We start from the raw sequence: 53,939 nt of genomic DNA on the forward strand, positions 1-53,939 counted from the left end.
AGCTCGTCGGGGTACTTCTTCGGTGCTGCCATACGGGGCTCCTTCCTGGTCCTATCGGACCATGCTGAGCCCTCCAGAGAACCGGGGGAACCTCAAGCGGAGAAGTCCCTGGATAGCTTCGCCGCCATCACCGATCTACTGGCGGGTCAGCGTCAAAGCATCGCTCCTCATGCCCTGATCGGCCCAATCGAGGCACATCGAGATGCCGTATCAGCCCTGTTTCGCGCTGCGACGGACGAACGCACGAAGCGCCATGCCGGGGCCTTGCTGGGCGAGACCTCCATTGTGGCGAGCCGTGTGTGGAGCGCGATCGGTGATCGGTCGATGGCGCTGACGCATTGCGCCTTCGCCCGCAAGCTGTCGGATCGGCTACAGGACAGGACTATGGGCGCGGTCGCGCGGATATTCGAAAGCAACCTGCGCTCCGATGCTGCGACGTTGATCGGTTCCGATGGCGATGTCGTGATCGGGCTCCGACTCTTGAAAGAGGCGGCCACAGTCTCCGACTTCCTGCCACCTGCGGCACGAGCACGCATCGGAGCTGAGCAAGCACAAGCCTATGCGGTGCTGGAACTACGAGAAGAATGCGAGAACGCGCTTCACCGCGCCCAGCGAGCCGCCGAGGATGTCGATGAGACCAATCTGACGGGGTTGTTCAGCGATTGGACCACGACACGTATCCAGGTCTACGTCGGTACGTGCCAACTGCTGCTCGGCCAACCGAAGCGGGCAATCGCTGCACTGACCGAAGCGTTGGACGCCCCCCGACGAGACAGCCCGAATGTCGATCTCGCCGCACGGGTGGACCTCGCCAGCGCCTATGCGTTGTCCGGCGAGCTGGAAGAGGGTTGCCGGATCCTCGCTGATACCTACGATGCGCTAGCGACCATGGGCAATCACCGTGGAATCGAACGGGCGCAGAGAGCGATCGAACGGTTGGCCCCGTGGCAGGATGAACGGCCTGTGCTCGCGATGCGGGAACGGGTCGCCAGCATCAACGACTCTTGATCGACTCCATCGCTGCCCGGATCGCCTGCGCGACCGCGTCGGGTTCCAGACGACTGACGATTGCGTCGGGTGAATGCTGCGCCAGCTCGTCGGCTGGCAGTCTGTGCGCTACTGCGACGACCCCGAAGCCTGCGTGACGTGCGGTCGCGATGTCGTTCGGCGCGTCGCCGATGATCACGGTCCGTGCCGGGTCGAGCGGATATCCGAACCGTGCCTGAAATCGGTCGGCGACGAAAGCGGGCAGATCGAACCGCTCGCGCGCATCCGAACCGAACGCACCGAGGTCCAGATTGAGGTCTGCGGCGAGACCCGAGACTCTGAGCTTGAATTCGGCTGATACCCGCAGGTTGCCGGTGAGGACGGTCTGGACATAGCCCTTCTCGGCAAGCGCGGCGATGGTGTCGGCAGCGCCGGGGTAGGCGGCCTGATCACGAGCAAACTCCGCCTCGCCCTGGGCCATGACATCCATGAGCACGTCGGCGTAGCGACCGAAACCTTGCTCCGCCGTCGCCTCGGCGACTCCGGAGGCGATAGCCGTATCGATGACGATCGACTCGTCGGTATAGCCGTGAACGCGCGACGCGGGAAACACGACCGCCGACTCATCCAGGTAGTAAGTGCGGGCCACAGCCCGCCTCAACCACCGTAGATCCGCAGGAATCAGAGTGCCGTCCACGTCCCAGACAACAAGTCCCGCGTTCGTCTCGCCCATGTCCACGGATTCTTGCAGACGAGATTGGCGGACGCAGGTGCACCCAAACAGCACGAGCGTGCCCAGCGTGCCGGGACCCCTGAGCAACGACCACCAATGGGTCTTTACCAGTCGATTCCGTGGCTTGTATCGGGCCCGGGGTCGGTGTAGGGGTAGGGGCTGAACTCGTCGCCGTCGTCGTAGGGCGGGGGGTCGTAATCGGCGTAGTTGCCGAGGGCGGCGGCGTCGATGGCGTCGGAGATGACGAGTCCGATGGGGTCCGGTTCCGGCTCTGGCTGCGGGGCGGGCTCGGTGGTGGTCGGCGGTTCCGGGTCGGGTGTGGGGGTGTTGTCGCGGCTGGTGGCAGAGTCGGGGCGTGGGGCATCGGCGTGGTCGATTTCCAGGCGTGCCCAGAGGGCGGCGGCGGGCATTTCGTCGGGGAGTGGTCGTGCCTGGCCGGCCTGGGTGAGCTGGTGTTCGATGTCGAGCCCGGCCGCAGCGGCGGCGTCGAGGCGGGTGGCGATCAGCGGCCAGGTGAGGTCGGTGCTGATGCGGGGGTCGATCCGGTCCACGGTGGCGGCCCACCGGTGCTGCGGCAGCTCGGTGTCGTCGCCGGTCTCCGCGATCCGGTGTTCGAGTTGTTGTTGGTAGTCGCGTTCCGCGGTGAGGGGCCGGGCTGGGCCGGTGGGGCGGTGGTCGGTGTCGGGGATGTGGAGCCCGGCTCGCCAGATGGCGAGGTCGGCCAGCAGGTCGGGGCTGGTGCCGAGTAGTGGTCGTGCCCAGTCGGGGGCGGTGGAGTGGGTCCAGGTGTGGGCGGTGTCGGTGATCTGGCGGGCGAGCTCGGTCACGATTCGTTCCCGCGCCTGCACGGGCGCGGTGAGGTCGGGGCCGGTCGCGGTGGCGGCGGCGGGCAGTCCGGGTGTCCAGGGCAGTGGGCCGGGGCCGGTGGCATGGCGGCGGGTGGGGTCGAGCCGCCAGTCCAGCACGGCGGCGGGATCGTCGGCGGTGTCGAGTTCGCGGGCGGTCACGGCGGCGCGTAGCTCGGTCATCGGGTCGGCACCAGTAAGGGCGAGCATGGCGAGGTGCTGGCGCAGCACCGGATAGGCGGGGCTGTCGGTCAATCCCGGAACAAGGCGGTCAGCGGTGCGGTCGATCGCCACGAGTTGTGTAGTGCCGAGCGCGTTTTCGGCGGTGAGTCCGAGGGTGTCGAGGTAGGTGTCGACGGCTCGGCCGATGCGGCGGGCGGGGTCGAGGGCGTCGCGGAGTTCGGTGTGCGCGGAGGGGCGGGTGGCGTCGCGGTCGAGGACGTGTTGGAGGTGTTCGACGGCGGTGCGGGGGTGGTGGCCGGGCAGGGTGTAGATGTCGCCTTCGTCGCCGTCGAGGGCGGTGGCGATGTAGGCGTGGTTGGCGTGGCGGCCGCGGGTCATCGCCACGTAGAGCTGCTGGCGAGATTCGCGCCCGGACAGGGCGACGTGGCAGGTGTCGGTGGTGATGCCCTGGGCGGAGTCGATGGTGGTGGCATAGCCGAGGGCCAGGTGCTCGCGCACGTACTCACCTGGAAGGTGCACAAGTGTTCCGGTGTCGCGGCCGTGCACACGCCGCGCCAGGGTCACGGTCTGGTCGGGGTGGACCTCGCGGACAGTCCAGGTGTAGCCGTTGCGGACCCAGTCGTTGTCACGCAGGCGTAGGCGGGGGTCGTTGCGGCGGGTGCGCACGGTGTCTCCGGCCGACGCTTGCGACCCGTCACCGAGGACCACGACCGGCCCGCCGGTCGGTGCTCCGGTGCGGGCGAGCCGGTCGGCGCGGGCGCGCAGGTTGAGCGCGGCGGCGATGTCGTGAGTAGGGGCGAGCATGACCGCGTCCGCTCCGGCGGCGGTGTCGGCGGCCCAGGCGCGGTAGGTGTCGTCGTAGACGGTGCCGAGGTGCCCTGCGTGGATGCGTCCGTTGTCGAGGTACCAGGCCAGCGCGGTCGGGTCACCCTCGCGCAGCCGCTTCGATGCGAGCGCTTCCCCGCGTCGGGCGAAGCGCACCACCTCGCTGAGTTCGGGCGTCTGCTGCGGTGAAGCGTGGGCCATGTCGGCCTCCACGCCCCCGGCGTCGATCGCGGAGAGCTGCCGGTCGTCGCCGATGCAGCGGACGGTGGCACCGCGCCCGGCCAGGTAGCGCAGCATCCGCAGGCGTTTCGCGGTGGGGACGGTGACGTGTTCATCGACGATCACCAACGTGGTCGCGTCGATGTCGAGCACCCATTGCGGCAGATTCGGCGGAAAGTCCGCGGTGACGACGTTGCCCGGCTGGTGGGTGTCCAGGACGTGCAGGAGCTTGTCGACGGTTTCGGCGCGGGCGCGGATGGATTCGCCGAGCCCGGCTGCTGCGGCGGCCGTGGGCGCCAGCCCCAGCACCGTTCCGCCCTCGTCGGTCCACGCGGTCGCGAGGACGTGCATGGCGGTGGTCTTGCCGGTGCCTGCTGGCGCGTTGGCGCTGTGCACGCGCATCCCGGCCGTGGCGAAGGACTCGATCACCCGGACCTGACCAGCGTTAAGGGCTTGGCCGGGGTGGGCGCGGTTGTAGGCGGTGACGGCGCGGGCGACCGTTTCGGGGTCCAGGACGGCTCCGCCGGGCTCGACGGCGAGCGCGATCAGCTCGGCTTCGGCGGCCAGGGTCGATTCGGTGGTGTAGATCTGGGCGTTGGCGCGCGTGTGGACGGGGGTGCCGTCGCGGCGGCGCAACCACGCCGGCACCGCACGCAGATCCGGCTCAGCGGCGATATCGGGATCACCCCGCGCCACCGCCGACGCGGGGGACAACGCCTGCTCCACCACCGCAGCGGCGACGTGAGCCCAGTGCTCGGGGGCGACGGTGCCGCGTAGCTGGCGCTCAACCTCGGCGCGCAGGTTGAATGCCCGCCACGTCGCGCGCTTGCCCGACACCGCCGCCAACGCCTGATCGGCTACGTGGGTGATGAACGCGTGATCCGGCACCGGACGCGCGACAGGTGCGGGCGAGAGCACGCGCGCCACGACATCATCGACACCTGCCCGGCCGCCTATCAGTTCTTCGGCTTGGGCGAGCCAGTCGGCGCGCTGCTCGGTGCGGGAGCCGGGTGCGTGCTTGCCGGGGCGTGTTTCGAGGGTGGCGCGCTGGGCGAGTTTGTGGACTTCGTCGGGGGTGGGTTCGCGCCCGAATGTGGTCTGCCAGGCGGCGGTGAGGGTGTCGAGGCGGTCGGTGATCGCGGCCCCGCGCCGCGACCACCGCTCGATCAACGCCAGCGGTACACCGGCTATCTCGCGGACGCGTACCTTGTCGGGGTGGCGGCCGGGGCGGGTGTAGAACTGCACGCCGAGCGCGGTTTCGAGGTGGTGTTCCAGGCGGGTGTCGTAGATTTCGGACACCGTGACCACGGCCTGATGGATGACCGCGCCGTCGATAGTGCGCCACTTCCCGTCCTCGGTGCGGACGCGGTTGGCGATCAGGACGTGGGTGTGCAGGTCGGGGTCACCGGCGCGGGAGTCTCGGTGGTCGAAACTGGCCGTAATAGAGCCTTGTACGTCGATCTGGCGCACGCCGTTGCGCCCGAGCCGGGTGAACAGCGCGTTGTCTTCGAGCCAGCCGAGCGCGTCGCCGATCGCGGCGCGGTGCGCGGTCTCGATCTGCGCGGCCAACTCGGGTCCGGCGATGGCCCACAGCGCGGAGACGGATTTGACGGGGCTGAACGTGAAGTCGAATCCGGCCACGGCGGTGCGGTCCGGGCGCGAGTTCTTGGCGACCCATCCCGACAGCTCGCGCGGGTCCAGCGGTGCGCGCCCCAGTTCCGCGGTGAACATCTCGGTCGCCACGGTGGTGCGGATCTGTGCGCGTGTCTCGTCGGGGATGTGGGCGGTGACGCACTCGCCGCGCTCGGTGCTGTAGTCCCGGTACGCCTGTGCGGTCGCTGCGCGGTACCCGGATTTCGAGGTGTAGACCGCGTACCGGTTGCCCAGATCGGCGGCCTTGTCCGCGAGCTTGGCGGCCTGGGCGGGCGGCACCCCGGCCGCGAGGTGCTCGGCGGCGGCCTGTGTGCGGATGCGGTCGGCGTCGGGGTGGATGCCGGTGCCGAACAGGTTCCGCATTTGGTCTTCGGTGATCTCCGCACCCTCGGTCAGGCCGAGCGCGGCAAGCCCGGAACCACTCCAGGTTCCGGGAGCCTCGCCGTGCTCGGCGTAGTACTCCGACAGCGAGGACCGCCCGCGCGCCGTGGTGTCGTTGGCGGCGGTGTTGCGCAGGTAGTACTCGTAGCCGTTGCCTGCGGCGACCTTGTGCATGGTCGCGACCATGCCTCCATGAAGCGCCTACTACACTTCGTAATTCAAGTAAGAAAACCCTGAACATAGCGCGACCAGGCACAATTCGTGGCCGGACACACCCGAGATGCAAGATGTCTGCTTGTGAGGGGATCGGGATATACCGGTAGGGGGTATGAGGGGGAGGTGTGGAGAGGGGAGGAAGCTGCGGGGGTGAAGGCGTGAGCGGTGGGGAGAGGATGGGGCGGGGTGTGGGGGCGGTGGATTCGGATGGATGCGGGTCACGGATCGGGAACCGGTAGCGGTGCCGGAGCGGCCCGGCGGCGTCGGCCGCCATCGGCGCGCGCCGCGATACGGGCGGGGTCGCGCATCGTGCGTGCACGCCGGATCTGGCACGCTTTCGCGAGTTCGGGCACAGTGGTTGGCGGTTAGTGGGGACTGACATCAGCGAAGGGATGTCGATCACCCATGTCCACCAGTAGAAGAACGCGATCCCGCACCGGCCGGTCCGGCCAGTCCGAGGCGGCGCGACGCGCCCACGGTGACGCGCAGGTGCGAGCGGCTGCCCCCGCCACACCGTCACCGGGCGCGGACTCCGGCCCGGCAGCACTGCCCGATCAGGCGCGTACCGGACCGCCCGCAGCGGCACCGCCGCCGCCGGACCCGCGCACCGGCACCGGCTCCGGCGCTGCGGCGAACGTGATCGGGCCGACCAGCGAGGCGACCCGCCGCCTGGTCGCCGAAAGCCGGGCACGTCAGGGGCTGTCGCCGAACATCGACAACCCGGCCGTCATCGAATCGCTCGCGCTGTTCGTGCGCAACGCGCTGGCGACCCTCGAGCAGGACGGTCCCGGCGGCGACAGCCGGACATGAGCGAGCCACAGCCCGGATCGGGGCGGGTGGTTACAAGATCGGGCACAATCGGTGGGGCCGAGGGAGAATCTGCGGGCCGGTGAGTTCGGGTACTTGATCGAAGGAAGTACCGACTTGTCCGACAACCGAAGAACAGGCTCACGCGCCAGCGGGGACGAGGCCACCCGCCGTGCCCACGCGGACGCGCGAAGGCAAGCAACTCTCGAGCCGCCGCCCGGTGGTGAGGGCCGAGCGGTCGCACCGCCCGATGAGGCGGTGAATGCGACCGAGGACCGGGCCGCGCCGCAGCGGCCACCGGCCACCGGCGCGAGCCGCGCCGCCGCGCCGGGATGGGTCGGTCCGACCAGTGAGGCGACCCGCCGCTTGGTGGCCGAGAGCCGGGCACGTCAGGGCTTGTCGCCCAACATCGACAATCCGGCCGTCATCGAATCCTTGGCGCTGTTCCTGCGCGACGCGCTCTCGACTCTGGACCCCGACAGTCCCGGCGGTGACGGCGGTGACGGCGGGGTGTGAGCGGGTCAGAGCTGTCTCCACACGATCTCGACCGCAGAGGTGTCGAAGCGCCGATACACCCGCCCGTTCTGGTCGCGCCACGACGTGGCGTAGATCCTGGCGGGACGCACGATCACCTTCTCGATCACGCGGGCAGCGGCGTCGTGGCGCCAGCGCGATCCCTTGGATGCCCATGCCTTGCGCAGCTCGCCGGGGCTCGAGCCCAGATCGGCCAGCATCGCCAACGCCCGATCGCTGCGCAGCGAGTCCTGCTCGGCGCGCAGCTTCTTCAACGCGGCCTTGAGCGCGGTGATGGTGCGTTCGATCACCCGCAACTCGTCTTCGTCGCCTTCGGCGCCCGACAGCAGCTCCGCGCGGCGGTCGGCCTCGGCGTCGAGATTGCCCGCGGTGGTCTCGATGCGGCGCTGCAATGCTGCGATCTGCTCGGCGTTATCGTTGCCGCGCTCGAGGCGGGCGAGGATCTTCGGGTCCTCGTAGACCGCGATCACCTGTTCGGCCACGTACATCTCGAGCGCGTCGGCGTCGCGGTAGACCCGCCCGCACCCGCACTCCACCTTGCGCGCGTCCTTGCGGCGACACACATACCGGCGCTGCTGGGTCACGCCGTCCGCGCGCTTGCGCCCCAGCAACGACCCGATCATCCGCGCCCCGCACACCTGCCCCGCACGCTGCATCCCCTCGGGCCGCGTACCGGCGCACTCGACCAAACCCGTCAGCCAGTACTCACCGTTGCGCTGGCGGGGCTTGGTGGGGTCCTTGGCGCGGCTGTGCGCGCGCAACCCGGCCGCGATGGCGTCGTGCTCGGCGCGGGTGAAGATCGCGGGCCACTGCGCGCGGTGCCGGGTGCCGGTGCGGGCGTGGACCCGGATGCCGTTGCCCTCCGGGTTGTCCAGGCACGGGCAGCGACGCCCGTGCGCGTCGGTGTGCTCGCCGAGGTCGTAGGCCACATACGCCTCCAACGTCAGCGTCTTGCCGAGCTTGCCCACCCGCCACGCCTTGCCCTGCGCGGTCGTGATCCCGCGCCGGTGCCAATCGGTGACCAAACTCGTCTGCGATTCCCCGTTGATGATCCGCGTCCCGCCCTCGCGCAGCACCGCCACCTCCGCCTCCCGCAGCGCGTCGCGATCGACTACCTCGGCGCCGGTGAGCGGATGACGGCCGACGACCTTGCCGTAGCCGAACCGGCGCGAACCGCCCTGGCTGACTCCCTTGGCGGCTTCCTCGCTCATCCGGTCCAACAGGTTCTCGGTGTTGGTCTCCCGGTACTCCACCGACTCGGCGACCTTCACCATGAAGCTCTTGCGCCCCGCGCCGGTGGTCAGATCGGGATCGGTGTCCTTGACCAGCATCAGCCGCACGCCCCGGTCCCGGCCCAGCTTCATCAACTCCGCGCCGAGGTCGTAGTCACGGGTCAGCCGCGCCACATCGCGAGCAAGCACGGTCTTGGCCGGGCCGGTCGTCACCAGCCGCAGCACTTCGCGCAGCCCCGGCCGGTCGGTGTCGGCTCCCGACAGGTCGTTGTCACACAGAATCCGTGCCAATGCCAGCCCCTTGCGCTCGGCGTAGGTGAGCTGGGCCTTGGCCTGCAACTGCACACCCTCCGCGCGGTCCTTCTCATCGCGAGAGATGCGCACGTACCCGTACACCCACTCCGACGGGTCCACCCCGGAAGCCGAATCAGCAAGGGCCGCATTGATTTCGGTCAGCCACTCCGGCTCGGTCCGGGTCGTTCTCGATGTCATAACTCCAGCCTACGAGTAGGAGTGTGTAACTGACCCCTCGCTGGGGTCAGTGTCGAATACATCGTCCGGCTCGAACAGGGCCGCGATCGCCACCCTTCGCCGTCGGTGCTCGCTGCCATCGCCGACGTCCTGCAACTCGCGCCGAGCGAGCGCATCCACCTGTATCGGCTGACCAAGGCCGGTCACCCGGGCTTCAACTGCATGGGCGGCGCCGGACCCGTCCGCACCGTCCGCCCCGCCGTCCGCGCGATCCTCGACCACCTGGAACCGGCCGCCGCCGTGGTCGTGAACCGCCTCAGCGACGTCCTCGCCCACACCGCGGGCTACCGCCGCCTGATGACCCCGACGGGCCTGCTCGACGACCCGTCCACCGCCAACCTCGCCCTGTTCGTCTTCGGCGACGCCCGAGCCCGCGCCTTCTACCCGGACTGGGACCACATCGCCGACCAGCAGGTCGCCGCGCTCAAGCAGGGGCCCTTCCGGCGGGATCCGGCGACGGCGGCCCTCGCCGACGAACTCGAGATCCTCGCGGGTGCGGAGTTCACGCGGCGGGTCGCCACGGTGCCGAGCCTGCCCGCCGCAAACGGCACGACCAGGGTGGTGCATGCCGAGGCAGGTCCGCTCCGGCTGCGGTACGAAACCCTCGATCTCCCCGCGGACGACGATCAGCGGCTGTTCATCCACCTCCCGGCCGACGAGTCCACCACCGCCGCGCTGGACGAACTCGCGGGCCGCCACCGCGGTGAGTTGCGCGCGATTCCTGGGTGATCCGAGCTGTCATCTCGACTACATCCCCGGGGTGCGCGTATGACTGCGCGGAGAGTTTGCCGTACGGCTCGGCCGACGTTGCCGCGGCTACGAGCCCGTGCGATCAGCTGCGCTCGGCAACAATGCTTTTCGATTACTGTCGCCTTCCGTAGCCAGGTGGCTCCCCGCCGATGCCCTGCGGTTCGTCGACGTGGGAGCGCGCCGTTAGACAACCGACCGGTCGGCGCGCGCATTCCCCGCCCGACCGGCAGGATCACCCGCATGTCGGAACGCTACGACGTCGTGATCGTCGGCGGGCGCTGCGCGGGCTCCGCGCTGGCGACATTGCTGGCGGGACGCGGCTTGCGCGTACTCGTGCTGGAGCAGGCCAAGGCGCTGCGGAACACCCTCTCCTCCCACGTCCTGCAGACCGACGCCGTCACCTTCCTCGACCGCGTCGGGCTCACCGAGAAGATCAGATCGACCGGCGCGCCGTTCATGAACCGGGTGGACAGCCGGGTGGACGACTTCCACGCCGTGATCGACTACCCGCTCGAACCCGGCGACGTCGGTGGCGCGGTGGCGGTCCGCCGCGACGTCCTCGACCCGCTCCTGGCCGACGGCGCCGTGGCCGCGGGCGCCCGGTTCCGGCTCGGCGCCGAGGTGACCGGCATCGTGCGCGACGCGGGCGGTCGGGTCGGCGGGGTGCGGGTGCGCTGCGGCCGCACCGAGCGCACGGTGCAGGCGAGCCTGGTGGTCGGCGCGGACGGGCGCCGGTCCACCGTCGCCGCGCTGTGCGGGGCGCGCCGCTACAACGTCACCGACAACGAGCGCTGGTACTACTACACCTATTTCGAGAACGCGCGGTGGGAGCAGCCGACCTTCGTCTTCCACCGCTGGGGTGACCGGCACGTCTTCGGCGGCCCCGCCGACAACGGCCGCTACCTCGTCGGCGTCTCCCCGGAGCACCACGAGCGGGCGCACTTCCGCGCCGACCTGCGCGCCTCGGTGCGCGCGCACGTGGCAGGCTGCGCGCCGATCGCGCAGGCCCTGACCGAGGCGCGGCAGGTCGACAAGGTCTACGGAATCACCGGTTTCCAGGGGTACTTCCGTGAGCCCGCGGGCCCCGGCTGGGTGCTGATCGGCGATGCGGGCCACTTCAAGGACCCCGCCGTCGGCCGGGGGATCGCCGACGCGTTCGCCCAGGCGCAGCAGGTCGCCGCGATCGTCGGCGACCTGCTCCCCGAGCACGGCGCGGAACGGCTGGACCGGGCACTGGCCGCCTGGGGCCGTTCCCGCGACCGCCGGTACGCCGACTTCTACTGGATGGCCGCCGACATCGGGTGCGCGGGCGCGATCCCCGCCGTGTACCCGGCCCTGCTCGGGGTGCTGGCCCGCCAGGGACGGATCGAGGAGTACCTGCGGCTCTACAGCCACCGCCGCACCCCGACCCAGCTGATGCACCCCGGCGACGTCGGCGCCGCGATCCTCGCGATGCTGCGCGCGCCCGGATCGCGCGCCGCGGGCGCCAGCGAGCTGACCTCGACCCTCCGCCGCGAGGCGCGGCGCCGCTACCGCTCGCTGCGCCCCGCCTTCGCCCCGGCCACGGACGTCGGCGAAGTCGCCTGAATTCGGGCGCCGACTGCCCGCCCGGTAACCTTGACCACCGTGCATCCCGACGTCTCCGCAGATCTGGCCGAACTCGACACCACCCTGAAAACGGTGGAGTCGGTCCTCGACATCGAGGAACTGCGCCGCCGCATCGACGAGCTCGAGCACCAGGCGGCCGATCCCGACCTGTGGAACAACCAGGAGCACGCCCAGCAGGTGACCAGCGAGCTCTCGCACGCGCAGAGCGAGCTGCGCCGCGTCTCCGAGCTGCGGCAGCGGCTGGAGGACCTGCCGGTCCTCTACGAGCTGGCCGAAGAGGAAGAGGGCGAGGCGCGCACCGCCGCCCTCGCCGACGCCGACGCCGAGCGCACCGCGCTGCACGCCGACATCGAGGCGATGGAGGTGCGCACCCTGCTCTCCGGCGAGTACGACAAGCGCGACGCGCTGGTCAACATCCGCGCCGGCGCGGGCGGCGTCGACGCCGCCGACTGGGCCGAGATGCTCATGCGCATGTACATCCGCTGGGCCGACCGGCACAAGTACGGCGTCGAGGTCTACGACACCTCCTACGCGGAGGAGGCCGGGATCAAGAGCGCCACCTTCGCGGTGAAGACGCCGTACGCCTACGGCACGCTCTCGGTGGAGATGGGCACGCACCGGCTGGTCCGGATCAGCCCGTTCGACAACCAGGGCCGCCGCCAGACCTCGTTCGCCGAGGTCGAGGTGTTGCCGGTGGTGGAGACGACCGACCACATCGAGATCCCCGAGGGCGACATCCGGGTGGACGTGTACCGCTCGTCGGGCCCCGGCGGGCAGAGCGTCAACACCACCGACTCGGCGGTCCGGCTCACCCACATCCCCACCGGCATCGTGGTGACCTGCCAGAACGAGAAGTCGCAGCTGCAGAACAAGATCTCGGCCATGCGCGTGCTGCAGGCCAAGCTGCTGGAGCGCAAGCGGCAGGAGGAGCGCGCCGAGATGGACGCGCTCAAGACCAACGAGGGCGCCTCCTGGGGCAACCAGATGCGCTCCTACGTGCTGCACCCCTACCAGATGGTCAAGGACCTGCGCACCAGCTACGAGGTGAACAACCCGAGCGCGGTGCTGGACGGCGAGATCGACGCCTTCATCGAATCCGGCATCCGCTGGCGCATGTCGGACGCGCAGTCCGGGTAGCCTGCCGCGCAACCTCTTCGGGGTTTCCCCGCCCGGGCCGAGATCGTGGCCGAATCGTTGTAATGTGGTCGGCGTGCGTGTTCCGGACAGTGGTGAATCTCGGAGGTGGTGGCGGTGAACGGGCTCGGTACGGCCCTGGCACTGGCGCCCGCGGCGGACACCACGGCCTGGCTACGCTCCAGCGGGCTGGAGATCGTGCTGCTGATCCTCGGGGCGATCCTGTTCAGCCGGTTCGCCACCTACATCCGGGATCGGGTGACGCGCAAGATCGACGCGGGGTTCCGCAGCAGTGACGCGCTGGTGCGCTCCGAGGCGGCCAAGCACCGGCACGCGCTGGCCCAGGTGGTCACCTGGGTGGTGCTCACCGTCGCCTACGTGCTGGTCGGCATGGAGGTGCTCGGGCGGCTCGGCTTCGCGGTCGGCGGGCTGGTCGCCCCCGCCGCGGTGCTCGGCGCCGCGCTCGGCTTCGGCGCGCAGCGCATCGTCCAGGACATCCTGGCCGGGTTCTTCCTGATCACCGAGCGGCAGTACGGCTTCGGCGACGTGGTGAGCATCTCGGTGACCGGCTCGGCCGAGCAGGCCGAGGGCACGGTCGAGGACGTCACGCTCCGGATCACCACGCTGCGCAACGCCGACGGCGAGGTGATCACGGTGCCGAACGGGCAGATCGTGAAGGTCACCAACCTGTCCAAGGACTGGGCGCGGGCCGCGATCGACGTCCCGGTGGCGGCCAGCGCCGACATCACCCGCGTCAACGAGATCCTGCACGAGGTGGGCACCCGGGCCTACCAGGACAGCAAGCTGCAGCCGCTGCTGCTCGACGAGCCATCGGTGATGGGCGTCGAGGATCTCACCGTCGACCAGATGAACATCCGCATGGTGGCGCGCACGCTGCCGGGCAAACAATTCGAAGTCGGTCGCGAGCTGCGGGTCCGGGTCGCCGCGGCGCTGCGCCGGGAGGGTATCAGTGAGACCACGTAAGTCCACGGCGATCCTGGTCACCGCCTGGTTGGCCACGTTCGTCCTGTATCTGTTCGTCAAGCCCGCGGAGCCGTCGACCTCCGGCCCGGAGTGGCCGTCGCTGGTCTCGGTGGTGGACAGTGTCCCGCTCCCCGCGCCGTAGCGGGGTCCAGGGAACCGGGCCGGGCCCTGGCTAGACTGGCTCCCCGTGATCACCATGCGCAACGTCACCAAGTCGTACAAGACGTCGACGCGGCCCGCGCTGGACAACGTCACCGTCGAGATCGGCAAGGGTGAATTCGTCTTCGTGATCGGCCCCTCCGGCTCCGGCAAGTCGACCTTCATGCGGCTGCTGCTCAAGGAGGAGACGCCGACAAACGGCGAGATCCGGGTCGCCGACTTCCGGGTGAACCGGTTACCGGGCCGGAAGGTGCCGAAGTTGCGCCAGCGCATCGGCTGCGTGTTCCAGGACTTCCGGCTGCTGCAGCAGAAGACGGTCCAGCAGAACGTCGCCTTCGCGCTGGAGGTGATCGGCAAGCGCCGCGAGTTCATCGAGCGCACCGTCCCCGAGGTGCTGGAGATGGTCGGGCTGGGCGGCAAGGCCGACCGGCTGCCCTCCGAGCTCTCCGGCGGCGAGCAGCAGCGCGTCGCCATCGCGCGCGCCTTCGTCAACCGGCCGCTGGTGCTGCTCGCCGACGAGCCGACCGGCAACCTGGACCCGGACACCAGCGCCGACATCATGTACCTGCTGGAGCGGATCAACCGCATCGGCACCACCGTGGTGATGGCGACGCACGACAACAACATCGTGGACGCCATGCGCAGGCGCGTGGTCGAGCTCGATCGCGGCCGACTCGTCCGCGACGACGCGATCGGCGTCTACGGGGTTGGTCACTGATGCGGCTGAGTTTCCTGTTCGGCGAGGTCTCCGAGGGGCTGCGCCGCAACATCACCATGACCCTCGCCATGATCCTGACCACCGCGGTCTCGCTCACCATGCTCGGCGGCGGGCTGCTCGCGGTCCGCATCGCGGACAAGACCGAGCAGTACTTCCTGGACCGGCTGGAGGTGCGGCTCTACCTCACCGAGGAGATCTCGGCCACCGACCCGGACTGCTCGCAGCCGCTCTGCAGCGGCCTGGCGGCCGACCTCAAGGCGACGCCGGGCGTGGTCTCGGTGCAGTTCCTGAACCGGGAGGACGCGGTCCGCGAGGCCAAGGAGAAGACCTTCAAGGACCAGCCCGAGCTGGCCCAGTACGTGAGCGAGACCCCGCTGCCCGCCTCGCTGCGGGTGAAGATGACCGACGCTTCGAACTACCCGCGGATCCTGGAGGAGTACTCCATCCGCCCCGGCGTCGGCACCGTGCGCAACGACAAGGACATCGTGGACCGGCTGGTCAGCCTGTTCGACGGGCTGCGCAACGCCGCCTTCGGGCTCGCGGTGCTGCAGGCCGTCGCGGCGATCATGCTGATCGCCAACATGGTGCAGATCGCGGCCTTCACCCGGCGCACCGAGGTCGGGATCATGCGGCTGGTCGGCGCCACCCGCTGGTACACCCAGCTGCCGTTCCTGCTGGAGGCGGTGGTCGCCGCGCTGGCGGGGTCGCTGCTCGCGGTGCTCGGGCTGGTGGTGGCGCGGCCGCTGGTCATCGACAGCGCGCTCGGCGACCTCTTCGCCAGCAAGGTGTTCCCGCGGATCACCGGCGAGGACATCGCCACCACCGCGCTGGTGATCGCGCCGGTCGGCGTCGTCTTCGCGGGCATCACGGCGTACGCGACGCTGCGCTACTACGTCCGGGAGTGACCGTTTCGTCCCCAACCCGGGGTCCATCCACAGGCGGGCCTGCGCGGCTGTTCGCTGTCGCCGCGCACTCGTAGGATGGCCGCGTGGATTCACCCGCCGCCACCGCCCAACTCGACCTCGGCACCGACGACGCCGCGCACGAAGTGCTGCGCCGGGTCTTCGGCTACGACGCCTTCCGCGGCGAGCAGCACGCCATCGTCTCGCACCTGGTGGCGGGCGGTGACGCGCTGGTCCTCATGCCGACCGGCGGCGGCAAGTCGCTCTGCTACCAGGTGCCCGCGCTGGTCCGGCCAGGCACCGGGCTGGTGATCTCCCCGCTGATCGCGCTCATGCAGGACCAGGTGGACGCGCTGGCGGCGCTCGGCGTGCAGGCGGGCTTCCTCAACTCCTCGCAGAATCCGGACGAGCGCCGCGAGGTCGAGCGGCGCTTCGTCGCGGGCGAGCTCGACCTGCTCTACCTGGCGCCGGAGCGGCTCCGGCTGGAGTCCACCGCCCGGCTGCTGGACCGCGGCAAGATCGCGCTCTTCGCCATCGACGAGGCGCACTGCGTCTCCCAGTGGGGCCACGACTTCCGCCCCGACTACCTGGAACTCTCGGTGCTGCACCAGCGCTGGCCGGACATCCCGCGGATCGCGCTCACCGCCACCGCCACCGAGAAGACCCGCGAGGAGATCGTCCAGCGGCTGGAACTCGGCGGGGCGAGGCGGTTCGTCGCCGGCTTCGACCGCCCCAACATCCAGTACCGGATCGAGCCCAAGAACCGCCCGGACAAGCAGCTGCTCGACTTCATCAAGGCCGAGCACCCCGGCGACGCGGGCATCGTCTACTGCCTCTCCAGGAACTCGGTGGAGAAGACCGCCGCCATGCTGAACCAGAACGGCATCGCGGCGGTGCCCTACCACGCCGGGCTGGACAACCGGACCCGCGCCGAGAACCAGTCCCGCTTCCTGCGCGAGGACGGGCTGATCGTGGTCGCCACCATCGCCTTCGGCATGGGCATCGACAAACCGGACGTGCGCTTCGTCGCCCACCTCGACCTGCCCAAATCGGTGGAGGGGTACTACCAGGAGACCGGCCGCGCGGGCCGCGACGGCCTGCCCTCCACCGCCTGGATGGTCTACGGCCTGAGCGACGTGGTGCAGCAGCGCAAGCTGATCGAGGGCTCCGAGGGCGACGCCGCGCACCGCAGGCAGCTGCAGCTGCACCTGGACGCCATGCTCGCGCTCTGCGAGACGGTGAGCTGCCGCCGCACCCGGCTGCTCGCCTACTTCGGCCAGCCCGGCGATGCCTGCGGCAACTGCGACACCTGCCTCACCCCGCCGGAGACCTGGGACGGCACCGTCGCCGCGCAGAAGCTGCTCTCCGCGGTGCTGCGGCTCGAGCGCGAGCGCGGCCAGTCCTACGGCGCCGGGCACATCATCGACATCCTGCTCGGCAAGCAGAACCCCAAGGTGCTGCAGTACGACCATCACGAGCTCAGCGTCTTCGGCATCGGCACGGACTTGCGCGACACCGAGTGGCGTGGCGTGGTCAGGCAGCTGCTCGCCCAGGGGCTGCTCGCGGTGCGCGGCGACTACGGCGTGCTCTCGCTCACCGAGGCTGGCAGCGAGGTGCTCTTCGCGGGCCGCCAGGTGCCGATGCGCCGGGAGCCGGAGCGGGCGGCCAGGCCAGCCCGGTCGAGCCGCGGCGCCAAGGCCGCCGTCGCCGATCTCCCCGCCGCCGACGTCCCGGTCTTCGAGCGGCTGCGGCAGTGGCGCGCGAGCACCGCCAAGGAGCAGGGCGTCCCCGCCTACGTCGTCTTCCACGACGCCACCCTGCGCGAGATCGCCGCCCGCAAGCCGGGCAGCCTGAGCGAGCTCGGCGCCGTCGGCGGCGTCGGCGAGAACAAGCTGGCCAAGTACGGCGAGCAGGTGCTCGCCGCGCTCGCCGAGGAGGCGTGATGGTGCTGGATCGGCGCGGTTTCCTGGCGGGCGCCGCGATCACCGTCGCGGGGGTGCCGCTGCTCGGGCTCACCCCCGCGCAGGCGGTCGCGCCCGAGGTCGCCAAGCACCCCTTCCCCTCCGGCGAAGCGGTGCGCGTGCTGGTCACCGGCGACGCGGGCACCGGCACCGCCAACCAGTGGGCGGTCGCCGACGCGGCCCGCGCCGCGCACGCCCGCGCCCCCTTCGGCCTGGCGCTCGGCCTCGGCGACAATATCTACGAGCACGGCCCCAGCGGCCCCGGCGACGTGCAGTTCGCGACCAAGTTCGAGGAGCCCAACCACGGCCTCGACTTCCCCTGGCTCATGGTGCTCGGCAACCACGACAACAGCTCCGCCCTGCCCGGCGACGGCGGCTGGCTGCTGCGCGGCAACGACGAGGTCGCCTACCACGCGCTCTCCGCGCGCTGGTGGATGCCGAGCCGGTACTACTCGGTGCGGGTGCCGGAGCAGAACCCGGTGGTCGAGTTCTTCGTGCTCGACATCAACCCCGCCGCCGCCTACCTGCCCCCGCTCGACCCGTACTGGTCCGGCACCGGCATCTTCATGGTCGAACAGGCCGCCTGGCTGGACCGCGCGCTCGCCGATTCGCCCGCCCAGTGGAAGGTCGCCTGCACGCACCAGCCGTTCTGGTCCAACGGCCCGCACGGCGACGCGGGCCACTACGAGGGGCTCACCGTGGAGCCGGTGAACGGCGTGCACGTGCGCCGCTTCCTCGACGAGCACGTCCTCGGCCGCTGCCACCTGCTCTTCTCCGGCCACGACCACACCCTCCAGGTGCTGGAGCCGAGCCCGGAAACCCGCGGCACGATCCAGCTGGTCAGCGGCGCCGCCGCCAAGACCGCGACCGGCCTGCCCACCGGCGGCGCGGGCGCCCACCCGGCCCGCTTCGACACCAGGCACCAGCTCGGCTTCATGGTCGCGGAGTTCCGCCGCGGCGGGATCGAATTGGAGGTCGTCACAGTCGATCCTGGCTCCGGCGCGGCGATCTCCGAATTCCGCGGTGCCCTGGCCTGACACGCTGCGAACATCCGGCGCCGAGAGCCCGCGCCGGTTACCGTGCTCGCATGGCGGACGATGACGACGCGCCCGAACTCATCGGCGGCGGCGGTGGCGGTGCCGACGCGGGCCCGCGCACCCCGCGTACGCACGACCCGGTCGAGACCACCTGGCTCGGCACCCGGCGGCCCCCACCACCCCGGCTCGGCCGGCCGCGCGTCTCCACCGTGCTGCTCGTCCTCGCCTTCGCGGCCCTGCTGACCGCCTACATCATGCTGCGCTGAGCTCCACCGGGAACAAACGCGTTGCGGTGCGCCTTTAAGGTTGACGTCATGAAGGAACAGGGGCGCAAGGTCATCGCGACCAACCGCAAGGCGCGGCACAACTACTCGATCCTCGATGTCTACGAGGCCGGGATCGCGCTGGTCGGCACCGAGGTCAAGAGCCTGCGCGAGGGCAAGGCCTCGCTGGTCGACGCCTTCGCCACGGTCGACAACGGCGAGGTCTGGCTGCGCGGGCTGCACATCCCCGAGTTCAGCCACGGCACCTGGACCAACCACGCCCCGCGCCGCGTCCGCAAGCTGCTGCTGCACAAGAAGGAGATCGAGCGGCTCGTCGGCAAGTCCCGCGAGGGCAACCAAACCCTGGTGCCGCTGTCGATGTACTTCTCCGACGGCAAGGTGAAGGTCGAGCTCGCCCTCGCCCGCGGCAAGCAGGACTACGACAAGCGCCAGGACCTGGCCAAACGCGACGCCGAGCGGGAGGTCACCCGCATCCTCGGCAGGCGGATAAAGGGAATGCGCTGACCCGGTAGAGTGTTAATATGACTAGCCCGCAGAGCGCGGGTGCGTACGGGGCTGAACGGTTTCGACTGCGTACGTTGATTCAGGGGAAGCGTGTCGGTGCAGGCAAGAGACCACCGTAAGCGTCGCTGCAACCAATTAAGCGCCGATTCTCATCAGCGCGAGTACGCCCTCGCTGCCTAAGCGATAGCGTCTCTGTCGGCCCAGGGCATGCCCTCGGCTCCGGTGCCGGCATCAGCTAGAGGGCTTACCGTCCGGCTCGGTCGCGGAGTCGTACGGGAGCACAAACAGCGACTGGGATCGTCATCCCGGCTGGTCCGCGTGACCGGGAGATCCGAGTAGAGATACAGCGGACTGCACACGGAGAAGTCCTGAAGACACGACGGAGGACCCGGGTTCGATTCCCGGCAGCTCCACAGCAAGGCCCGGTCCACCAGGACCGGGCCTTCGTCGTTCACTCCGCAGATCTGCTGTCTGCGCGACCTCTTCTCACTGCTCGGCCCAGAAGGCGTCGAGCCGAGCGACGGCTTGCTCCTTCGTCAGCTTCTCGATCTCGTCCGGATCGAGACCCACCAGGCGCATCAACTTCTCCGCGACGCCGAGCGGGATGGGTTCCTTGTCCGGGATGGTGACGGCGCCGGTGACCCGTGGTGGTCGCGTGCCGTCCTTCACACACGCCCAGAACTGCGCCTCGTTGACTTCGAGTTGGTCCTTCAGGATCTGGCACCACATCCTTGCGCCGTAAGTGGTGTTGTCCATCGGCCGCGAAATTCTGGTGCGGAGCATCCGGCCGTCCGCCAAATGCAGTTCCCAGGTGCTGTGGTGGCCGACGACTCCGCCCTTGGCATTGCGGACCTGTGTCCAATTGTCGTTGCGGCAGAAGGTGTTGTGCGCCTTCTTGGTGCCCGGCGGATACCTCGTCACCGCTCGGCCGCCGTCAGCCACTCCTTCAGCTGCTCGTCCGTGGATAGCTCGACGAACTGGACGAAATCCACGTTGTGGCGGTGGTTGAGTGCCGCATGCAGGTGGTCCTGCCAGTCGTCGGCGTATTCACGCATCGCCTCGATGAGTGCCGCGATGGCTGTGTCGAAGTCACTTTCCTCGACGGCCAGGGGCAGACCGGGCAGGTAGGCAACCCAGTTGCCGTCCTCGCGGACGACCTGCGGTTCGTGTTGACGGATGATCTGGGCGAGCAGGGAGCGAAGTCGGCCGACTTGAACCAGGGCCGAGTCCTGGCCCTTTCGGGAGACGACGGCGAGGTTTCCCTGCTCCGCCGCGGTCAGCATCTGACTGAAATTGTCGCGCGCACTGTGCATGGAGTTGTAGCGGGTCACCGACGTGATCCGTTCGATGGTCGTCATCAGCACCTCAGATCGTCGGCCCAGCGACATTGTGGACATCGTGTACATCATGTACATGCTGCCCGGGACGCGCCAATGCAGACACGCCGGATGCTGCTCGGGGAGGCGGCGCGAAGGACTCTGCTCCGGCTATGCGGGTCCGACACGGGTAAGAATGTCTACGTGACGCGGTACGCATACGAGCCGAAGTCGGGGGCACTGGTGGCGAGCTGGGGGACCGGCAGGGGGGACACCGCCGAGACCATCGCCACCCTGCCGAAAACCGTGGAGCCCGAGGTGGCCCTGGTCCTGGCGGCGGCGCTGACCAAACTCTCCGAGTACCAGTGGCGCACCTATACCCACCCCGCCTCGGCGGCGGGCGACTCCGAGGTGCCGAACAGCGTGGCGTGGCACCGGGCCGAGGAGCGGAATCGGTTCGCGGAGGTGGAGGGGGCGGTGCGGGGGCCGAATCTGCCCGATGACGACGGGTTGATGGCGGTCTCGTACAGCGTGGTGGAGGAGGCGGCGCACCGGATCGGGCGGGTGGCGCACCTGATCGGCGACGCGGAGCTGATCGAGCTGCTCGCGGCGGAGGTGCGCACCGAGCAGGCGGCGATCGAGGCGGCGGAGCTGGGCGACCTGTCGGGGCGGGCGCGGCAGGCGGTGGAGCTGTCCAGGGCGGACATCTCGCCGGTGCAGGTGTTCGCGGCGGACGCGCTGCTGCACACCGATCCGCTGGGGTCGATCGACCTGTTCACCGATATCGATCCGGCGGCCGCGGCGGTGGCGGCGGCGCGCTGGCTGCACCTGGCGGCGCAGGTCACCGCGGAGGCGGCGAGCGTGCACCCGGTGCACGTGGTCGCCGAGGCGGACAACCTGGAGGCGCTGCAGGTGGAGACGCCGACGCTGGTGCTGGAGCGGCTGTGCGCGGGCGAGAGCCCGACCGAGGTGGTGGTCGACCTGATCGCCGACGCGCTCGCCGCCGCCGAGGGCCGGGTGCGCAACCCGGCCCGCATCGTCGAGGCCGCCGAGGCGATCGAGCGGCGGATGCGCGGCGACGAGCTGGACGAGGAGGGGCTGACGGCGCTCACCGACGAATTCCGGATCTGCCGCCTCGACCCCTCCCGCCCCGCCGTGGACCTGCTGGAGGACCTGCTCGACGGCATCCGCGGCTGCTGGCTGCTCTACCGCGAGGAGCACGACACCGGGTTCGAGGACGCGGTGCGGGCGGAGAGCGCCAAGCAGAGCACGCCGCTGCTCTAGCTACTCCCCGTACGCCGCCGCGATCTCCTTGGAATCGGGCCACTTGCTGTAGGTGGGCGACTGCGGCCACCCCGCAGGCGAGTCCTGCCACTCCTCCTGCCTGCCGTAGGGGAGCAGGTCGATGAGCGGGAAGGTGTGGCTGAGCTGCTCGGTGCCGCGGCCGTCGGTGTGCCAGGTGCGGTAGACGGTGTCGCCGTCGCGCAGGAAGACGTTGACCGCGAAGCCTGCCTCCGGCGGGGCGCCGACGTCGGTGCCGAACGGGCTGTTGGCGGTGGAGTACCAGGTCATCGTGTTGCCGACCTTGCGTGCGTAGGCGAGCGCCTCGTCGATCGGGCCCTGGGTGACGATCACGAACCGGGCGTCGTAGTTGTCCAGGAACCCGAGCCGGGTGTACTGCGAGGTGAGGCCGGTGCAGCCGGGGCACTGCCATTCTTTGCCGGGGAACCACATGTGGCTGTAGACGATGAGCTGGGATTTCCCCTCGAAGACGTCGGCCAGGCGGATCGGGCCGTCGGCGCCCTCCAGCGTGTACTCCGGCAGCTCGACCATCGGCAGCCGCCTGCGCTGGGCAGCGATGGCGTCGAGTTCCCTGGTCGCGGCCTTTTCCCGGACGCGCAGCTCGGCGAGTTCGCGCTGCCAGGTCGCGGCGTCGACGACGGGTGGGAGTGCGTTCGTACTCATGGTGTCCTCACTGGTCGGGTGAAAAACGGTCCTTCGAATCTGGACGGGGCGGGCGCCGGGAATTCATCGGTGCACGTGCATGTGCCATTGCGACCCGACAAACCGCAGCGTCTGCACCAAAACCATTGCGGGACAATCTCGTCGCCCCTGCACACGGGGAAAGTCCGAGTTGTTACCATCGGCCCGGAACGGAAAGGGACCACGCCATGGCGGAGCACGAACGCTCACCGGCCGGGGTCGATCCATCGCGGCCGAATTCGGCGCGGGTCTTCGACTACCTCCTCGGCGGCAAGGACAACTACGAGGTCGACCAGCGGGTGGCGCACCGCATGCTCGCGGTCGCGCCGGACACCCGGACGCTGGCCTGGTTCAGCAGGCAGTTCCTGCTGGGCGGGGTGCGGCACGCGGCCGAGGCGGGGGTGCGGCAGTTCCTCGACCTCGGCGCCGGGCTGCCGACCTCGCCGAACGTGCACGAGACGGCCCGCGAGTACGACGCCGGGATCCCGGTGGTCGCGGTCGACAACGACCCGGTCGTGCTCGTGCACAGCAATGCCATCCTGACCGGGGTCGATGGCGTGACCGCCATGCTCGGCGACGTCCGCGACGTGGACGACATCGTCGAGCGGGTGCGCGAGCGGCAGCTGCTCGACTTCGACCGGCCGATCGGGGTGCTGCTGGTCGGGGTGCTGCACTTCGTCATGGACGACGAGCACCCGGCGGAGATCCTGCGCAAGCTGCGGGCGGTGTTGGCGCCGGGCAGCTTCGTGGTCTTCACGCACGGCGCCGAAGAGAGCAACCGCGAGTTCATCGAGCGCTCGCAGAACGACACGGACGGTAGCCCGGCCCAGGTCGCCTATCGCTCCACGGCGAAGGTGCGCGCGCTCTTCGACGGATACGAGCTGCTGGAGCCGGGGGTGGTGGCGATCCAGGAGTGGCTCGGCGACGACCTGCCGGAGACCAAGCTGGTGCTGCTCGGCGGGATCGCCCGGGTCTAGCCCGCGGCGGCCAGCGCGATGGCCCTGGTCACCAGCCGGTCCGCCACATCCCGCGGCACCCGGCCGAGCCCGCAGGCCGAGGCGACGGCGTCGACGCGGCGGCCCAGTGCCTGCTCGACGGTGCGCAGCGTCCGCTCCTGCTCGGCCGCGGACGGGGTGTCGTGCACGAAGCCCGCGTGGAAGCGGGTGCCGGGTCCGAGCGCGAGGTCGCGCAGCGGGGCGTAGAAGGCGGGGTCGGCGGGCGGCGGGACGTCGCCCGCCGCGAGCGGGCCGTGCACGAACTCCAGCGACCTGCCCGCCGGCCACTGCCCGGCCACGGCATTGGCCAGGTCGACCAGCGGCCGGGTGTCATGCAGCCGCACCCGGGCCCGGTTGTGCAAGCTGCCGACGCACAGGTGGACGCCGAAGCGGGTACCGGCGGGGGCCGCCGCGGCCAGCGCGGCGATCCCGCGGCTCAGCCCGAGCACCGCGTCGGCCCTGCGGTGCGCAGGCTGCAGCCGGGCGGCGATGACCAGTTCGGCGGTGGCCTCCAGCTGGATCAGCACGTCGTCGCCCGCGAGTTCCCGGATGGCGGTGATCTCGCGCACGGTGGCGGCGGTGAAGGCGGCCCGGTTCGCGCGCAGCCCGCCGGGGCCGACGGCGATGAAGGCGAGGGTGAAATCGGTGGGCATGCCGATCTGCAGCGCGAGCTCGCGGTCACCGCGGAGCCGGTGGAAGAGCGGGAGCACCGCCGCGGCCTCGCGGAGGTAGCCGAGGTCCATGCGATCGGCGGTGAGCCAGGTTCCGCGGGCCGGGCGGTGGATGGTGCGCTGCCTGCTCGACTGCCAGGAGCCTTGACGCTTGACCTCGAGCGCGCCCTGCCGCACCAGGTCCTCGATCACGGGCTGGATGTAGTACTCGTAGCGGTGCGTCTCGCCGGTGGGGAGGGTGTGCAGCGCATCGGCGGAAAGCATTGCGCGCATGGCCTCTTCCGGGGTCGCTGCCGGGAAACTCCCGACGAAATGCACGGCCCTGATGGCCTCGTTCTGCATCACCCGATCCTTCCGCTCGCGGATCAGGCTAAGCCATAGCACAGCGGAACATGATGGGTTGCAGCATCATTGCCACCCTTGCGCGGTGCACCGGCCGGGGCTAGCGTCGCCGGTGATGAACGGGATCGGCAGTACGGCAGGCATTTCCGCGCGGGACGGACGGAGGTGGGCCGCCCGAGCACTGCTGGCGGTGGCCGCGCTGGTACCGGCGCTCATACCGAACACCGCGCACGCTCAGCCGGCCCCGACGTGCCGCGCGCTCTCCTTCCCGGTGCCGAACGGGCAACTCGGCGCCACCCTCTGCGCGCCGGAGGCCGCCGACACCGTCGTGGTCATGATGGCGGGCTCCAACTACAACCACCGCTACTGGGACTTCGGCTACCGGCCGGAGACCTACAACTTCCGGCAGGCGCTGAACCGCGCAGGCTACGCGACGCTGATCGTGGACCGGCTCGGCAACGGCACCAGCACCCGGCCGCCCAGCACCACGCTCTCCGCCACCGCCAGCGCGAACGCACTGCACGACATCGTGCAGGCGGCGCGGCGCGGGCTCGACGGCGCGGCGCCGTACGCCAAGGTCGTCACCGCGGGGCACTCGCTGAGCTCCGGCGTCGCCGTGCTGGAGGCGACGCAGCACCACGACGTCGACGCCGTCCTGCTCACCGGCTACTCGCACACCCTCGAGGTGTCGCAGGTCATGGGCGTGATCTCGTCCTACCACCCGGCATCGGGCGACCCGGTCTTCGCGGACCGCGGCTACGACGAGGGCTACCTCACCACCCGTCCAGGCACCCGTGCCGCCGCCTTCTACGGCCCCGAGACCACAGACCCGGCGGTGCTCGCCGAGGACGAGCGGACCAAGGAGGTCTTCTCGCTCACCGAGTACCCGGACGGCCTCACCTCAACCCTGCCGCCCATGTCGAACGACATCGACGTGCCGGTCATGGTGGTCAACGGGTCGCTGGACCGGCTCTCCTGCGGGCAGGGCTTCGCGGCCTGCACCGACACCGCCACCCTGCACGCCTCCGAGGCGCCCTACTTCGCCCCCGCCGCCCGGCTGCGCGCCTTCGTCCTGCCCGGTGCCGGGCACTCCGTGAACCTGGCCACCAATACCCGGGAGTACCAGGAGGCCGTCGTGGACTGGTTGGACACCGAGCTGCGCTGAGCCCTCAGATCCGCGCGCCCTTCGCGAGATTGCAGCCACGGCAGAGGATCTGCAGGTTGCCCACGCTGGTGGCGCCGCCCCGGCTGAGCGGGATCACGTGGTCGAACTCCAGGTAGTGCTCGGCGCCGCATTCCACGCAGCGGCCGCCGTCGCGCCGCCACACCTCGCTCTTCATGTGCTGCGGGATGGCCCTGGTGTCACGCCTGCCGGGGGCGATGACCAGGCGTTTCGCGACGCGGAGCGCGCCCTCGAGCACCGCGGCCACGTAGTCGGGGTCGGGCACGCGGTAGGTCCCGCCGCCGCGGGCGGTGGTCGCCGCGATGACGACGCTGCCGTACTCGTGGCCCACCGACACGATCTTGGACCAGGGCAGCTCGGTGCCGGAGCCCGCGCCGACGAAGCGCAGTTTCCGGTTGCTGCCGATCAACCGCCCGGACTGTTGCCGCGGCCCGCTCGCCAGGTAGCGGATCTGCTCGGCGGCGACGTCCACGTGCACCACCTCGTCCAGTTCCAGGTGCAGCCCCGGCCGCTGCACGCGGGGCAGCTCGCCCGCCCTGACCTGGGTGAGGCTGCGTCCGCGCAGCATGCGCTGTCGCAGCTGCTCGATGTGCGCGGCCGCGGGGCCGAGGTCGCAGCCGCGCCGCAGGGCTCCGACCGCCGCGTCGAAGCCGGTCAGCTCGTGCTCCTCGATCTCGCCGTCGGCGAAGGCGAAGGTGACCACGCGCTCCAGGTGCGCGACGGCGAGCGGGCGCAGCGCCGCGCTCCCGGTCGCCGCGTCGATGCGCTGGAAGCGGAGCGCGACCCACAGGTCGTCCCAGGCCGGGCCATGCGGGCCGGTCGCGGTGAGCACCTGCCACACCTGGCTGCGCCACATTCCGAGGAAGCCGGAGACGTCGTTCTCGCACCAGCGGCACGGCGGGGGAGCGCCGAAGCGGGGCACCCGGGTGGCGCGGCCGCAGCGGCTGCAGACGCCGGGGGCGATCGGGATGACCGGGCGGGTCTCGTCCGCCCAGCGGGTGCCGTCCCACCAGCGGATCCGGGACGGATCCTGCGCGTCGGTGTACCAGTCGGGAGCGACAGCGGGCGGGGCGGGCGCTGGTGTACCGCCGGGTGGGGCGGGTGCGGGCCCACCGCTGGGCTGCGCGGGAGCCGACGCGTTGCCGGGCGGTGCCGGATCGTCGTCGATGCCGACGCCGAACTCCTCGGCCAGGCCGCGCAGCCCGCTGTCCCACCCCTGGGTGACATTGCGGAACTTCCACCCGTCGCCGCGGCGGTAGAACTCGCCGAAGATCACGGCGCTCACGCTCTCGCCCTGGTCGAGGTCGAGCTCGAAGAGCGGCACGTCCGCCGCCGAGACCACCACCGCCAGCCCGGCGACATCGCGGAAGCTGCCGGTGTCCACCGAACCGGTGATCACGATCCGCTGCACCGACGGCTCGACCTTCGGCAGCGCCACCTCGAGCGCGGCGCCCGCGCCGCTCGCCTCACGCAGCGTCACCGCACCGGACGGATGCTTCGGGGCGTTGTAGAAGACGAAGTCGTCGTCCGTCCGGATCCGGCCGCTCGCGTCCACGAGCAGCGCCTGCGGATCGACCTCGCCCCCGCGCCAGGCGAGCGCGACGGCGAGGGTATCGGTCGGAACGGGTGCGTTGCCACCCCTGCTGAGTTTCACGAGCTACCCGTCGCGGGACCGGGGTGACCTGTTACACACTCGGAATGCGGGGCGGTCGGTTCGTGGCGTGCACCGTTTTCGCGCATTCCGGGCGCATGGGACACCCCGTTCGGGACACTCCTGAGAGCGACGAGGAGGTAACGATGACCGAGGTGGTACATCCGGGGGCGGACGAGCTGCGGGCCGACTTCGAGCGCGAGCTGGCGTCGGTGACGACCGGGGGCGGGCTGCACCCCGGCTCGGCGCTGGACGTGCAGACGAGCGCGGCGCTGATCCGGATCGCGGAGACCTACCCGGAGGTGGACGGGACGCTGATCGCGGCGGCGCGGGCGGCCTTCGCCGGGCAGCTGGACGGCAGCAATGCCGAGGCCAGGCTGGAGACGATCGCGGAGCAGCTGGAGGAGCCGGAGCCGGGCTGACCCGTCAGGTCAGGAACTGCCCCAGCTGCGGGACGGCCTCGGCCGGGTGCCGGGCGGGGATGGCGGCGGCGATGACGTGGAACTGCCAGCTCCCGTCGTCGCGGTGCAGCCTGCCGAGCACGAAACCGGTGTGGTGCGGCCCGGCGGGCAGTGGGAAGCGGGCGATCTCGCGCCGGGTCAGGCCGTCGACGAGGCGGCAGAAGCCGTTCTCGATGACGTCGAACACCTGGCCGGAGTACGAGGTGACCAGCAGCAGGATGCTGGTGATCGGCGCCGCGATGCGGGTGAGGTCGATGGTGATGACCTCGTCGTCGCCCGCGCCGTGGCCGGTGAGGTTGTCGCCGAGCAGCCGAACGGCGCCGTCGGAGGAGAGCAGCTGCTCGTGGTAGGCGATGTCGGTGAACCGGCGGCCCGCGTAGAGCAGGGCGGCGGCGTTGAGGTCGATCTCGGGCCGGAACCCGCCGGACCACACGCCGTCGCGGACCGGATCCCAGCCCAGCCCCATCGTGACGAAGCGCAGCGGTTCCCGCTCCCGGTCGTTCCCCACCGGCGCCATGCGCCCCCTCCTCGCTGTGGTTCGCCGTCACTCTACAAGCTGCGCCGCAGTTCGGAGGGGTGAAAAGCGCCCGCTCGGAACGGTATTGACCGGGCCCGCGGGCGAACCGGACGATTCGGGCACGCACCGCTCGGTGCCCGTCGAGCGGCCGGAACCAGGTCGGTATAGTCGCCGCGGATGACTAGTTCCGCCGCCGACCGTGCCGTGCCGAGGCCGCGCCCCCGTCTGTGGCGTGTCGCCTGGCTCGCGCCGGTGCTGACGACCGTGCTGGCCACGCTGTGCCTGACCCAGCCGATCTGGCCGATCGAGGAGATCTCCCGGGGCTTCATCGACCTGCAGGTCTACCGGCTCGGGGTGGAGGCGCTGCGCAGCGGCGGCGACATGTACGGGGAGCTGCCGCAGACCACGCTCGGCATCAGCCTGCCCTTCATCTACCCGCCGTTCGCGGCGCTGGTGCTGGCGCCGTTCGCGCTGCTGCCGTGGGACGCGGCGGCCTTCGCCTTCTTCGTCACCTCGACCGCCGCGCTGGCGCTGACGCTCTACCTGGTCGCCCGGCGCTTCTGGCCGGACCGCGCCACGCTCGAGCTCGCCCTGCTGGCCACCGCCACCGCGACCCCGCTGGCCATGCTGCTGGAGCCGACCCGCTCCACGCTCGACTTCGGGCAGGTGAACCTGCTGCTCATGGTGCTGGTCGCCGCCGACTGCCTGACCGCGAAGCCGCGCTGGCGGCGCGGCATGCTGGTCGGCATCGCCGCCGCGATCAAGCTGACCCCGGCCGCCTTCGTGCTCTACTTCCTGGTCCGCAAGGACTACAAGGCGGCGTTCACCGCCGCGATCTCCGGCGCGGTGGCGACGCTGCTCGGCTTCGCGATCCTGCCCGCGGAGTCCTTCGAGTACTGGTTCGGCGGGATGGGCAATGTCGACGGGCTGAGCGGCTCGGCGTTCCACACCAACCAGTCGATCCAGGGCGTGCTCTCCCGGCTGCAGGTGCCGGAGCCGGTCTTCACCGTGCTCTGGCTGGCCTGCGCGGCGGTGCTGCTGGCGCTGGTGGTGGCGGCCATGCGCAGGGCGGCGCACGTCCCGGCGCTGGCGCTGGCGATCAACGCGGTCTTCACCCTGCTGGTCTCGCCGATCTCCTGGTCGCACCACTGGGTGTGGATCGGGCCCGCGCTCTTCGGCATGGCCTGCTACGCGGGCACGCTGCCGTGGCGCCGCGGCGCCTGCTGGTTCGCGGTGACCGCGGCGACGGCGGCGGTCTTCGTCTACGGGCCGCAGAACTGGCTCCCCGGCGGGGAGGACCGGGAGTACGACTGGACCCCGGTGCAGCACCTCGTCGGCGACACCTACGTCTGGCTCGGCGTCCTGCTGGTGGTGCTCTTCCTGGCGACCGGGCGCCGCGGGGCGACCGCGGCGGCGCGGGTGCCGGAGCCCGCCGTCGCGCCCGCGCGGCCCGCCGCCGACCCCGCGGTCGGCGGGGCGGCGCGAGCATAGTTCCGGACCGGGCGTTTCGCTACGAGTTGGTTGCAGTGTCCGGCTCGGGATCGGCGGCGGGGAGGTAACTCCGGTATACGTCTGTGTCGTGGTGTGGTTGTCCCGGGTGCGTGTCCCCGGCAGAACGGACGAGCGTTGCGGTCGGCGTGCGGGCCGGGGGTGGTGGTGAACCACGCTCTGCCGGACAAGGATTCGCTCGTCGCGGCGCTCCGGGGATTTCCGCATCGGGACCATCCCATGCTGGAGGCGGCGGGTGAACTCGCGGCGCTGCACGAGGCGCGGCTCGGCTCCGAGGTCGGGGGCAACGGCGAGATCGACGGCCACCGCGGCAGGCTGGTGATGGCGATCGACCGCTGGATCGCCCGGGTCGTCCCGGTGCCGCACGGCGGGGCCGCGCGGCACACCGAGACGGTGGGCGAGGTGGTCGACCGGCTGGCCTCGTACTGCGCGCAGGCGTACTCGGCGGCCGGGTCGGAGGACGAGCGCTACGAACTCGGCATGCTGGTCACCGACCTGGCCGACGCCTACGACGACCTGATCGGGGAGGTGGGCCGCGGCGTGCGCCGGGTGCCGACGACCTACCAGCAGTGGCCCTAGCGGGCGATCTCGCCCGGCAGCGTGCCGAGGGTGAGCAGGAGCGCGGCCAGCAGACCGAACGCCGCGAGCAGGCCGGTGAGGACGGACTGGGTCAGAGCTGCGATACCGCACGCGAAGGTGGAGCAGGTCACGAAGGCGAGCACCGCGGTTCCGCGTTCCAGCCCCAGGATTCGGGTGTGGTTGCGGATCGCTGTCATTTCAGTTGGTTACCCGAGCGCGGATTTCCCGAAACCTTTTCGTGACCCGGCCGCCCCGGGTTCGCCGCGCGGCCGACGGGTACCGCGGTGGCAAGGAGGTGCGACATGCCGAAGGAATGGACCGACAAGCAGGAACGGCAGTACGAGCACGTCAAGGACTCCGCGAAGGAGCGCGGGGCGAGCACGAAGCGGGCGAAGGAGGTCGCCGCGCGCACGGTGAACAAGAACCGCGCGCAAGCGGGGGAGACCAAGACGGCGAGCCGCTCGTCGGTGCGGGACAAGTCGCCTCAGCAGCGCGGCGGGCAGCGCTCCGGCACGAACCGGCCCAAGGGGCTCACCCGCGACCAGCTCTACGACGAGGCGCGGAAGAAGAACATCCAGGGGCGCTCGAAGATGAGCAAGGCCGAGCTGCAGAAGGCGCTCGGCAAGTCCTGAACCCGCCGCGGGCGGCGCGTGCGGGGTCCGATGGCCCCGGCCGCGCCGCCCGCCTGCGCGTGCGGACCGGCTACGAGGGCTCTTCTTCCCGGCGGGTGGGGTCCGGCGTGCCGTAGGTGAGCGGCTCGTCGCCGCCCGCCTCGATGGCGGGGTCCTCGGGTCGCGCGTGCCGCGGGCGGTACTCGGTGGGGGCGGGCTTGCCCTCCTCCAGCCCGTAGTGCACGAGGAGTTCGCGCTCGGCCTCGCCGCTGATGTGCCCGTCCTCGTCCAGGTACGGGGCGGTGCGGACGGCGCCCCTGACCACGCTCACCTGGATCGAGGAGCTGGCCTCCTGGTGCCTGGCGCCGATCAGCGGAATGAGCGCGTCGCCCGCGAAGAGCCCGGCAGAGACCGCCATCCAGGTGGGGGCGCCGGTGGCGTTGTCCAGGTACAGGCGGCGAACCTTGCCGATCTTCTCGCCGTCGCGGTCGTACACGGTGTGCCCGATCAGGGCTTCCAGCGTCGCTTCGCTCACGATTTCTCCTCGGTCTCCGGGCGGTCCGGTCGGAAAAACGCTGATCAGCTACTGCCTCACTACCCGAGCAATATTCTGGCAAACATTTCTCGAATCGGGCGCTCGCCGCTCCGATCGCTCGCTACCTGGATGCGAAGAGTTCGCCAGAGGTATGCCTTCGGGGGTAATTAGCCCCGGCACAAGGATTTTCACATGATGTCCGGCGATTCGCTCGGTAATTGCCGCTTTCTGCGGCATGGTGAGGCGGGAAGGTGGGAAACGTTGCAGGGAGGTCGATCCGTGAAGTTCCGCTTGACCCGGCTCCTGGTGCCCGTCCTCGCGGCGGCGGCGCTGGCCGCCTGCTCGGACGAGGTCAGGGACGGCGAGGCGCCGACCGGCGCCACGGATTCCGGCGCGACCGGCAGCGCGGCTCCCGCGTCGACCACCGCGGTTCCGTTCACCGACCCGGCGGGCACGGTGCAGATCCCGATCGACGAGACCGGCACCGCCACCATGCCGCCCGGCTCGGTGCTGGAGATCCGGGTGCCCGCCGCCTGGGGCGCGGGCGCCGCGGCGCTGCGCTGCACGGTGACCGACGGCACCGGGCGCTACGAGGATCTGCACTCCTCCGAGGTGAAGAAGAAGGAGGAGGCGGGCGGCCAGGAGTGGATGACGCTGTGGACCTTCTCCGCCGCGCCGAACGCCGAGCTCACCGTCGGCTGCGCCGACCCGGAGCACCGGGTGCCGCCGGAGGGGCAGCCGTTCGTGCGGGTGGTGCCGCGCTCCTCCGCGCCGCCCGCCGAGCGGTAGCGGGCGTAATCTCGCAGCCATGGCCGAGTATCGGGAGCGGCGGGCGCGGCTGGCCGGTGGGGTGCTGTGGGCGCGCGTCGGGGTCGCGGAGTCCGAGCTGCCGGTGCTGCCCGACGGGTGCATGGATCTGATCTGGAGCGCGGGCCGGTTGGTGGTGGCCGGGCCGGATACCGTCGCGCACCGCCCCGCGCCCGGCGGCGCCGCGTTCACCGGCTTCCGGTTCGCGCCGGGCACCGCACCCGCCGTGCTGGGGGTGCCCGCCGCCGAGGTGCGGGACAGCCGGGTCGACCTGGCCGAGCTGTGGCCCGCCCGGGCGGCCCGCGCGCTCGCCGCCGAGCTGGAGGCGGCCGCGGACCCGGCTGCCGCGCTGGAGGCCGCCGTGCTGCGCCGCGCCGCCGAGCGGCCCGCGCCGGATCCGGCGCTCGGCCGGGTGGTGGCGGCGCTGTCGGCCGGGCGCTCGGTGCGCGACATCGCGGAGTCCGTGGGCTGGACGCCGCGCACCATGCACCGCCGCTCGCTCGCCGCCTTCGGCTACGGCCCCAAGACGCTGGCCAGGGTGCTGCGGTTGCAGCGCGGGCTGGCCCGCGCCCGTGCCGGGGTTCCGCTGGCCGAGAGCGCGGTCGGGGCAGGTTACGCCGACCAGGCGCACTTCACCCGCGAGGTCCGCGAGCTCACCGGACTCACCCCGGGCGCCCTGCTCCGCGACCCGCGCTGAGGTCCCGCCTGCTGCGGTCGGCGGCCCGGGTTCAGCCGTCGAGCGCGGCGTACAGGTCGACGCCGTTCCCGTCCGGGTCCTGGACCGAGGCGTAGCGCTGCCCCCACGGGGCGTCGAACGGCTTCAGCTCGCCGTGCGCCCCCGCTGCGACCAGCTCGGCGTAGGTGCTGTCGACGGCGGCCGGGTCGGGGCAGCGGACGGCGAGGCCGATGCGGCCCGCGGTGGCCGGGGGCTGCCAGTCGGGCTGGAAGGAGCGCACCGTCTCCTCGGCGTCGAGCATGAGCCGGAAGCCACCGCCGAGCTCCGCCTCCGCGTGCGGCGCGTGCTCGGCGCCCGCCGGGAATTCCAGGCCGAGGCGGCGGTAGAAGGCGAGCGAGGCGGCCATGTCGGCAACGACGAGGCCGATGGCGTCGAGTCGGAGATCCATGCGGCCAGCCTACGAAGCCGCGGCGGCGCGGGTCTTGAACGAATCGGACGTCAGCGGGTGTGCGTCGGCACCAGCTCGGCGATCAGGTTCTCCACCAGGATGCGCACGTGGTCGCGGATCGGGCGGACCGCCTCGATCGGCTGCCCGGCCGGGTCGGGCAGCACCCAGTCCCGGTAGCTGATGCCGGGGAAGAACGGGCAGGCGTCGCCGCAGCCCATGGTCACCACCACGTCGGAGAGCCCGACGGCCTCCTCGGTGAGCTGGGCCGGGGTGCGGTCGGCGATATCGATCCCGACCTCGGCCATCGCGGCGACCACCGCGGGGTTCAGCGCCTGCGCGGGCTCGCTGCCCGCGGAGCGCACCTCGATCCGGTCACCCGCCAGCGCGGTGAGGAATCCCGCCGCCATCTGCGACCGTCCCGCGTTGTGCACGCAGACGAACAGCACTGTGGGCTTGTGGGCCATGGAAACGCCTTTCCGGGGTTCGGGCCGATCGGGTCCGATCGCCGTGGTGCACGTGCCACGTCCGGCTGTCGGGTCGATACCGAAACGCTGTCGTAGCGTAAGGGATACCCGGACACGCGAACGCCCGGCGGCCGGAACTCCGGTCGCCGGGCGCTCGGTGATGCGCGATGCGAATCAGATCGGCCGCAGGTCGATCACCTTGCGCAGCCGCTGCCGGTCGCGCTCCAGCTTGCGCGCCTCGTAGGCGATCGGGAAGTAGCGCAGCCGCTCCGGCAGCAGCGGGGTGCCGCGCGAGATGACCCAGCCGATCAGCTTCAGCTTGCGCTCGTCGGCGGCGGTCCAGGTGAGGCCGAGCTTGCGCCGGGCGGGCTCCGGGGTGGTGCCGACGGTGCAGAAGTACTGCAGCTTGCCGATCGGGGCGAAGAGCGTGTTCCACAGCGGGTGCAGCGGCCGCGGCAGCTCCTTCGGCGGCGCCACCTTCTGAATCGTCTTCAGGTAGTCGCGCGCGGTCTGGGTGGCTTCCAGCTTGTTCTCGACGGCGTCGGCGAAGAACTCCTCGAACTCGGCGAAGGTCGCCGGGATCTCCTTGGGCGCCACCGTGAAGTTGCGCAGCAGCTGCAGCGCCTCCTGGTAGTAGGCGTCCTTGTCCTCGTCCCGTAGCGGCGTGCGGGCGAAGTACTTCGAGTTCGCGCAGAAGGCGTAGGTGCCGGTGTGCAGCACCCAGGCCCACGGCGCGCTGGAGAGCGCCTTGTGCTGCTTGCCGCTCGCGTCGGTGGTGTTCAGGGTGGCGTGCAGCGCGCGCAGCCGGTCGGCCTCGGCCAGCGCCTCGTCGCCGCCGTAGACCCACATCATCACGGAGGAGACGCTGCGGAGCGCGCGGCCCATGGGGTCGGTGCGGAAGGTGGAGTGCTCGTCGACCACCGCGGAGATGGTCGGCTCCATGGTCTGCAGCAGGAACGCGGAGCCCGCGGTCAGCGAGAAGGTGACCAGCCCGGTCTCGTCCCACATGCGGGTGCCCGGCTCGATGGCCCGGCGCGGGGGAAGGACGCGCTTGTCGGTGTCGTCGACGGCGACGGAGGCGGTCATTCGATCTCCTTTGATCTGCCGAATGCGTATAGATGAGATGATAAGTGCCTAACACTCTCAGTGTCTACGCGAGATCGCCGGACGTTTGGATACACCCCCTGCGGACATGCGAGGAATACCGCGCCGCAGCATCGTGTGACACAGAACACAGCGAATCCTCCGTGACGCATCTCCGCGGCGGCGTGTCCGACGGACGACACAGGAGGGTTTCGTGACGAGTTCGCAGACCGTCGCGCCGGACGAGGCAACGCTGGTCGGGCGCGCCAAGGATGGGGATGTCCGCGCCTACGAGGAGCTGGTGCTCCGGTACCAGGCGCGGATGTTCCGGCTCGCGGTGCGGGTGCTCGCCGACCGGGCGGACGCCGAGGACGTCGTGCAGGAGGTCTTCCTCACGGCCTGGCGCAGGCTGGACCAGCTGGCGGACGAGGCGGCCTTCGTCGGCTGGCTCTACCGGATGACCACCAACCGGTGCTTGAACGTCATCCGGGCCAGGCGCCCGCAGGCGGAGCTGGACCCGGAGACCGCCGAATCCCCGCGCACCGACACCATGCCGGAGCACGCTGTCCAGGTGAGCAGCCAGCTCGGCGCGCTGCACGCGGCGCTGGCGACGCTCACCCCGGAGCAGCGCGCGTGCTGGCTGCTGCGCGAGGTGGACGGGCTGTCGTACGAGGAGATCGCCGACGCGGTGGGCGCGGGCCCCGCGGCGGTGCGCGGCCGGATCGCCCGCGCCCGAGCGCAATTGTCCGAGGTGATGAAGCCATGGCGGTGAACTCCGCAGCAGACCACGAGGCCACCGGGTACCTGCTGCCCTGCGGCCGCGACCTGGAGCAGGTGTGGGACCGGCTGGACGCGGTCGACGCCGGGCTCGGCGACGAGCACGAGACGCACTGCCCGCACTGCGGCACCGCGCGGGAGAGCCTGCGCGCGCTGCGCGCCGCCACCGCCGAGCTGATCGCCGAGCCGGAGCCGACCCCGCCCGACCTCACCGCCAGGATCATGTCCGCGGTGCGGGCCGAGGTGCGCCGCGGCCGGACCATGCCGCTGGCCACGCCGGAGCCCGGCGGGGTCGAGGTCTCCGAGCGCGCGGTCGCCGCGGTGCTGCGCTTCGCCGCCGATTCGGTGCCCGGCGTGCGTACCAGGCGCTGCCGGGTCAAGCCGGTCGGCGTCGAGCCGGACGGCCGGGCCGCGGTGGAGGTGGAGCTGGCCTTCGCGCTCGCCGTCGGGACGCCGGTGGCCGATGTGCTCCCGGTGGTCCGGGAGCGGGTGAACGCCGCGCTGAACAGCGGGATCGGGGTCTCGGTGCACCGGATGGACGTCCTCGTCGCCGACCTCTTCGTGGACGACGCCGCCGCGCGGCGGGGCCGGGCCGCCGGCGATGTCGGGGCCGGGCCCGCGGCGGACGGTGTCGACCCGGACGGTGCGACGGGGGGCACGCGATGACGCCGGTGACCGAGGTCGTGGTCGAGCCCGCGGTGCTCGCGGCCGTCGCGGCGCGCGCCGCGCTCGCGGTGCCCGGCGTGCTGCGGCTGGAGCCCGGCATGCGCGGCCTGGTCTCGACCTGGGTGCGCACCGGGAGGCAGCGCTTCGGCGGTGGCGACTCTGCGATCGCGGACGGGGTCAGGGTGCGCAACCACGCCGACGGCCGGATCACCGTCGAGGTCGACGTGGTGCTCTCCACCGAGCGCCCCGCCGCCGCGGCCGGGCTCGCCGTGCAGCGCGAGATCGCCAGGGTGCTGGCCGAACACACCGGGCAGCGGGTCGCCGCGGTCCTCGTGAGCATCCTGGACATCGAGGTCGGCGCGTGAGCGACCGCGACCTCGCCCGCGCGGTGACCGCGGCGGTCGCCGCCGTACCCGGCCTGCGCCCGGCCCAGCCGATCGGCCCCGCCGGGCCCGCCTGGCTGCCCCGGCCGGGCGCCGACGGCGTCGAGCTCGCCCCCGGCCGGGTCACCGTGCGCGTCGTCGCCGCGGCGCTGCCGCTGCCCCCGCTGCTCACCGCCGCCGAGCGCGGCATCCGCGCGGCGCTCGCCGGAACCGCGTGGGCGGGCGCTGCGCTGCGGCTCGTGGTCTGCGAACTGGACGCCGCGGCCTTCACGAAGGTGACACCGATCACATCCCCATGACGAACCCGCACCCCCGCGGGTCGAACCCAGTGAACCCGAAAGCCCAAGAGGAGGAACGATGTCCGCACCGATCACCGAACCGAAGAACCAGGCCGACGCGGCCAAGCCCGCAGCGGGCGAGACCGTGCAGAAGGACCCGATCCGCAAGGCCAACGCGCTGGTGACCGACCAGGGCACCACCACCATCGCCGACATGGTGGTGCAGAAGATCGCCGGGCTGGCCGCGCGCGAGGTGCGCGGGGTGCACGCGCTCGGGGCGGGCTCCAGCCGCGCCTTCGCCGCGCTGCGCGACCGCATCCCCGGCGCCTCGGCCAGCGTCGGCCAGGGCGTCTCGGTCGAGGTCGGCGAGACCCAGGCCGCGGTCGACGTGGAGATCGTGGTGGAGTACGGCGTCGCCATCGCCGAGATCGCCAGGGCGGTGCGGCGCAATGTGATCACCGCGATCGAGCAGATGACCGGGCTCGAGGTGGTCGAGGTCAACATCAACGTCAACGATGTCTTCATCCCGGGCGACGACGAGGACGCGCCCGCCCCGCCGAGCCGGGTGCAGTAGCCGTGAACGGAACGACACTCGGGCTGCTCGCCGGGCTCGCGCTCGGCTTCGCGGGCGCCTTCGGCGGGTTCGGCGCCTTCGTGGTGGTGCTGCTCTTCGGTGCGATCGGGCTGCTGGTCGGGCGCTGGCTCGACGGCGAGCTCGACGTGGCCGAACTGGTCCGCTCGGCGCAGCGGCGGAGCGGGCGATGACCGCCGCGGTCCCGGTCGCGCAGGAGGCGGCCGGGATCGGCAGCGCGGCGGTGGTCGCCCCGGAGGCGCGCGGGGTCACCACGGTGGCGCCGCGCGCGGTGCGCCGGATCGCCGAGCGGGCGGCGACCGAGGTGCCGGGCATCGGCGGCCCGGTCCGGGTGGCGGCCGTCGTGCGCGGCGACCACACCCGGCTCGACGCCGAGGTGCCGATCCGGTACCCCGAGCCGATCCGCCGGGTCACCGACGCCTGCCGGGCGCACCTGGCCGCTCGGGTCGGCGAGCTCACCGGGCTGCGGGTGACCAGGGTCGAGATCCTGGTGCCGGTGCTGACCGGCGACGGCACCCCGGCGCAGGGACGGGTGTCGTGACCAGGCGGCCCCGCCGGGTGGTGCCCGCGGTGCTGCTCGCCCTGGTGCTGCTGGCCGCCGCGGTGGCGGTGATCGTCTCGCTGGTGCAGCGGCTCACCGACACCCGCGAGTACCTCTCCTACGACCGGGTCGCGACCGAGCTGCACGCGATCGAGTGGGGCGAGGGGCCGGTGCTCGTCGCGGGCGTGGTCGCGCTGGTGCTCGGCGGGGTGCTGCTGCTCGCCGCGGTCTGGCCGGGGCGCGCGCTGCTGGTGCCGCTGGTCGACGAGGAGGGGCTGCGCGCCGGGGTCTCCCGGCGCGGGCTGCGCGCCGCCGTCCGGGAGAGCGCGGAGACCGTCGACGGCGTGACCGCCCGCGGGGTGCGGTTGCGCAGGCGCTCGGTGAAGGTGAAGGCCAGCACCGATCGGGTGGAGTCGGCGGGCACCGCGGAGGCGGTGTGCGACCGGGTCACGAACCGGCTGCAGGAGATCGGGACCCGCTCGGTGCGCCGGGTGCGCACCTCGCTGCGGACGCCGGAGGTCCCCCGCGCGAACATCGGAGAGGGAGCATGAATCGGATGAATCGGCCCGCGGCGGTCAACCGCGCGGTACTCGGGCTCGCGGGGCTCGCCCTGCTCGCCGCGGGCGGCTACGCCCTCACCGCCTACAGCGGCGGGCTGAGCTGGGTGGACACCGAAGCCCCGCTGGTGCCCGGCACCGCGGCGCCCGCGACCTGGGTCTTCCTCGCGGTGATCGCGGGCGCCGCGCTGCTCGGGCTGCTCTGCCTGCGCTGGCTGCTCGCCCAGCCCTTCCGGATGCCGAAGTCGGTGGGCTGGCAGGTCGGCGGCGACGACCGCACCGGCCGCACCGTGCTGCGCTCGGGCACCGCCGCGGCCCCGGTGGCCGCCGACATCGAGGGCTACCCCGGCGTGCGGAACGCCGAGGCCTGGCTCTCCGGCGGCCCGGACACCCCGCAGCTGCACCTGCTGGTCACCGCGGCGCCCGCCGCCGACGTCGCGGAGCTGCGCCGCCGCATCCTCGGCCACGCCGTCACCCGGCTGCGCGCCGCGCTGGAGGTCGAGATCATCCCGGTCACCCTGGAGCTGCGCTTCGCCGACGAGCGGCGCGCGCTGCAATAGGCTGGAAACCATGAGCACGGCGCGCCGGATCGGCGTCCTCACCGGGGCCGGTATCTCCACCGGGTCGGGCATCCCGGACTTCCGCGGGCCGCAGGGCGTCTGGACGAAGAACCCGATCGCCGAGCTGCTCACCACCTACGACGCCTACCTCGGCGACCCCGAGGTCAGGGTGCGCTCCTGGCAGGCCCGCCGGGAGAACCCCGCCTGGCACGCCGAGCCCAATGCCGCGCACCGCGCGCTCGTCGAGCTGGAGCGGGCGGGCAGGGAGATCGGCATCGTCACCCAGAACGTCGACGGGCTGCACCAGAAGGCGGGCTCGGCGCCGGAGCGGGTGGTGGAGATCCACGGCACCATGTTCGGCGTCGAGTGCGTCGAGTGCCCGTACACCACCACCATGGCCGCGGCGCTGGAGCGGGTCGCGGCGGGCGAGCCGGACCCGCCGTGCCCGCGCTGCGGCGGCGTGCTCAAGGCCGCGACCATCATGTTCGGCCAGCAGATGAACCGGCGCACGGTCGCCGCCGCGCTCGCCATCGCCGAGCGCAGCGAGCTCTTCCTCGCCATCGGCTCCTCGCTGCAGGTCGAGCCGGCCGCCTCGCTCTGCGCGGTCGCCGTCGACGCGGGCGCCGAGCTGGTGATCGTCAATGCCGAGCCGACCCCCTACGACCGGATCGCCGCCGAGGTGATCCGCGAGCCCATCGGCACCGCGGTGCCCGAGCTGGTGCGCGGCCTGCTCAGTTGACCGGGCCGAGCACCCGGTCCAGGTAGTCGTTGCGGAAGAGCCCCTCCGGGTCGAGCCTGCGGCGCACCGCCGCGAACCGCTCCCACTCCGGGTAGCGCGGGCGCAGCGTCTCCGCGGTGCGGAAGTGCCGCTTCCCCCAGTGCGGGCGGCCCTGGTAGCGGGCGAAGACCGCCTCGCAGGCGCGGAAGTACGGCCGCCACTCCATGTCCCGGTACTGGTGCACGGCGATGTAGCAGGTCTCCCTGCCGCCCGCGGGGGAGAGGAAGGCGTCGTCCGGCGCCACCCAGCGCACCTCGATCGGCATCGGGGTGTCGAAGCGCCGCGCGATCTCCCGGATCTCCCGGATGGCGGCCGCGCCGTGCGCGCGCGGCAGCGCGTACTCCATCTCGGTGAAGCGCACCAGCCGCGGGGTGGCGAAGACCCGGTACGAGCGGTCCACCTTCCGCCGGTGCCCGCCCGCCCTGGCTGCGGTGCGCTGGATGAGCGGGACCAGCGCGGGGCGCCGCCTGCCGACCCGGCAGAGCGCGTCGAAGACGTGGTTGGAGAGCAGGATTCCGTCCAGCCAGTCCACCGCGGGCGAGCGCGGCTGCTCGGCCGCCTCGGTCCGGTTGTTGCGCTTGGTCATGGTCAGCGCGCTGTGGCCGAACATGTAGAACTCGAAGTGCTCGTTGCCGTCCACGTGCGAATCCAACTCGGCCAGCACGTCTTCCAGCGGAATCGGCCGCTCCACGCCCGCGAGCACGAAGGAGGGGACCAGCTTCAATGTCACCGCGGTGACGACGCCGAGCGCGCCGATGCTCACCCTGGCCGCGCGCCAGCCGTCCGGGTCGGTCTCCTCGTTCAGCTCCAGCACGCTGCCGTCGGCGGTCACCAGCTCGACGGAGTGCAGTGCGGCGGAGATGTTCTGCAGCCGGGAGCCGGTGCCGTGCGTGCCGGTGGCGGTGGCGCCCGCGACGGTCTGCACGTCGATGTCGCCGAGGTTGGGGAAGGCGAGGCCGTGCGTGTGCAGCGCGGCGCTGGCCTCGTGCAGCGTGATCCCGGCCTGGACCCGGGCCAGCCCGGCCGCGCGGTCCACGTGCAGCACCCGGTTCATCCGCGAGAGGTCGAGCAGCACACCGTCGGTGAGCACGGCGTCGGTGAAGGAGTGCCCCGCCCCCGCGACCCGCACGTTCCGGCCGCGCGCGGCGGCGGCGGTGACCAGCGCGGCGACCTCGGCGGTGTCCCGCGGGTGCGCGACGACGGCGGGGTGGCAGCGCTGATCGCCCGCCCAGTTCACCCACGGTGAGTTGGTCATGCGTCCAACAGTAGGGGATGGGCGTGGGAAGTCGCCAGGTATTCGCTCGGATAGTCCGAAGTTATCGGCGCTGCGGGGCGCAGTTCTTGCCCTTGGCCTGCTCGACCTGCTCCTCGGTCAGTGCCGGTTCACAGAGCGGGAGCCGTGCCGTGCCGTCGCCGCGTACGCCGTTGAGCGCCACCGCCATGTAGCGGCGCCAGGTCTCCGGGGCGACCGGGCGGCAGAACTCGGCGAAGCCGTCGATCATGTGCACCAGCGCGAAGAGGTCGGTGGGCTGCACGTCGGGGTGCAGGTCGCCGGTGGCGCGGGCGCGCTCGACGAGCCGGTTCAGCGGGGGCTGCATGCGCTCGCGCATGGCGTGGAAGCGCTCGATCTGGTCGTCGAGCTCCAGGATGACCTCGCTGAGCCCGCGGCTGCCCGCGAGGTGCCTGCAGGCGTACTCGAAGAACTCGACCAGCGCCGCCCAGGGATCGGGGTTGGCCGCTGCGGTCTCGGCGGCGGCCACGAATTCGTCCATCTGCTGGGCGAAGACCTGGACGATGAGCTCCTTCTTGCTCGCGAAGCGGCGGTAGACGGTGCCGACCCCGACGCCGGCGCGCTCGGCCACGTCGTCCAGCGAGATCTCCAGCCCGCGCTCACCGAAGAGCTCGCGCGCGGCGGCGACGATGCGCTCCTGATTGCGCACGGCATCGGCGCGGAGGCGGCGGGGGGCATGGCTGGGAGAGGTCGACGTGGTGGGGCTCACAAACCCATTCTATCAACGCGCGGGATTAAGTGGAGGCGGCATCTCCGTTATGGTGATAGTGTCCACGTAAGTGGAGGCGATACCTCCACATCTACCACTCCGCTCCGATCCCCAGGGGAGAAGAATGACGACCACGATCGAATCCGCGGCTCCGGCCGCCGCGGAGACCGGCAGGCGCGGCTCGGCCGCCGTCCGCTGGTGGGTGCTCGCCGTCATCGGCATCGCCCAGCTGATGGTGGTGCTCGACGCCACCGTCGTGAACATCGCGCTGCCCGCGGCGCAGGCGGACCTCGGTTTCGGTGACGGCGATCGGCAGTGGGTGATCACCGGCTACGCGCTCGCCTTCGGCAGCCTGCTGCTGCTCGGCGGCAGGCTCAGCGACCTCTTCGGCAGGCGCACCGCCTTCATCACCGGGCTCATCGGCTTCGCCGTCGCCTCCGCCATCGGCGGCGCCGCCACCAGCTTCGAGATGCTGGTCGCCGCGCGCGTCGGGCAGGGCGTCTTCGGCGCGCTGCTCGCCCCCGCCGCGCTCTCGCTGCTCACCGTCACCTTCACCGAGCCCGCCGAGCGGGCCCGCGCCTTCGGCATCTTCGGCGCGGTGGCGGGCACCGGCGGCGCCATCGGGCTGCTGCTCGGCGGCGCGCTCACCGAGTGGGCCTCGTGGCGCTGGGTGATGTTCGTCAACCTCGGCTTCGCCGCCGTGGCGCTGGTCGGCGCGGTGCTGCTGCTCGCCAAGCACGTGACCACCGAGCGCCCGCGGCTCGATCTGCCCGGCACGCTGAGCGTGACCGCCGCGCTCTTCGCCATCGTCTACGGCTTCTCGCACGCCGAGTCCGAGGGCTGGTCCGACCCGCTCACGGTCGCCTTCCTGGCGGGCGGCGCGGTGCTGCTCGCGCTCTTCGTGTGGCTGCAGACCAGGGTCGCGCACCCGCTGCTGCCGCTGCGGATCGTGCTCGACCGCACCCGCGGCGCCTCCTACCTCACGGTCTTCGTGATGGGGATCGGGATGTTCGCGATCTTCCTCTTCCTCACCTACTACCTGCAGCTGACCCTCGGCTACACCCCGATCACCACCGGTCTCGCCTTCCTGCCGATGGTCGCGGGCATGGTGATCTCCTCCACCACCGCGCCCTCGGTGCTGCTGCCGCGGGTCGGGCCCAAGGTCGTGGTCAGCGGCGGCTTCACGATCGCCGCGCTCGGCATGCTGCTGCTCACCCGGATCGGGCTCGATTCGAGCTACGCCACCGACATCCTGCCCGCGCTGGTGATCATGGGGCTCGGCCTCGGCGGCGCCATGTCGGTCGCCTTCCAGGGCGCCACCTCCGGCGTCGGGCACGCCGACGCCGGGGTCGCCTCGGCCACCATCAACACCAGCCAGCAGGTCGGCGGCTCGATCGGCACCGCGCTGCTCAGCACCATCGCGGCCTCGGCGGCGACGGACTACCTGGCCGGGCGCGCGATGACCCCCGAGGCGGTGGCGCAGTCCGCGATCGAGAGCTACACCACCAGCTTCTGGTGGGCCACCGCGATCTTCGCGGCGGGCGCGGTGATCGTCGGCGTCCTCATGCCGAACACCGTCCCGGCCCCCGCGGAGGGCGAACCCGTTCTCGCGCACTGAGTTCGACGCGACGAAGCCCCGGACCGGCCGGTCCGGGGCTTCGTGGTCGGCGTCAGCAGTTGGCGGGCGCGGGTGCTCCGGCGAAGCGGTCGGCCAGGAAGTCGAAGGCGCGCGCGCTGCCCTCCGGGATGGCGGTGCCGTGGTCGGTGCCGGGCAGCATGTCCAGCTGCACCGTGGTGCCCGACCCGCAGTAGCGGCCCGCGACCTCGCGCACCAGCTGCGGCGAGACGGCGTCGTTGGTGCCGTGCCAGATGTAGGTCGGCACCCGCGGCACGCCGGGGAAGGTCTCCAGGCTGTTCTCGTGCAGGATCCGCACGGTGTCCGGGTCGGCGTCGAGCGGGCCGGAGAAGACGTCGGGCAGGCTGCGGTTCGCGCCCGCCGCGATGATCTCGTCGGTGCAGGCATTCGCGATCCTGTTGCGCAGGTCGGCGCCCGCGGGCTTCAGGATGCCCTCCATCGGCAGCTGCCCCGGGTACTCCCGCTCCAGCCCCATGGCGGCCGCGAAACCCAACCCGAACAGCGGATTCGGCTGCATGCCGAGGTCGAGCGCCAGCTTGCCGATGTTCATCGGCACCCCGCCCTGGGCCACCCCGACCAGCGGCAGCTCCGGCGCGTACTCCGGGGCGAGCGCCCCCGCGAAGCCGGTCGCCATCCCGCCGCCGGAGTACCCCGCCAGCGCCATCGGGCTGCCGCCGAGCCCGACCGGCGCGAACCGCTGCACCGCGCGCAGCCCGTCCAGGGCGATCCGCCCGCCGAGCCGGGCCGCGCCGTAGGCGCTGTTCGGGCCGAGGTGGTCCGGCACCGCGACCGCCCAGCCGCGGCCGAGCAGCAGGTTCAGCACCGGCCCCTCGCGCAGCCCGCCGTCGAAGAGCGCGTGCGAAGGGGCGCAGCGCGTTCCGAGCGCGTTGACGAACGGCTGGTAGGAGACGACCGGCCGGTTCGCGCCGCCGCCGGGCGGGAGCAGCACCGTCGTCACCGCGCCGATCGGCCCGCCCTGCGAGTCGGCGGTGCGGAAGAGCAGCTGCCACGCGGTCGCGCCCGGGTAGTTCGGCGCGGGCACCTGCCTGCTGCGCATGACGTCGCCGACGTTGTAGCGGGCGACGTCGGCGGGGGCGGCGTAGAAGGCGTCCGGGTCCGGCGCCGGGTAGATCGGCCCCGCCGCCGCGGGACCGGCGCCGAGCCCGGTCCCGGCGGCGAAGAGCAGCGCGGCGATGCCGACGAGTCCCGCGCGGGCCGTGCGCCTTCCGTCGGGGCCGCGCTGCCTGCCGACGAATCGCGCTGCCGCGCATCGCGCTCGGAAGACTGCCCGCTGTACCGCCATCGTTTCTCCAGACTCGGGATAGAACGGAATGATCGTGAACTTCTCGGCCGGACTCCAGGCATTCGTACGGGGGCGCCCGAGGGATGTCAACACGGGGGGATCGTTCCGCCCTCAGGCTTGTTTCCGCTGGTAGAACCAACCGTGCGGTTCTCGGGGCCGGGGTCGTGTCGGACCGTGCCGATAGCATCGGGCGGTGCTCTCCCGACGCCACGACGCCGCTGGATCCGCGGCTGCCCGCACGCGGTTTTCCCGCTGCGCGCCCGCGCTTCGTAGACTGCTCGGATCGGGAGCCGCCGGGAGACGAGGGGGCGGTACGGGGAAGGGAGCGCGGGTATGACCTCCGCGAACGCGGCCACACGCGGCCGGGTGCGCTCGTGATCCCGATGACGAGCCTGGCGCAGCCGACACGAAAGGGAGCCCCGACCATGGCGCACGACCGAGCAGGCCGCCCGGCCCGCGTGAGCGACCTCGAGGACATCCCGCACCTGGTGACGGCCTACTACAGCCGGGTGCCGGACCCGGAGGACCCGGCCCAGCGGGTGGTCTTCGGCACCTCGGGGCACCGCGGCTCCAGCCTGGACGCCGCCTTCAACGAGGCGCACATCCTCGCCGTCACCCAGGCGATCGTCGAGTACCGCGCCACCCGCGGCATCACCGGCCCGGTCTACCTGGCCCGGGACACCCACGCGCTCTCCGAGCCCGCCTGGACCACCGCGCTCGAGGTGCTCGCGGGCAACGACGTCGCGGTGGCGATCGACGCCCGCGACCGCTACACCCCGACCCCCGCGCTGAGCCACGCCGTGCTCCGGCACAACCGCGGCAACCCCAAGCACCAGGCCGACGGCATCGTGGTCACCCCCTCGCACAACCCGCCCCGCGACGGCGGCTTCAAGTACAACCCGCCGCACGGCGGCCCCGCCGACACCACCGCCACCGACGCCATCGCCGAGCGCGCCAACGAGCTGCTGCGCGCCGGCCTCACCGGGGTCAGGCGCGCCACGTTCACCACCGCGCTGGCCGCGGCCGAGCGCTACGACTACCTGGAGCACTACGTCGCCGACCTGCCCTCGGTCTCCAACCTGGACGCCATCCGCGGCGCGGGCATCCGGCTCGGCGCCGACCCCATGGGCGGCGCCAGCGTCGACTACTGGGAGGAGATCGGCCAGCGCTACGACCTCGAACTCGAGGTGGTGAACCCGCTGGTCGACCCGACCTGGCGCTTCATGCCGCTGGACAGCGACGGCAAGATCCGGATGGACCCGTCCTCCCGCTACGCCATGGCGAACCTGGTCTCCATCAAGGACGACTACGACATCTCCACCGGCAACGACGCCGACGCCGACCGGCACGGCATCGTCACCCCGGACGGCGGGCTGCTGAACCCGAACCACTTCCTCGCCGTCGCCATCGAGTACCTGGTGGCGAACCGGCGCGGCTGGGACGCGCTCTCCAAGATCGGCAAGACCGCGGTGAGCTCGTCCATGATCGACCGGGTGGTCGGGGTGCTCGGCCGCGACATCTACGAGGTGCCGGTCGGCTTCAAGTGGTTCGTGCCCGGCCTCTTCAGCGGCAGCCTCGCCTTCGGCGGCGAGGAGAGCGCGGGCGCCTCCTTCCTGCGCACCGACGGCACCGTCTGGACCACCGACAAGGACGGCATCATCCTGGCGCTGCTCGCCGCCGAGATCGCCGCCGTCACCGGCCAGACCCCGTCCACCCGGTACACCGAGCTGGAGAAGCGCTACGGCGCCCCGGCCTACGCCAGGATCGACGCCGCGGCCACCGCGGAACAGAAAGCCCGGTTGAAGCGGTTGACACCGGACATGATCACTGAGCGGGAGATCGCGGGCGAGGCCGTGACCGAGGTGCTGACCAGCGCCAAGGGCAACGGCGCCGCGCTCGGCGGGGTGAAGGTCAGCACGGAGAACGCCTGGTTCGCCGCGCGGCCGTCCGGCACCGAGGACAAGTACAAGATCTACGCCGAGTCCTTCCACGGCGCCGAGCACCTCGCGCAGGTCCAGGCGGCGGCCGAGGAGATGGTGGGCCGGGCGCTGTCCGGTGGCTAGACCGGACCGGCTACCCGGCGAGATCTGGGTCCTGATCGCGGGGTCGTTCGTGATCGCCATCGGCTTCGGGCTGGTGGCGCCGGTGCTGCCGCAGTTCGCCCGCGGCTTCGGCGTCGGCGTGGCGGCGGCCTCGGCGATCGTGAGCGCCTTCGCCCTGATGCGGCTGCTCTTCGCCCCGATGAGCGGGCGGCTGGTGCAGCGGCTGGGGGAGCGGCCGGTCTACCTGGGCGGGCTGCTCGTGGTCGCGCTCTCCACCGGCGCCAGCGCGCTCGCGCAGAGCTACTGGCAGCTGCTGGTGCTGCGCTCGCTCGGCGGCATCGGCTCCACCATGTTCACCGTCTCCTCGCTGGCGCTGGTGATCCGGATGTCGCCGCCCGGCGCCCGCGGCCGGGTCTCCGGGCTGTACTCGACGAGCTTCCTGGTCGGCTCGCTCGGCGGCCCGCTGATCGGCGGGCTCTTCGCAGGCCTCGGCCTGCGCGCCCCCTTCGTGCTCTACATGATCGCCCTGCTCATCACCACCGCCGTCGTGTACCTGGCGCTGCGCAACTCCACCCTGGTGAACCCGGTGGACGCGGGCCACCACCGCACCATGAGCTTCGCCGACGGCTGGCGCCGCCCCGAGTACCGCGCCGTGCTCTGGTCCAACTTCTGCAACGGCGCCGCCGTCTTCGGCGTCCGCATGGCGCTGGTCCCGCTGCTCGTGGTCGAGGTGCTCGGCCAGCAGCCCGCCATGGCCGGGATCGCGCTCACCGTCTTCGCCGCGGGCAATGCCGTCGTGCTCTTCGCCAGCGGCAGGCTCTCCGACCGGTTCGGCCGCAAACCCTTCCTCATCCTCGGCTCGGTCATCTGCGCCGCGGGCACCGGCGGGCTCGCGCTCGCCGACACCGTCCCGCTGCTGCTGGTCACGAGCTTCGTCGCCGGAATCGGCTCCGGCATGTTCAGCCCCGCGCTGCAGGCATCGGTCGCCGACATCATCGGCCCCAAGGCGCGCGGCGGCCCGGTGCTCGCCGGGTTCCAGATGTCCGCCGACCTCGGCACCGTGCTCGGCCCGATCCTGGTCGGCTTCCTCGCTCAGCAGCTCTCCTACGGCGTCGGACTCGCCGTCACCGGCGCGCTGCTCGCCGTCGCCGCGGTCTTCTGGCTCCTTGTCCCCGAGCCACTGCGCCGGGAGGCAGGCTCTTCGAGCCACCCCGCGGGGGACGAGAGCGCAGAGCTGGGCATCGCGCCCATGCCGCCCGGCACCGAGACCGCCGCGTCCCCGGTCTCCGGCGCTGACGCCGCGCCGCCACCCCGCGCCGGATCGGAGGAGCTCAGGGGCCACGGCGGCGCGCGGTAGCCCGGATACGGCAGAGTGGAGGCCGTGAGCAAACCGTCCGCAGGCTACACCCCGCGCCCGATGTCCAGCACCACCACGTACGCGCTCGGCGCGCTCGCCGTCGTGATCATCGGCGTCATCGTCTTCGCCGCCTACCGCTGGTCCTCCGGCGGCGAGGACGCCGTCACCCGCAACGACGGCTACGGCTCGGTGCGCGACGCCGCGGTCCAGGTCGCCATCGACGGCAATGCCATCCGCCTCGGCAAGCCGGACGCCCGCGCCACCGTCGACATCTACGAGGACCCCATCTGCCCCGCCTGCGGCGTCCTGGAACGCGTCTACGGCCAAGAGATCGCGCAGCGCGTCGACGAGGGCGCGCTCGCCGTGCGCTACCACCTGGTGAACTTCCTCGACTCCCGCAGCGCCTCCGGCGACTACTCCTCCCGCGCCGCGGGCGCCCTGCGCTGCGTCGCCGAGAGCGGCGAGGCCGTCGCCTACGCCCGCTTCCACGACGCGCTGTTCCTCGCCGAGCAGCCCGAGGAGAGCGCCGACAGCGACCACACCGCGGACGAGCTCGCCGCCATCGCCCGCGAAGCCGGTGCCCCCGGCACCGCGGTCCAGTGCGTCGCCACCGGCGCGCAGACCGAGGCCGCCCGCACCGCCGCCGCCGCCAACCTGGAGGCGCTGCGCGCCATCTCCGACAAGGTCGGCACGCCGACGGTGATCGCCGACGGGAACGATGTCGACGTGAACAATGCGGAATGGGTGGTGGAACTGACGCGGTAACTGCGCAGGTCAGGGGGCGATTTGGCCGTGGTGGCGCGGGTGGTGTAACTTCGTTCAGGCAGCCGGGGAAGCCCGGAGGCACACCATCTCGGGGCTATGGCGCAGCTGGTAGCGCACCACACTGGCAGTGTGGGGGTCAGGGGTTCGAGTCCCCTTAGCTCCACTCATTTTCCGCAGGTCAGGGCCGGTATTCATACCGGCCCTGTTCTCTTTCCGGCGTCTCCGGCGATTCTTCCTGCGCACTGGTCGGTGTCCTGGAACTCGTCGGCGACGCGGGTGTGGTGACCACGCTCGGTGTGGTCGAAGTAGTCGACGTGTGTGGGGGCGCCGTCGTCGTCGTGGTCGATGGCGGAGTCGTGGTTTCCGGGGGCACCGAGGTCGACGTGATCGTGACCTGCGCGCTGAACGTGGCCTCGAGCGAGAAGCTGGCGGTGGCCGAGAAGCCGGCGCTCGCCGACGGCTCTGCCGGGATCGCGGGCGGCGGGTCCGGCGGAACCGGTGCCTGGGTTCCGGGGTCGGCGGAGGGCTGGGCGGTGTCGGCGCCTGCGATGTCGCCCGGCGGGACGACACTGCCCGGGTCGCTCGCGGGCGGGATCGTGGACTCCACGGTGGTCCGGGTTCGCACGGCGGTGCGCTCGAAGGCCGAGGCGACGAGTTCGCTCGAATCGTCGGCGCGCACCGGTGGGCCTGCTTCCGGCTCGGACACGAGCGTTATTCCGATCGCGGCGATCAGTGCCCCGATCAATACTCCCGGCACCTGCCGTCGGAATCGATGTCCGCCGTCGTCGATGGTGTGCATTCGACCGCTGCTTTCTCATTGCAGAATTACCGGCCGTCGGGGATCGGTTCTGCCGGATCGCAGCCGACGATTCAGGGGCGCGCGTAGGGATCGACGTCCCGCAGCCGCTGCCGGTGAATTTGTTGGAGTTCGCCCGCTCGGGTCAGGAAATCGGCGATGGTGTCGAGTTCGCCGGAATCGTACGAGTTCAACAGCATCTTGTAGCTCTCGACGATCATCGGGACGACGAGCTCCTGCACGCGGTGGGCCGCGAGCTCGGTGGCCATCACGATGACCCGGCGCCGGTCGGTCGGATGCAGGGTGCGGGCGATATAGCCCTGCTTCTCCAGCCGGTTCAGCATGATGGTCACCCCGGCGGCGGTGAGGCCGAGCCGCTCCGCCAGCAATCCGGGTGTCGTCGCCTTGTCGTTCTCCAGCAGGACGATCTCCAGCGCCCGCCGATCGGTCTCGTTCACGCCGAGCACCCGGATGAATTCCCGGATCAGGTCCTCGGCGGTGCCGTGGTAGAACTCCAGGGCCCGCTTCAGCTCGGCCGAGATCCGGGCGGGCTGGGTGGTTCTCGGGCACAGCGGCTTGGCGGAATCGCGGGTACCGGTCGTCGCCTTCCCCGCGTGCGGCAGGGACCGGGGCCGGGCGTTCGACGTAGGCATGGGGACTCCTGTCGATCGTTTGGTCGGCAGGCCGGACAGCGGGCTGACGAACATCACGAAAGCGGGCACCGCACCGGCCGTCGAAGCGGCCGTGGCGGCGCCGGACATGCACTGTACGACACGGTGACCGATGCGACGCCGAATACGGACAAAGTGGCCGTCACGTGTCAAAAACCAAGCGGGGCAGGCGCTGTCGGGGGCTGATCTGCCCGGTCCGGGCTGCTGGGCAGCCCGGACCGGGGTGCCGGGAATCAGGTGACCGACGTGGTGGTGAGGGTCGGTGACGGGTTCGGGAAGCACGCCGTGGCGACGTTGCCGACGAAGGCGACGTTGGTCGTCATGGTCATGCCGGGGCTGGCGTGGCTGGTGCCCGCGTACTTGCTGGTGATGGGCGTGCCGGGGGTGCCTGCGGTGACGTTGATGGTCACCGCGGGCGGGGTGAAGCTGGAGCCGCCCGGGATCGGCCCCGGCACGGTCAGCACGACGTTCCCGCCGGTGGTGGCGACGGTGCCCGCCACCGTGCCGCCGGAGGCGGAGGCCGAGACCAGGGTCGAGTTCGCGGGCGTCGGGATGGTCATCTTCAGGTTCGAGATGTTGTTCACGGTGAACCCGGAGGCCGAGCTCGGCACCGACGAGGCGCCCGGCGTGATGGTGATGGCCACCGCGGAGCCCGACGCCGCCGAACCCGGCGCGGTGCCGGTCACCGACGTGGTCATGGTCGAGGTCTGGCCGATGCCGAAGACGGTGCCCCGGCAGCTCCAGTTCACGCTGACGGGGTTGGCGCTCGCGGGCGCCGCCAGACAGAAGACGGTGGCGACGGCGACCGGCGCGATGAGGCCGGCGCGCAGCAGGGAGGTGGATCTCATGGCAATCTCCAGGAATTTCTAGCAATGGAACGACTGGATGTCGAACCCCGTGAATCGGGTGTTTGAAATATAGCCCGTTCGCTTCTTCCTGTGAATCAGAATTGCCGATTCAACATGCGAGGAATGTTTTTATCTGCTATTGAATATCCACTCAGAACAGTTAATTCCCGGCAAGATCATCGTGCAATTCGGCGGAATGTCCACCGGACCTCGTTCGCTTTGCCGAAGAATGCGGCCGGCGTCTCCCCGAACGACTCGACCATCAACTGCCGCCCCGCGGGATCCAGCGCCGGCGACCCGGCATCGAACTTGCCTCTAGGGCGCTACGCAGGCGGAGCCGAGGTTGATGCCGGTGCCGATGTCGACCGGGTAGCGGAGGATCTCACTCCACCCGGGCTGGACGGCGTAGATGTAGGTGGTGGCGGTCCTGGACGGGGTCCAGGTGACGGTGGCGGTGCCGTCGACCGGCGCGGCGTCGGCGAAGCCGGTCGGGCCCTGGCCCTCCTCGAAGAAGTAGACCCGCTGGGTGTCGTCGTCGACCGTCGCGGTGACGGTGTAGGAGCAGCCGGTGCCGTAGTCGTGCGTGCCGAGGGTGAGCCCGGGCGCGACGGCGATGCCGGTGACGGCGGCCGAGGCGGACGGGGCGGCGAGCGCGACGGCGCTCAGGACGAGCGCGGCCGCGCCCGCGAGCGTGTGCTTCATGATGGATCTCCTTCGTCGAGGCTGCTGCCTCGTTCCCCCGCGAATCCGGTTGTGCGACAGGCGTTGTCTCAGGACCGGGATAGCGCGCTGCGGTGAGTGCGGCGTTTGCGAACACTCATGTTCACTGTCGGGATCGCGGGGTGCGGTGTTACAGCCGGAATTCACCCGATTCGGGTGAGGCGCATGCGAACCGGCGGGGGGAGCCTCGGGATCGGGCGCGTCACCGGGGCGGGCCGGTGAGGAGAGCCGCCGTGACCGGAACCGTGCGAGCCGGGTACCGATTCGACCGGGGATTCCCCGCGCCCGGCGCGGCGGGCCGGGCGGCCGACGACGCCGACCTGGCCCGCGCCGTGCTCGCCTACCGCGCCTGGTACCCGACGGTCTCCACCGAGGGCATGCTCGCGGGCAATGCCGACATGGGCATCCGCACCAGCGAGGACATGATCGTGCTCACCGCGGGCCCGCGGCACCTCGGCTTCACGCTGAACTCCGACACCCCCTACGGCTCGATGCTCTTCGACCTCACCGACGGCCCGATGGTGGTGGAGCTGCCGCCGGGGCCGTTCGTGGGGCTGGTCGACGACCACCACCAGCGCTGGGTGCTGGACATGGGGCTGCCGGGGCCGGACCAGGGGCACGGCGGGAAGCACCTGATCCTGCCGCCGGACCACGCGGGTTCGGTGCCGCCCGGCTACCACGTCGGCCGCGCGCGCACGAACACGGTGCTGGTCGCGATCCGCGCGCTGCCGATGGACGGCGACGCGGCCGCGGCCATGCGCGCGCTGCGGGATGTCCGCATCCACCGGTTCGCCGACGACGCCGAGCCGGAGCTCGCGAACTTCGTCGACGTGACCGACCGCGACTTCGACAGCACCCCGCTGCGCTGGGAGGACAACCTCGGCTTCTGGGAGCGGCTGCACGCCGCGGTCGACGGGGAACCGGCCGACCCCGCCCTCGACCACCCGTACGGGCTGCTCGCCGCGCTCGGCATCGAGCGCGGGAAACCCTTCGCGCCGGACGACCGCATGCGCGAGATCCTGACCGCCGCCGCGCGCACCGGGCGCGACCAGCTGCTGGTCTCGGCCTTCGCGAGCAACCGCCCCGACCGGATCGCCTGGCCGGACCGGCAGTGGGAGTGGGTCGGGCTGGTCGCGGAGAACGGCGACTTCCGCACCCCGGCAGGCCCGGACCTGGAGGCCCGCGAGCGCTGGTTCGGCCAGGCGATCGTCGCCTCGCCCGCCATGTTCCGCCGCGAACCGGGCGCGGGGTCGCTGTACTGGCTCGGGCTGCGCGACGGCACCGGCGCCTTCCTCGACGGCGGCGGCTACTACACGCTCACCGTGCCTGGCCCCGTCCCGGCCGGGCTGTTCTGGTCCATCACCGGCTACGACGCGGGCACCCGCTCGCAGATCGCGACCGCGCAGCAGCGGGCGGCGGTCCGCTCGCTCTTCGAGCTGCCCGCGCAGACCGGCACCGAACCGATCACCCTGTTCTTCGGCCCGCAGCCCCCGCCCGAGGGCGCCGAGCGCTGGATCGCCACCGTCCCCGGCCGCGGCTGGTTCAGCTACTTCCGCATCTACGGCCCGCAGGCTGGCGCCTTCGACGGGAGCTGGCGGCTCCCCGACTTCCAGCGGCACTGAGAACGCGCCGCCACCCGAGGCTCCGGGTG

The 53,939-nt window shown here is 71.5% G+C and carries 59 protein-coding genes, 1 tRNA gene, 1 other RNA gene and 1 pseudogene; 41 read left to right on the forward strand and 21 right to left on the reverse strand.

The genetic code is table 11. From position 1 onward, the window contains the following. The coding region (locus ACFUUZ_RS13315) for a hypothetical protein (protein ID WP_378695712.1) at positions 1 to 1,008 on the forward strand (1,008 nt) is incomplete at its 5' end. Here the strand turns inward: ACFUUZ_RS13315 and ACFUUZ_RS13320 are convergent. Both ACFUUZ_RS13320 and mobF read right to left on the reverse strand, forming a co-directional pair. Next, positions 995 to 1,720 (reverse strand): HAD family hydrolase, encoded by a 726-nt coding sequence (locus ACFUUZ_RS13320; protein ID WP_378695714.1) that lies wholly within the window; start codon positions 1,718 to 1,720, stop codon positions 995 to 997. The genes ACFUUZ_RS13315 and ACFUUZ_RS13320 overlap by 14 nt on opposite strands. A 104-nt stretch (positions 1,721 to 1,824) precedes the next feature. After that, positions 1,825 to 6,012 carry a MobF family relaxase gene (gene mobF, locus ACFUUZ_RS13325; protein ID WP_378695716.1) on the reverse strand — a complete coding sequence of 1,396 codons (4,188 nt, stop codon included), beginning with the start codon at positions 6,010 to 6,012 and terminating at the stop codon, positions 1,825 to 1,827. 666 nt (positions 6,013 to 6,678) lie between these two features. On the opposite strand from mobF, the gene ACFUUZ_RS13330 reads away from it, so the two are divergent. Further along, positions 6,679 to 6,852, forward strand: a complete 174-nt coding sequence (locus ACFUUZ_RS13330; RefSeq protein ID WP_378695718.1) for a hypothetical protein — start codon at positions 6,679 to 6,681, stop codon at positions 6,850 to 6,852. Between the two features lie 255 nt (positions 6,853 to 7,107). After that, entirely contained in the window at positions 7,108 to 7,365 is a 258-nt protein-coding gene (locus ACFUUZ_RS13335) for a hypothetical protein (protein WP_378695720.1), read from the forward strand. Between the two features lie 5 nt (positions 7,366 to 7,370). On the opposite strand, the gene ACFUUZ_RS13340 is transcribed toward ACFUUZ_RS13335, so the two are convergent. Continuing rightward, positions 7,371 to 9,107, reverse strand: a complete 1,737-nt coding sequence (locus tag ACFUUZ_RS13340; protein WP_378695723.1) for a recombinase family protein — start codon at positions 9,105 to 9,107, stop codon at positions 7,371 to 7,373. Between the two features lie 48 nt (positions 9,108 to 9,155). Between ACFUUZ_RS13340 and ACFUUZ_RS13345 the strand changes: the two are divergent. From ACFUUZ_RS13345 to ssrA, 13 genes and pseudogenes are all read left to right on the forward strand, one after another. Next, positions 9,156 to 9,254 (forward strand): annotated as a pseudogene (locus ACFUUZ_RS13345) (helix-turn-helix domain-containing protein); the annotation flags it as partial. Between the two features lie 54 nt (positions 9,255 to 9,308). Next, positions 9,309 to 9,875, forward strand: a complete 567-nt coding sequence (locus ACFUUZ_RS13350) for a transcriptional regulator (RefSeq protein WP_378695894.1) — start codon at positions 9,309 to 9,311, stop codon at positions 9,873 to 9,875. A 261-nt stretch (positions 9,876 to 10,136) separates the two neighbouring features. Then, a complete protein-coding gene (locus tag ACFUUZ_RS13355) occupies positions 10,137 to 11,483 on the forward strand; it encodes an NAD(P)/FAD-dependent oxidoreductase (RefSeq protein ID WP_378695725.1) in 1,347 nt (448 codons plus the stop codon). 39 nt (positions 11,484 to 11,522) lie between these two features. Further along, entirely contained in the window at positions 11,523 to 12,641 is a 1,119-nt protein-coding gene (prfB, locus tag ACFUUZ_RS13360) for a peptide chain release factor 2 (protein WP_378695727.1), read from the forward strand. 114 nt (positions 12,642 to 12,755) lie between these two features. After that, positions 12,756 to 13,622: a mechanosensitive ion channel family protein gene (locus tag ACFUUZ_RS13365; protein ID WP_378695729.1), complete on the forward strand. Its 867-nt coding sequence runs from the start codon at positions 12,756 to 12,758 to the stop codon at positions 13,620 to 13,622. Beyond that, the gene (locus ACFUUZ_RS13370) at positions 13,609 to 13,764 is read left to right on the forward strand and encodes a hypothetical protein (RefSeq protein ID WP_378695731.1); all 156 of its coding nucleotides are present in this window, start codon (positions 13,609 to 13,611) and stop codon (positions 13,762 to 13,764) included. Before ACFUUZ_RS13365 ends, ACFUUZ_RS13370 begins: the two co-directional genes overlap by 14 nt. Before the next feature lie 45 nt (positions 13,765 to 13,809). Then, the gene (gene ftsE / locus ACFUUZ_RS13375) at positions 13,810 to 14,499 is read left to right on the forward strand and encodes a cell division ATP-binding protein FtsE (RefSeq protein WP_378695733.1); all 690 of its coding nucleotides are present in this window, start codon (positions 13,810 to 13,812) and stop codon (positions 14,497 to 14,499) included. Then, positions 14,499 to 15,404, forward strand: a complete 906-nt coding sequence (gene ftsX, locus ACFUUZ_RS13380) for a permease-like cell division protein FtsX (protein ID WP_378695735.1) — start codon at positions 14,499 to 14,501, stop codon at positions 15,402 to 15,404. Before ftsE ends, ftsX begins: the two co-directional genes overlap by 1 nt. Before the next feature lie 83 nt (positions 15,405 to 15,487). Next, complete coding sequence (gene recQ, locus ACFUUZ_RS13385) at positions 15,488 to 17,344, forward strand: DNA helicase RecQ (protein ID WP_378695737.1); 1,857 nt, start codon at positions 15,488 to 15,490, stop codon at positions 17,342 to 17,344. Next, a complete protein-coding gene (locus ACFUUZ_RS13390; RefSeq protein ID WP_378695739.1) occupies positions 17,344 to 18,399 on the forward strand; it encodes a metallophosphoesterase in 1,056 nt (351 codons plus the stop codon). The genes recQ and ACFUUZ_RS13390 overlap by 1 nt, the downstream gene beginning before the upstream one ends. A 50-nt stretch (positions 18,400 to 18,449) precedes the next feature. After that, a complete protein-coding gene (locus tag ACFUUZ_RS13395) occupies positions 18,450 to 18,665 on the forward strand; it encodes a hypothetical protein (protein ID WP_378695741.1) in 216 nt (71 codons plus the stop codon). Positions 18,666 to 18,713: 48 nt separating this feature from the next. Next, the gene (smpB, locus tag ACFUUZ_RS13400) at positions 18,714 to 19,187 is read left to right on the forward strand and encodes an SsrA-binding protein SmpB (RefSeq protein WP_378695743.1); all 474 of its coding nucleotides are present in this window, start codon (positions 18,714 to 18,716) and stop codon (positions 19,185 to 19,187) included. 47 nt (positions 19,188 to 19,234) lie between these two features. Continuing rightward, positions 19,235 to 19,603: a transfer-messenger RNA gene (ssrA, locus tag ACFUUZ_RS13405) on the forward strand. A 70-nt stretch (positions 19,604 to 19,673) separates the two neighbouring features. On the opposite strand, the gene ACFUUZ_RS13410 is transcribed toward ssrA, so the two are convergent. Then, entirely contained in the window at positions 19,674 to 20,129 is a 456-nt protein-coding gene (locus ACFUUZ_RS13410; protein ID WP_378695745.1) for a cytotoxic translational repressor of toxin-antitoxin stability system, read from the reverse strand. After that, a complete protein-coding gene (locus tag ACFUUZ_RS13415; protein ID WP_378695747.1) occupies positions 20,105 to 20,545 on the reverse strand; it encodes a prevent-host-death protein in 441 nt (146 codons plus the stop codon). Before ACFUUZ_RS13415 ends, ACFUUZ_RS13410 begins: the two co-directional genes overlap by 25 nt. Positions 20,546 to 20,707: 162 nt before the next feature. Between ACFUUZ_RS13415 and ACFUUZ_RS13420 the strand changes: the two genes are divergently transcribed. Beyond that, a complete protein-coding gene (locus tag ACFUUZ_RS13420; RefSeq protein WP_378695750.1) occupies positions 20,708 to 21,787 on the forward strand; it encodes a hypothetical protein in 1,080 nt (359 codons plus the stop codon). On the opposite strand, the gene ACFUUZ_RS13425 is transcribed toward ACFUUZ_RS13420, so the two are convergent. After that, on the reverse strand, positions 21,788 to 22,468 hold the full coding sequence (locus ACFUUZ_RS13425; RefSeq protein ID WP_378695752.1) for a DUF899 domain-containing protein: 681 nt from the start codon (positions 22,466 to 22,468) through the stop codon (positions 21,788 to 21,790). A gap of 206 nt (positions 22,469 to 22,674) precedes the next feature. On the opposite strand from ACFUUZ_RS13425, the gene ACFUUZ_RS13430 reads away from it, so the two are divergent. Next, a complete protein-coding gene (locus ACFUUZ_RS13430; protein ID WP_378695754.1) occupies positions 22,675 to 23,463 on the forward strand; it encodes an SAM-dependent methyltransferase in 789 nt (262 codons plus the stop codon). Here ACFUUZ_RS13430 and ACFUUZ_RS13435 read toward each other — a convergent pair. Then, a complete protein-coding gene (locus ACFUUZ_RS13435; RefSeq protein WP_378695756.1) occupies positions 23,460 to 24,494 on the reverse strand; it encodes a hypothetical protein in 1,035 nt (344 codons plus the stop codon). The two genes, ACFUUZ_RS13430 and ACFUUZ_RS13435, sit on opposite strands and share 4 nt — an antisense overlap. Positions 24,495 to 24,609: 115 nt before the next feature. Between ACFUUZ_RS13435 and ACFUUZ_RS13440 the strand changes: the two genes are divergently transcribed. Next, the gene (locus ACFUUZ_RS13440) at positions 24,610 to 25,659 is read left to right on the forward strand and encodes an alpha/beta hydrolase (protein ID WP_378695758.1); all 1,050 of its coding nucleotides are present in this window, start codon (positions 24,610 to 24,612) and stop codon (positions 25,657 to 25,659) included. Positions 25,660 to 25,663: 4 nt separating this feature from the next. Here the strand turns inward: ACFUUZ_RS13440 and ACFUUZ_RS13445 are convergent, their stop codons facing one another. Next, entirely contained in the window at positions 25,664 to 27,331 is a 1,668-nt protein-coding gene (locus tag ACFUUZ_RS13445) for a TerD family protein (protein ID WP_378695760.1), read from the reverse strand. Positions 27,332 to 27,474: 143 nt separating this feature from the next. Between ACFUUZ_RS13445 and ACFUUZ_RS13450 the strand changes: the two genes are divergently transcribed. After that, positions 27,475 to 27,750: a hypothetical protein gene (locus ACFUUZ_RS13450; protein ID WP_378695762.1), complete on the forward strand. Its 276-nt coding sequence runs from the start codon at positions 27,475 to 27,477 to the stop codon at positions 27,748 to 27,750. Positions 27,751 to 27,754: 4 nt separating this feature from the next. Here the strand turns inward: ACFUUZ_RS13450 and ACFUUZ_RS13455 are convergent, their stop codons facing one another. Further along, entirely contained in the window at positions 27,755 to 28,306 is a 552-nt protein-coding gene (locus ACFUUZ_RS13455; protein WP_378695764.1) for a TerD family protein, read from the reverse strand. A 177-nt stretch (positions 28,307 to 28,483) separates the two neighbouring features. Here ACFUUZ_RS13455 and ACFUUZ_RS13460 point away from each other — a divergent pair, with 177 nt between their 5' ends. Both ACFUUZ_RS13460 and ACFUUZ_RS13465 read left to right on the forward strand, forming a co-directional pair. Beyond that, on the forward strand, positions 28,484 to 29,797 hold the full coding sequence (locus ACFUUZ_RS13460; protein WP_378695766.1) for a glycosyltransferase 87 family protein: 1,314 nt from the start codon (positions 28,484 to 28,486) through the stop codon (positions 29,795 to 29,797). Positions 29,798 to 29,962: 165 nt separating this feature from the next. After that, positions 29,963 to 30,394: a DUF4254 domain-containing protein gene (locus ACFUUZ_RS13465; RefSeq protein WP_378695768.1), complete on the forward strand. Its 432-nt coding sequence runs from the start codon at positions 29,963 to 29,965 to the stop codon at positions 30,392 to 30,394. Here ACFUUZ_RS13465 and ACFUUZ_RS13470 read toward each other — a convergent pair. Continuing rightward, positions 30,391 to 30,591 carry a hypothetical protein gene (locus ACFUUZ_RS13470; RefSeq protein ID WP_378695770.1) on the reverse strand — a complete coding sequence of 67 codons (201 nt, stop codon included), beginning with the start codon at positions 30,589 to 30,591 and terminating at the stop codon, positions 30,391 to 30,393. The two genes, ACFUUZ_RS13465 and ACFUUZ_RS13470, sit on opposite strands and share 4 nt — an antisense overlap. Positions 30,592 to 30,696: 105 nt before the next feature. Here ACFUUZ_RS13470 and ACFUUZ_RS13475 point away from each other — a divergent pair, with 105 nt between their 5' ends. After that, on the forward strand, positions 30,697 to 31,026 hold the full coding sequence (locus tag ACFUUZ_RS13475; protein ID WP_378695772.1) for a plasmid stabilization protein: 330 nt from the start codon (positions 30,697 to 30,699) through the stop codon (positions 31,024 to 31,026). Positions 31,027 to 31,096: 70 nt separating this feature from the next. Here ACFUUZ_RS13475 and ACFUUZ_RS13480 read toward each other — a convergent pair whose 3' ends face one another. Continuing rightward, a complete protein-coding gene (locus tag ACFUUZ_RS13480; RefSeq protein ID WP_378695774.1) occupies positions 31,097 to 31,540 on the reverse strand; it encodes a PRC-barrel domain-containing protein in 444 nt (147 codons plus the stop codon). Positions 31,541 to 31,819: 279 nt separating this feature from the next. Here ACFUUZ_RS13480 and ACFUUZ_RS13485 point away from each other — a divergent pair, with 279 nt between their 5' ends. Together ACFUUZ_RS13485 and ACFUUZ_RS13490 are read left to right on the forward strand one after the other, a co-directional pair. Beyond that, complete coding sequence (locus ACFUUZ_RS13485) at positions 31,820 to 32,329, forward strand: hypothetical protein (protein WP_378695776.1); 510 nt, start codon at positions 31,820 to 31,822, stop codon at positions 32,327 to 32,329. 19 nt (positions 32,330 to 32,348) lie between these two features. Then, positions 32,349 to 33,044 (forward strand): helix-turn-helix domain-containing protein, encoded by a 696-nt coding sequence (locus ACFUUZ_RS13490; protein ID WP_378695778.1) that lies wholly within the window; start codon positions 32,349 to 32,351, stop codon positions 33,042 to 33,044. Positions 33,045 to 33,075: 31 nt separating this feature from the next. On the opposite strand, the gene ACFUUZ_RS13495 is transcribed toward ACFUUZ_RS13490, so the two are convergent. The 3 genes from ACFUUZ_RS13495 to ACFUUZ_RS13505 form a co-directional block, all read right to left on the reverse strand. Continuing rightward, positions 33,076 to 33,471 carry a VOC family protein gene (locus ACFUUZ_RS13495; protein ID WP_378695780.1) on the reverse strand — a complete coding sequence of 132 codons (396 nt, stop codon included), beginning with the start codon at positions 33,469 to 33,471 and terminating at the stop codon, positions 33,076 to 33,078. Between the two features lie 50 nt (positions 33,472 to 33,521). Further along, entirely contained in the window at positions 33,522 to 33,935 is a 414-nt protein-coding gene (locus ACFUUZ_RS13500) for an arsenate reductase ArsC (RefSeq protein ID WP_378695782.1), read from the reverse strand. Positions 33,936 to 34,109: 174 nt separating this feature from the next. Further along, complete coding sequence (locus ACFUUZ_RS13505; RefSeq protein WP_378695784.1) at positions 34,110 to 35,021, reverse strand: oxygenase MpaB family protein; 912 nt, start codon at positions 35,019 to 35,021, stop codon at positions 34,110 to 34,112. 211 nt (positions 35,022 to 35,232) lie between these two features. Between ACFUUZ_RS13505 and ACFUUZ_RS13510 the strand changes: the two genes are divergently transcribed. Genes ACFUUZ_RS13510 through ACFUUZ_RS13555 form a run of 10 tightly spaced genes read left to right on the forward strand, consistent with a single transcriptional unit; the run spans position 35,233 to position 40,111 of the window. Beyond that, complete coding sequence (locus ACFUUZ_RS13510; protein ID WP_378695786.1) at positions 35,233 to 35,790, forward strand: RNA polymerase sigma factor; 558 nt, start codon at positions 35,233 to 35,235, stop codon at positions 35,788 to 35,790. Continuing rightward, on the forward strand, positions 35,781 to 36,461 hold the full coding sequence (locus ACFUUZ_RS13515) for an anti-sigma factor family protein (RefSeq protein WP_378695788.1): 681 nt from the start codon (positions 35,781 to 35,783) through the stop codon (positions 36,459 to 36,461). The genes ACFUUZ_RS13510 and ACFUUZ_RS13515 overlap by 10 nt, the downstream gene beginning before the upstream one ends. Further along, on the forward strand, positions 36,458 to 36,826 hold the full coding sequence (locus ACFUUZ_RS13520) for an Asp23/Gls24 family envelope stress response protein (protein WP_378695790.1): 369 nt from the start codon (positions 36,458 to 36,460) through the stop codon (positions 36,824 to 36,826). The genes ACFUUZ_RS13515 and ACFUUZ_RS13520 overlap by 4 nt, the downstream gene beginning before the upstream one ends. Next, the gene (locus ACFUUZ_RS13525; RefSeq protein ID WP_378695792.1) at positions 36,823 to 37,143 is read left to right on the forward strand and encodes a hypothetical protein; all 321 of its coding nucleotides are present in this window, start codon (positions 36,823 to 36,825) and stop codon (positions 37,141 to 37,143) included. The genes ACFUUZ_RS13520 and ACFUUZ_RS13525 overlap by 4 nt, the downstream gene beginning before the upstream one ends. A gap of 58 nt (positions 37,144 to 37,201) precedes the next feature. Next, positions 37,202 to 37,696 (forward strand): Asp23/Gls24 family envelope stress response protein, encoded by a 495-nt coding sequence (locus ACFUUZ_RS13530; RefSeq protein ID WP_378695794.1) that lies wholly within the window; start codon positions 37,202 to 37,204, stop codon positions 37,694 to 37,696. A 2-nt stretch (positions 37,697 to 37,698) separates the two neighbouring features. Then, positions 37,699 to 37,887, forward strand: a complete 189-nt coding sequence (locus ACFUUZ_RS13535; RefSeq protein WP_378695796.1) for a hypothetical protein — start codon at positions 37,699 to 37,701, stop codon at positions 37,885 to 37,887. Beyond that, positions 37,884 to 38,255, forward strand: coding sequence for an Asp23/Gls24 family envelope stress response protein (locus ACFUUZ_RS13540; RefSeq protein WP_378695798.1), 372 nt, complete (start codon positions 37,884 to 37,886; stop codon positions 38,253 to 38,255). The genes ACFUUZ_RS13535 and ACFUUZ_RS13540 overlap by 4 nt, the downstream gene beginning before the upstream one ends. After that, on the forward strand, positions 38,252 to 38,806 hold the full coding sequence (locus ACFUUZ_RS13545; protein ID WP_378695800.1) for a DUF6286 domain-containing protein: 555 nt from the start codon (positions 38,252 to 38,254) through the stop codon (positions 38,804 to 38,806). The genes ACFUUZ_RS13540 and ACFUUZ_RS13545 overlap by 4 nt, the downstream gene beginning before the upstream one ends. 5 nt (positions 38,807 to 38,811) lie before the next feature. Further along, positions 38,812 to 39,372: an alkaline shock response membrane anchor protein AmaP gene (locus ACFUUZ_RS13550; RefSeq protein ID WP_378695802.1), complete on the forward strand. Its 561-nt coding sequence runs from the start codon at positions 38,812 to 38,814 to the stop codon at positions 39,370 to 39,372. Between the two features lie 10 nt (positions 39,373 to 39,382). Continuing rightward, entirely contained in the window at positions 39,383 to 40,111 is a 729-nt protein-coding gene (locus tag ACFUUZ_RS13555) for an NAD-dependent deacetylase (RefSeq protein ID WP_378695804.1), read from the forward strand. Here ACFUUZ_RS13555 and ACFUUZ_RS13560 read toward each other — a convergent pair. Then, on the reverse strand, positions 40,104 to 41,405 hold the full coding sequence (locus ACFUUZ_RS13560) for a D-arabinono-1,4-lactone oxidase (RefSeq protein WP_378695806.1): 1,302 nt from the start codon (positions 41,403 to 41,405) through the stop codon (positions 40,104 to 40,106). The genes ACFUUZ_RS13555 and ACFUUZ_RS13560 overlap by 8 nt on opposite strands. A 61-nt stretch (positions 41,406 to 41,466) precedes the next feature. Beyond that, positions 41,467 to 42,150 (reverse strand): TetR/AcrR family transcriptional regulator, encoded by a 684-nt coding sequence (locus tag ACFUUZ_RS13565; protein ID WP_378695808.1) that lies wholly within the window; start codon positions 42,148 to 42,150, stop codon positions 41,467 to 41,469. A gap of 124 nt (positions 42,151 to 42,274) precedes the next feature. Between ACFUUZ_RS13565 and ACFUUZ_RS13570 the strand changes: the two genes are divergently transcribed. Next, positions 42,275 to 43,768 (forward strand): MFS transporter, encoded by a 1,494-nt coding sequence (locus tag ACFUUZ_RS13570; protein ID WP_378695810.1) that lies wholly within the window; start codon positions 42,275 to 42,277, stop codon positions 43,766 to 43,768. 52 nt (positions 43,769 to 43,820) lie between these two features. Here ACFUUZ_RS13570 and ACFUUZ_RS13575 read toward each other — a convergent pair whose 3' ends face one another. Continuing rightward, entirely contained in the window at positions 43,821 to 45,089 is a 1,269-nt protein-coding gene (locus tag ACFUUZ_RS13575) for a lipase family protein (RefSeq protein ID WP_378695812.1), read from the reverse strand. A 425-nt stretch (positions 45,090 to 45,514) separates the two neighbouring features. Between ACFUUZ_RS13575 and pgm the strand changes: the two genes are divergently transcribed. The 4 genes from pgm to ACFUUZ_RS13595 all read left to right on the forward strand — a co-directional run bounded on the left by pgm (position 45,515) and on the right by ACFUUZ_RS13595 (position 49,416). Continuing rightward, positions 45,515 to 47,152, forward strand: a complete 1,638-nt coding sequence (gene pgm / locus ACFUUZ_RS13580; RefSeq protein WP_378695814.1) for a phosphoglucomutase (alpha-D-glucose-1,6-bisphosphate-dependent) — start codon at positions 45,515 to 45,517, stop codon at positions 47,150 to 47,152. Then, positions 47,145 to 48,488, forward strand: coding sequence for an MFS transporter (locus ACFUUZ_RS13585; RefSeq protein WP_378695816.1), 1,344 nt, complete (start codon positions 47,145 to 47,147; stop codon positions 48,486 to 48,488). Before pgm ends, ACFUUZ_RS13585 begins: the two co-directional genes overlap by 8 nt. Before the next feature lie 60 nt (positions 48,489 to 48,548). After that, complete coding sequence (locus ACFUUZ_RS13590) at positions 48,549 to 49,253, forward strand: DsbA family protein (protein WP_378695896.1); 705 nt, start codon at positions 48,549 to 48,551, stop codon at positions 49,251 to 49,253. A gap of 90 nt (positions 49,254 to 49,343) precedes the next feature. Further along, positions 49,344 to 49,416, forward strand: a tRNA-Ala gene (locus tag ACFUUZ_RS13595). Between the two features lie 15 nt (positions 49,417 to 49,431). On the opposite strand, the gene ACFUUZ_RS13600 is transcribed toward ACFUUZ_RS13595, so the two are convergent. The 4 genes from ACFUUZ_RS13600 to ACFUUZ_RS13615 form a co-directional block, all read right to left on the reverse strand. Next, positions 49,432 to 50,052: a hypothetical protein gene (locus ACFUUZ_RS13600; protein WP_378695817.1), complete on the reverse strand. Its 621-nt coding sequence runs from the start codon at positions 50,050 to 50,052 to the stop codon at positions 49,432 to 49,434. A 71-nt stretch (positions 50,053 to 50,123) separates the two neighbouring features. Next, on the reverse strand, positions 50,124 to 50,702 hold the full coding sequence (locus ACFUUZ_RS13605) for a MarR family winged helix-turn-helix transcriptional regulator (RefSeq protein ID WP_378695819.1): 579 nt from the start codon (positions 50,700 to 50,702) through the stop codon (positions 50,124 to 50,126). A 251-nt stretch (positions 50,703 to 50,953) separates the two neighbouring features. Continuing rightward, positions 50,954 to 51,568, reverse strand: a complete 615-nt coding sequence (locus ACFUUZ_RS13610; protein WP_378695821.1) for a hypothetical protein — start codon at positions 51,566 to 51,568, stop codon at positions 50,954 to 50,956. A 315-nt stretch (positions 51,569 to 51,883) separates the two neighbouring features. Further along, positions 51,884 to 52,270 (reverse strand): hypothetical protein, encoded by a 387-nt coding sequence (locus ACFUUZ_RS13615; RefSeq protein WP_378695823.1) that lies wholly within the window; start codon positions 52,268 to 52,270, stop codon positions 51,884 to 51,886. A gap of 251 nt (positions 52,271 to 52,521) precedes the next feature. Here ACFUUZ_RS13615 and ACFUUZ_RS13620 point away from each other — a divergent pair, with 251 nt between their 5' ends. Continuing rightward, positions 52,522 to 53,910, forward strand: coding sequence for a DUF1254 domain-containing protein (locus ACFUUZ_RS13620; RefSeq protein ID WP_378695825.1), 1,389 nt, complete (start codon positions 52,522 to 52,524; stop codon positions 53,908 to 53,910). The last annotated feature ends 29 nt before the right edge of the window (positions 53,911 to 53,939 follow it).

This window comes from Nocardia sp. NPDC057353 (genome assembly GCF_042667085.1).
In the GTDB taxonomy this organism is placed as follows: Bacteria; Actinomycetota; Actinomycetes; order Mycobacteriales; family Mycobacteriaceae; genus Nocardia.

Excerpts from the sequence above, each read along its gene's own strand:
- ACFUUZ_RS13350 (WP_378695894.1), top strand. The coding sequence starts at position 9,309 with ATGGGCGGCGCCGGACCCGTCCGCACCGTCCGCCCCGCCGTCCGCGCG.
- ACFUUZ_RS13430 (WP_378695754.1), top strand. The coding sequence starts at position 22,675 with ATGGCGGAGCACGAACGCTCACCGGCCGGGGTCGATCCATCGCGGCCG.
- pgm (WP_378695814.1), top strand. The coding sequence starts at position 45,515 with ATGGCGCACGACCGAGCAGGCCGCCCGGCCCGCGTGAGCGACCTCGAG.
- ACFUUZ_RS13570 (WP_378695810.1), top strand. The coding sequence starts at position 42,275 with ATGACGACCACGATCGAATCCGCGGCTCCGGCCGCCGCGGAGACCGGC.
- ACFUUZ_RS13515 (WP_378695788.1), top strand. The coding sequence starts at position 35,781 with ATGGCGGTGAACTCCGCAGCAGACCACGAGGCCACCGGGTACCTGCTG.
- ACFUUZ_RS13540 (WP_378695798.1), top strand. The coding sequence starts at position 37,884 with ATGACCGCCGCGGTCCCGGTCGCGCAGGAGGCGGCCGGGATCGGCAGC.
- ACFUUZ_RS13440 (WP_378695758.1), top strand. The coding sequence starts at position 24,610 with ATGAACGGGATCGGCAGTACGGCAGGCATTTCCGCGCGGGACGGACGG.
- ACFUUZ_RS13455 (WP_378695764.1), bottom strand. The coding sequence starts at position 28,306 with ATGGCGCCGGTGGGGAACGACCGGGAGCGGGAACCGCTGCGCTTCGTC.
- ACFUUZ_RS13460 (WP_378695766.1), top strand. The coding sequence starts at position 28,484 with ATGACTAGTTCCGCCGCCGACCGTGCCGTGCCGAGGCCGCGCCCCCGT.
- ACFUUZ_RS13600 (WP_378695817.1), bottom strand. The coding sequence starts at position 50,052 with ATGCACACCATCGACGACGGCGGACATCGATTCCGACGGCAGGTGCCG.
- ACFUUZ_RS13320 (WP_378695714.1), bottom strand. The coding sequence starts at position 1,720 with ATGGGCGAGACGAACGCGGGACTTGTTGTCTGGGACGTGGACGGCACT.
- ACFUUZ_RS13435 (WP_378695756.1), bottom strand. The coding sequence starts at position 24,494 with ATGCAGAACGAGGCCATCAGGGCCGTGCATTTCGTCGGGAGTTTCCCG.
- ACFUUZ_RS13415 (WP_378695747.1), bottom strand. The coding sequence starts at position 20,545 with ATGACGACCATCGAACGGATCACGTCGGTGACCCGCTACAACTCCATG.
- ACFUUZ_RS13530 (WP_378695794.1), top strand. The coding sequence starts at position 37,202 with ATGTCCGCACCGATCACCGAACCGAAGAACCAGGCCGACGCGGCCAAG.
- ACFUUZ_RS13495 (WP_378695780.1), bottom strand. The coding sequence starts at position 33,471 with ATGGATCTCCGACTCGACGCCATCGGCCTCGTCGTTGCCGACATGGCC.
- ACFUUZ_RS13425 (WP_378695752.1), bottom strand. The coding sequence starts at position 22,468 with ATGAGTACGAACGCACTCCCACCCGTCGTCGACGCCGCGACCTGGCAG.
- ACFUUZ_RS13475 (WP_378695772.1), top strand. The coding sequence starts at position 30,697 with ATGCCGAAGGAATGGACCGACAAGCAGGAACGGCAGTACGAGCACGTC.
- smpB (WP_378695743.1), top strand. The coding sequence starts at position 18,714 with ATGAAGGAACAGGGGCGCAAGGTCATCGCGACCAACCGCAAGGCGCGG.
- ACFUUZ_RS13550 (WP_378695802.1), top strand. The coding sequence starts at position 38,812 with ATGAATCGGCCCGCGGCGGTCAACCGCGCGGTACTCGGGCTCGCGGGG.
- ACFUUZ_RS13615 (WP_378695823.1), bottom strand. The coding sequence starts at position 52,270 with ATGAAGCACACGCTCGCGGGCGCGGCCGCGCTCGTCCTGAGCGCCGTC.
- ACFUUZ_RS13605 (WP_378695819.1), bottom strand. The coding sequence starts at position 50,702 with ATGCCTACGTCGAACGCCCGGCCCCGGTCCCTGCCGCACGCGGGGAAG.
- ACFUUZ_RS13395 (WP_378695741.1), top strand. The coding sequence starts at position 18,450 with ATGGCGGACGATGACGACGCGCCCGAACTCATCGGCGGCGGCGGTGGC.
- ACFUUZ_RS13575 (WP_378695812.1), bottom strand. The coding sequence starts at position 45,089 with ATGGCGGTACAGCGGGCAGTCTTCCGAGCGCGATGCGCGGCAGCGCGA.
- ACFUUZ_RS13560 (WP_378695806.1), bottom strand. The coding sequence starts at position 41,405 with ATGACCAACTCACCGTGGGTGAACTGGGCGGGCGATCAGCGCTGCCAC.
- ACFUUZ_RS13590 (WP_378695896.1), top strand. The coding sequence starts at position 48,549 with ATGTCCAGCACCACCACGTACGCGCTCGGCGCGCTCGCCGTCGTGATC.
- ACFUUZ_RS13500 (WP_378695782.1), bottom strand. The coding sequence starts at position 33,935 with ATGGCCCACAAGCCCACAGTGCTGTTCGTCTGCGTGCACAACGCGGGA.
- ACFUUZ_RS13355 (WP_378695725.1), top strand. The coding sequence starts at position 10,137 with ATGTCGGAACGCTACGACGTCGTGATCGTCGGCGGGCGCTGCGCGGGC.
- ACFUUZ_RS13390 (WP_378695739.1), top strand. The coding sequence starts at position 17,344 with ATGGTGCTGGATCGGCGCGGTTTCCTGGCGGGCGCCGCGATCACCGTC.
- ACFUUZ_RS13520 (WP_378695790.1), top strand. The coding sequence starts at position 36,458 with ATGACGCCGGTGACCGAGGTCGTGGTCGAGCCCGCGGTGCTCGCGGCC.
- ACFUUZ_RS13610 (WP_378695821.1), bottom strand. The coding sequence starts at position 51,568 with ATGAGATCCACCTCCCTGCTGCGCGCCGGCCTCATCGCGCCGGTCGCC.
- ACFUUZ_RS13505 (WP_378695784.1), bottom strand. The coding sequence starts at position 35,021 with ATGACCGCCTCCGTCGCCGTCGACGACACCGACAAGCGCGTCCTTCCC.
- ftsX (WP_378695735.1), top strand. The coding sequence starts at position 14,499 with ATGCGGCTGAGTTTCCTGTTCGGCGAGGTCTCCGAGGGGCTGCGCCGC.
- ACFUUZ_RS13555 (WP_378695804.1), top strand. The coding sequence starts at position 39,383 with ATGAGCACGGCGCGCCGGATCGGCGTCCTCACCGGGGCCGGTATCTCC.
- mobF (WP_378695716.1), bottom strand. The coding sequence starts at position 6,012 with ATGGTCGCGACCATGCACAAGGTCGCCGCAGGCAACGGCTACGAGTAC.
- ACFUUZ_RS13340 (WP_378695723.1), bottom strand. The coding sequence starts at position 9,107 with ATGACATCGAGAACGACCCGGACCGAGCCGGAGTGGCTGACCGAAATC.
- ACFUUZ_RS13470 (WP_378695770.1), bottom strand. The coding sequence starts at position 30,591 with ATGACAGCGATCCGCAACCACACCCGAATCCTGGGGCTGGAACGCGGA.
- ACFUUZ_RS13490 (WP_378695778.1), top strand. The coding sequence starts at position 32,349 with ATGGCCGAGTATCGGGAGCGGCGGGCGCGGCTGGCCGGTGGGGTGCTG.
- ACFUUZ_RS13450 (WP_378695762.1), top strand. The coding sequence starts at position 27,475 with ATGACCGAGGTGGTACATCCGGGGGCGGACGAGCTGCGGGCCGACTTC.